A 56,036-nucleotide genomic window follows, 5' to 3' on the forward strand; every position below is an offset into this window, starting at 1 on the left:
CCGCCCGGCCGCCCGGGCACCCCGGCACCGCCACGGCGGAGGCGGGCGGGGCACGTTAGCCTGAACCCGTCATCAGCGCGTTTCCCCGCAGAAGCCGAGAGAAGCCGGCTGAAGACGGCACAAGCCGGTGTAAGTCGGTGGAAGGCTGTGGAATGCCGCGGAAGACCGTGGAATCCCAGGGAAAACCGGGATACCGGAAACCCGCAGGACACGGCGGACCACGGTGGAACTCGGCAGAACCCGATGGAACCCGATGGAATCCGATGGAACCCGACGGAAGGAGCCTGCCATGGCGTCGTCCACGCCACGGGTCTTCGTCTCGCACCTCGCCGGGGTGCCGGTCTTCGACCCGGCCGGCGACCAGGTGGGGCGGGTCCGGGACCTCGTCGCCATGCTGCGGGTCGGGAACCGCCCGCCACGGCTGGTCGGTCTGGTCGTCGAGGTGGTCAGCCGGCGGCGGATCTTCATCCCGATGACGCGGGTGACGGGGGTCGAGTCGGGCCAGGTGATCACGACCGGCGTGGTCAACATGCGCCGCTTCGAGCAGCGGGAGACGGAGACCCTGGTCCTCGGGGAGCTGCTCGACCGGCGGGTGCGCCTGGTGGAGACGGGCGAGGACGTGACGGTGCTGGACGTGGGCATCATCCAGCTCCCGGCGCGCCGCGACTGGGAGATCGACAAGGTCTTCCTCCGCCGGGGCCGGGGCGGCCCGCTCCGGCGGCGCGGCGAGACGCTGACCGTCGACTGGTCGGCCGTCACCGGCTTCTCCCTGGAGGAGCACGGGCAGGGCGCCGCCAACCTGCTGGCCACCTTCGAACAGCTGCGCGCCGCGGACCTGGCCAACGTCCTCCACCACCTCTCCCCCAAGCGCCGGGCGGAGGTCGCCGCGGCGCTCGACGACGACCGGCTCGCCGACATCCTGGAGGAACTCCCCGAGGACGACCGGGTGGAGATCCTCGGCAAGCTCCAGGAGGAGCGCGCCGCCGACGTCCTGGAGGCCATGGACCCGGACGACGCCGCGGACCTCCTCTCCGAGCTGCCCGAGGAGGACCGGGACCGGCTGCTGGAGCTGATGCGCCCGCAAGAGGCGGCCGGCGTCCGCCGGCTGATGTCCTACGAGGAGCACACGGCGGGCGGCCTGATGACCACCGAGCCCATCGTGCTCCGCCCGGACGCCACCGTCGCCCAGGCGCTCGCCCGGGTCCGCGTCCAGGACCTCTCCCCCGCCCTGGCCGCCCAGGTGTACGTCACGCGCCCGCCGGACGAGACGCCCACCGGCAAGTTCCTCGGGACCGTGCACTTCCAGCGGCTGCTCCGGGACCCGCCGTTCACGCTGGTCGGCGCGATCGTCGACCGGGACCTCCAGCCGCTGCGCCCCGGGACGCCCCTGCCCGAGGTCACCAGCTTTCTCGCCACCTACAACCTGGTCGCCGCCCCGGTGGTCGACGAGAGCGGTTCCCTGCTGGGCGCCGTCACCGTGGACGACGTCCTCGACCATCTGCTGCCGGAGGACTGGCGGCAGCGGGAGTTCGAGGGCCCGGTGGGCGTGCGGACCATGCCCGGAGGAGCCTCATGAGCACCACCACCGAACGGACCCGCCTGGACCAGCCGCGGGCGCCCCGGCGCAGCCTGCTGCCCGAGTACGACCCCGAGGCGTTCGGCCGGGTCTCCGAGAGGATCGCCCGGTTCCTGGGCACCGGCCGGTTCATCGTCTGGATGACGGTGGTCATCATCCTCTGGGTGGTGTGGAACACCACGGCGCCGGCGCATCTGCGGTTCGACCGCTACCCCTTCATCTTCCTGACGCTGGCGCTCTCCCTCCAGGCCTCCTACGCGGCGCCGCTGATCCTGCTCGCCCAGAACCGGCAGGACGACCGCGACCGGGTCAACCTCGAACAGGACCGCAAGCAGAACGAGCGCAGCATCGCCGACACGGAGTACCTGACCCGGGAGATCGCCGCCCTGCGGCTGGGCCTCGGCGAGGTCGCCACCCGGGACTGGATCCGCTCCGAGTTCCAGGACCTCCTCAAGGAGATGGAGGACCGCCGGCTCGCCGCCGAACCCTCCGGCGAGAGCCGCTGACCCGGCACCGCCGGCCTTCCGGCGGAGCCCCCCGCGGGCCCTTCCCGCGGGTCGTGAGGGCCGCCGCGACCCCGCGCCGGACGGCCCGGCCCGCCCGTCCCGGCGCCGCGGCGGGCGCCGTACCATCGACGGTATGGCTACCGACACTCCCCCCGTACCGCCGCCCTCGAAGGACGCGGTCCACGCCGCCCTCGCGACGGTGAACGACCCGGAGATCCACCGCCCCATCACCGATCTCGGGATGGTCAAGTCGGTGGAGATCGACGCCGGGGGGTCGGTCGCGGTCGTCGTGTACCTGACGGTGGCCGGCTGCCCGATGCGGGACACGATCACGCGTGACGTCACCGCGGCCGTCTCCGCCGTCGAGGGCGTCACGGGGGTCACCGTCGAGCTCGACGTCATGTCCGACGAGCAGCGCCGGGAACTGGCCACCGCGCTCCGCGGCGGCAAGGCCGAGCGCGAGGTGCCGTTCGCCAAGCCGGGCTCGCTGACCCGGGTCTACGCGGTGGCCTCCGGCAAGGGCGGCGTCGGCAAGTCCTCGGTGACGGTCAACCTCGCCGCGGCGATGGCCGCCGACGGGCTGAAGGTCGGGGTCGTCGACGCCGACATCTACGGCCACTCGGTGCCCCGGATGCTCGGTGCGGACGGCCGTCCCACCCAGGTCGAGGACATGATCATGCCGCCCTCGGCGAACGGCGTGAAGGTCATCTCGATCGGCATGTTCACCCCGGGCAACGCCCCCGTGGTGTGGCGCGGGCCCATGCTGCACCGCGCGCTCCAGCAGTTCCTGTCCGACGTCTTCTGGGGCGACCTCGACGTCCTCCTGCTCGACCTGCCACCGGGCACCGGGGACATCGCGATCTCCGTGGCCCAGCTCGTGCCGGGCGCGGAGATCCTCGTGGTCACCACCCCGCAGCAGGCGGCGGCCGAGGTCGCGGAGCGGGCCGGCTCCATCGCCGTCCAGACGCACCAGAAGATCGTCGGCGTGGTGGAGAACATGTCGGGCATGCCGTGCCCGCACTGCGGGGACATGGTGGACGTCTTCGGCAGCGGCGGCGGCGAGCGGGTCGCCGAGGGGCTGACCCGGACCACCGGCGCCCATGTGCCCGTGCTCGGCGCCATCCCGATCGACCTGCGGCTCCGCGAGGGCGGGGACGAGGGGCGGCCCGTGGTGCTCAGCGACCCGGACTCCCCCGCGGGCAGCGCGCTCCGCGCCATCGCGGGCAAGCTCGGCGGCCGCCGGCGCGGGCTGTCGGGGATGTCGCTCGGGATCACCCCGCGGAACAAGTTCTGAGCCACGCGCCGGGCGGGCCGGATACCGGGCCGGCCCGGCGCCGGGGGCGCCCCGCCGGGCCGGGGCCGGCCTGAGCGGGGTCCCGCGGCCTGACCCCGTCACGGCCGTCACGGCCGGCACGGGGCCGGCGCCGGTTCGGGCGAGGCGAGGGAGCGGCCGGGGAGCCGCACCGGGTGCGAGACGTGCACGGAAGGCGAGGCTCGCGGCTCCCACCCCGGCCGGGCGGACCGGCCCGCCGCCGATGCGGTCCCGGCCGGGCCCCGCCGCACGCCGCGGCGACCGGTCAGCGGGCGTAGGCGGTGAGGTCGCCGATCACCGAGAAGCCGAGGCCGTAGGCGCTCATGCCGCGCCCGTAGGCGCCCAGGAGCACGCCGTCCGGCGCGCGGCCGGCCAGCACCCAGCCGTACTCGGACTCGCGGTAGTGGAAGGGCACCAGGGTCCCGTCCACCGGCAGGGAGAGCACCGACCAGGCGGGGCCCTCCAGATCGTCGGCCAGCTCCCAGGCCAGCGCGGTCTGCTGTTCCAGCCAGTCGTCGCGGAGGGAGTGCTCCATCTGGTTCGGCCAGGTGCGGGAGAGCAGCCCCGAGCCGGCGAGCCAGGCGGCCGAGGAGACCGAGCTGGCCTCCAGGGTGCCGGTGCCGTCGGCGCTGCTCCGCACGGGGCGGTCGGCGACGGTCACCACGACGGTGAAGCGCGGTTCGGACCCCTCCGCCTCGGTGCCCGCGTAGGACGGGACCTCACCGTGCCCGGTGGAGCCGTGCTCGACGGTGCCGTCGGCGGCGGTGCCCACCCGGCACAGCCAGCGGGGGCCGGTGAACGCCGCGTCGAGCCCGTACCAGGGGAAGTCGGCCCGCAGATAGCCCTCCGCCGCCGGATCGCCCGCGAGCGCGTCCGGGGCCGTTCCGCCCGGTGGTCCGGGGCTCGGCTCCTGGGGCGCCTCCTGCGTCCCGGTCACACCGGTGGTCTCCATCTGCGCGGTGCCTCCTCGTTACCCCGTCGCCGTCCCGTCCCCGGGGAGCGGTCCGCCCGGGGACGACCCCGGACACTGGGAGGATAACCACACCGGTCGGCGCGTTCGGACATATGGCTGGTTCAGGTGGCGTCCACGTCGTACGGCGGACGCTCACCGGGCGCCAGCCGGTCGGGCTTGCGCAGCGGGTCGGAGCCGCCGCCCGCGCCGTCCGGCGTCTTGTCGAAGGAGACCCGGGACCCGCTCCCCGTGAGGGGGGAGCCTCCGTCGGAGCCGCTGTCCCGGCCGTTGACGGCGTCCGCCACCTCGTTCATCTCCTTGCGGAGGTCGAAGCTGCTGCGCAGCTCCTTGACGCCGAGGTCGTCGTTCTCCAGGAGCTGCTTGCGGACGAAGGTCTTGGGGTTGAGGTCCTCGAACTCGAAGTCCTTGAACTCCGGGCCGAGTTCGTTGCGGATGTCCGCCTTGGCGTTCTCGGAGAAGTCACGGATCTTGCGGATGAAGGCCGAGACGTCCTGTATGACCTTGGGCAGCTTGTCCGGGCCGAAGATGAGCACCGCGAGGATCACCAGCGTCACGAGCTCCAGCGCGCCTATGTCGTTGAACACCGTGTGGCTCCTCGATACGTCCGGCGGCCCGGGGGTGGATGAGGTCTCCCCCGCCGGCGGTGCCGACGAGGTGGTCGGGCCCGCTCCACGGTACCCGGCACCCCCCGGTGGGCGGTACCGCCCCTGACCACCGGGGACGGGCGCGCGCGTGCCCGGCGCGCGGACCCCGGGCCGGGACCTCCGGTGCCGTGCGGGGAGGCGGTCGCGCGGCGGACGGCCACCGCGCCACCCCGGCCGGCCCCGCCGTTCCGGAGCGTTTCCGGGGGCGGTCCCACGGCGCGTGTCCTCCTACCGTGAGGCGGGGCCGGTGCGACGGGCGGAGCCTGGCCGCGACGGGCCTGAGGCGGGCCGCGACGGGCCGGGGGCGGGCCATGACGGGCGGCCGGCGCCGTGGAGGCCACTGCCCGCGTGCTCCCGCTCACATGCCCCGCTCGCCCGCGTCACCGCCGATCACCCCCGGGGCTCCGCCCCGCGCCGCCGCCGGGGCCTTACTCGCCGTCGCTCGCCGAGCCGAGGGTCAGATTCAGGGTGCGCTCCCGGCCCTTCCGTTCCAGGGTGAGCTCCAGCTGGTCACCCGGCCGGTGGGAGCGGATCTTCACGATCAGCTCCTCCCCGTTCCGCACCCGGGCGCCGTTCACCTCGGTGATCACGTCGCCGGCGCGGATACCGGCCCGGTCGCCGGGCCCGTCCGGGGTGACCGCGGGGTGGGCCTCGGAGTCGGCGCCCACCCGGGCGCCCGTGCCGGTGTAGCGCATGTCCAGGGTGACGCCTATCACGGGATGGGTCGCCCGGCCGGTGTTGATGAGTTCCTCGGCCACCCGCTTGCCCTGGTTGACGGGGATGGCGAAGCCGAGCCCGATGGACCCGCCCCGGCCGTCGCCGAGCCCGGTCTCGTCGTCCGCGGCCCGGATCGCGCTGTTGATGCCGATCACCCGGCCCCGCAGGTCCATCAGCGGACCGCCGGAGTTGCCCGGGTTGATGGGGGCGTCGGTTTGCAGGGCGTCCACATAGCTGACATCGGTGCCGCTGTCCCGGCCTCCCCCGGAGGTGATCGGGCGCTCCTTGGCGCTGATGATGCCCGAGGTGACGGTGTTGGCCAGGTCGTAGGGGGCACCGATGGCCACCACCGGGTCCCCGACGCGTACGGAGTCGGAGTTGCCGAGCTTCAGCGGCTGCAACCCCCGTACCCCGGAGACGCGCACCACCGCGAGGTCGTAGCCGCCGTCACGGCCGACGATCTCGGCCTCGGCGGTCTTCCCCCCGCTGAACGTCACCGTGATCTCCCCGCCGCCGGCGGCGGCCTGCACCACGTGGTTGTTGGTGAGGATGTGGCCACGGCGGTCGAGCACGAAACCGGTGCCGGTGCCTTCCGCGCCGCCACCGCGGACGTGGAAGGTCACCACCCCGGGCAGCGCGGCCTCGGCGATACCGGCGACGCTGCCCGCGGCCCGCGGCAGGTCGTCGGCGGGCGCCTGGTCCAGTTCGACGTCCACCACCCCGGCGTTGCGCTCGACATACGCCCCGATGCCGCCGCCGATGCCGCCCGCCACGAGGGCCAGCAGCAGCGCGCCGGCCAGCAGCGCGGAGCGGGAGGGAGCGCGCCGCCGGGGGGCCGCCTCCAGGGGCACCAGCGGCGCGAACGCACCGCCCGGAGACGGGTGGGCGGTGTCCGGGGAACCGGGGGCGGGCGCGGCCCAGGGGTCGTAGCGCCCCCACTTGCCCCCCGGCTCCGCGCCCTGCGCGCCGGAGGAAGGAGCGCCGGACGGGAAGTCACCGGACGGAGTGTCGCCGGACGGGGAGTCCGTGGACGGGGAGTCCGTGGACGGGGAGTCCGTGGACGGGGAGTCCGTGGACGGGGAAGTGCCGGGCGGGCCCGGGTCGGCGGGCGGCGGGGCGGCGGGCGGCGGGGGCGGAGGTGAGGACGGCGGCGGGGGCGGAGGCGGCTGCGGCGGTACCGACGGGACCGGGCCGGGACCGGGACCGGCGTCGTCCGGCGCGTCGGCGGCCGGTCCCGGGGCCGGGCGGGACACCGCGCCACCACCGGGCACCGGGCCGCCGTCGGGTGCCGGGCCGCTCCGGGGCCGGCTCCACCACTGCGGCCGCGCTCCGGTGGCCTTCCCGTCGTCCATGCTCTCCCCAGCTCTCCCCACGGTCCGTTCGCGGGACGCGGGCCGCCCCGCACCCCTGGACCGCGCCCGCCGGGCGGTTCCCCGGGAAGGCCGCGGTCCACCCGGCGATTCAACCAGGTTCGCGCACGGCTCCGCAGGGCCGTCCACGGCGCGGCCGGAAGGCCCGAGGTCACAGGCGCATGAGCGGGCGGGCCCGGAGGCGGGCCTGAGGAAGGTACTACCGGGAGAACCGGGAGGCGGCGCCGGGTCAGCGGGCGGCGGGCGGCAGGAAGGCCGAGCCGGTGGAGCCGCCCGCGAGCGGCGCGGGCGGGTTCGCGGTGTCCGCGGGCGCCGACGGGGCGGTGAGGGCGGTAGGGGCGGGCGAGGAGGGCTCACCGGCCGGCGGAACGGTCAGGGCGCCGCCGCGGACGCTCGCGTCCGCGACGCTCCGTATCAGCGGTCCGAGGACGAAGTCCGCGGGCAGCAGGGGGAGTTGCGGGGACGGCGGCTGCTGCGGATGCGCCGTCGCGCCGGGGCCCGGCGAGGCCGGCCGGCCCGCCACCGCGGGCGGGGCGACGGTGCCGGTCTCCCCGGCCCGCCCGTCCCGGACGGCGTAGGCGGTGAGGATCTCGCCGCCGCTCCCGGACCCGCCGGGGCGCCCCGCGGTGTTCTCGGGGGTGCGCGGCCCCTCGACGGCCGCCTCCAGCGGCAGGGTGGCACCGAGCGCGAACGCGGCGAGCGACACCGCTCCGGCGGCGGCGAAGGCGAACCGGCGGCTGCGCTGCGGCGCGGCGTGCGGTCCCGGGGCGGCGGTCACGGCGGGGGACGGCCGGCGCCCCATCTCGTGGATGCGGAAGCCGCTCTGCCGGCTGCCGCTCACGGCGGCGACGACCGCGTCGGCCTCCTCGGCGCGGCCCGGGAGCCATTCGACCGGGATGGGACGGCGCGCTCCCTGCCCCCGCCCGCCGGGGGAACCGGCCCGGTCGTGCGGGCCGGGGCCGTCCTCCCTGCCACCGTCGGCGGGGAGCCCCTGGAGCCGGGCGAGCAGCGCGGCCGGGGGCGGCGGGGGAGCCGCCTCGGCGAAGACGCTCTTGAGCCGCCGCTGGGCGTCGGCCTCGTCCCTGCACCGGTGGCAGGTGGCGAGGTGCGCCAGCACCCGCTCGCGCGTCTCGTGGCCGAGCTCCCCGTCCACGAGTGCGGCGAGACGGTCACCCAGATGCTGCTCCGCGGGGCTCGCGCCGCCCGATCCGGTCACGCCGTCCCGACCTCTCCTCCGTGTTCGCTCCGGCCTCCGTCCCCGTCGCCCCCGCCCTGGGGGGACGCCACCGCGGCCAGCGAGCGCTGCTGCTCCGCGCGGGCGGCGGGGGACCGGTGGCGCAGGGCCTTGCGCAGGTGGGAACGGCCCCGGTGGATGCGGCTGCGCACGGTGCCGAGCTTCACGCCGAGGGTCGCCGCGATCTCCTCGTACGACAGCCCCTCGATGTCACAGAGCACCACGGCCGCGCGGAACTCCGGGGCCAGGGTGTCCAGCGCCTGCTGCACATCGGCGTCGAAGTGGGCGTCGTGGACGTGCTGCTGCGGGGAGGGCTCACGGCTGGGGAGCCGCTCCGCCGCGTCGTCACCGAGGGCGTCGAAGCGGATCCGCTGCCGGCGCCGGACCATGTCCAGGAAGAGATTGGTCGTGATCCGGTGGAGCCAGCCCTCGAAGGTGCCGGGGGTGTAGGTGGACAGCGAGCGGAAGACGCGGACGAAGACCTCCTGGGTGAGGTCCTCGGCGTCGTGCTGGTTGCCCGTGAGGCGGTAGGCGAGGCGGTAGACCCGCGCGCTGTGCGTGCTGACGATCTCCTCCCAGGTGGGAGGGGTCCACGCCGGGGACTCCCCCTCACCGAACGACGCCGTCGTGGAGAAGCTCGCGGTGGCGGTGGCGGTGGTGGAGTCGGCGGGGCGCGGACGGTCAGCGGTGTCGGTCACGGATTTCGGCTCGCCGGAGTTTCTGCGGAGGCGGCGGAGCACCCCCCGGTCACCGGCTGCCGCACCTCCCCTGGTGGCTCTGATGGTGTCCAGTGGAGTCCCCACCCTAGTCACCTCGCCCGTTAGCTCCGGATAAGCATCCTTGACCCGTATATCGGTCACCGTCGTCCCGTTCCCATCTCTGTTCCCGCAGGGCTAACGTCCGGTCCCATCAGCGGGTTCCCGAGGGCAGCGGATACAGTCACCGTTGCGTCGACTACGGGGACAGGAGAGGGCCATTACCGGCAACCGGCAGACGGGCTGGGCGTTCGCCGATGCGTTCGTCGCCGAGGACGAGACGCTGCGCCTCGCCCGTGCCCGGGCCCGTGAGGCGGGGATCCGCTCGGTGTCGCCGAGCACCGGTGCCGCCCTGCGGCTGCTCGCCGCCACGGTGGACGCCAAGGCGGTGGCCGAGATCGGCACCGGCACCGGCGTCTCCGGTCTCCACCTGCTGCGCGGAATGCGCCCGGACGGGGTGCTCACCACCGTCGACACCGACCCGCAGTGCCAGCAGTTCGCCCGCCAGGCGTTCCGGGCCGCGGGCTTCGCCGCCAACCGCGCCCGGTTCATCCCCGGCCACGCGCTGGACGTCCTGCCCCGCCTCGCCGACGGCGGCTACGACCTGGTCTTCTGCGACGGCGACCGCGCCGACTGCCTGGAGTATCTGGACGAATCGTTGCGGCTGCTGCGCCCCGGCGGCCTGGTGGTCTTCGAGGGCGTCTTCGCCCAGGGCCGCACGATGGACGGCCCCGCCCAGCCCCGCGAGGTGCAGCGGCTGCGGGAGCTGCTGCGGGCGGTGCGGGAGAGCACCCAGCTGCTCGACTCCCTGCTGCCGGTCGGGGACGGGCTGCTCTGCGCCGTCCGGCGCGAAGTCTGACACCTCCCGCCGTCCGCGGCGGCCCTTCGCCCGGCGGCCCCCGCCGCCCGGTCCGCGCCGCCCGCGCGAGGGGAACCCGGCCCGCCCGGGCCGGGGAACGCCGCCGCCCCGGAGGGGGCCGGTACCTGGGGTACGCGGCGCCCGCCGGGGCGGCAGGACGAGTCCGGTGACCGGAGCCTCAGCCGACGACCTTCTTCAGGGCGTCACCCAGGGCGTCGGCCTCGTCGGGTGTCAGTTCGACGACGAGACGACCGCCGCCTTCGAGCGGAACGCGCATGACGATGCCCCGCCCCTCCTTGGTCACCTCGAGCGGGCCGTCACCCGTCCGCGGCTTCATGGCCGCCATGCTCGTTCCCCTTCCTGAAACCAGCTCACAGTCGCCGACGGCTCCTGAACGGCAGCGTCACCGGCATCGAACAGATTGCTTCCAGGTCATTATCCCGCATGGCGGGACCCGATGACCAACATCGGTCGGCATCGCTTGCGCAACGTGCGTCCGCAAATGCTGACAATTGGCCCATGCGGCTGCGATACTCCGCCGCGCACCGGCGAGGGGGCGGCGCCGGCGGCCGCTGCCTCCCCGGCCCCGGGTTCCCGGCGCCCCCGCCCGCCCCTCGTGCCCCTCCCGTACCGGCAGGGCCCCGGCTCCGTCATGCTGTCCCCGACGATCCCCACCAGCCCACCCGCCCCGACGGAGGTAGCCCACCGATGGCCGACACCGTGCTCCACGAGGTGACCGACGGCGTAGCGACGATCACCCTCAATCGCCCCGACGCCATGAACGCGCTGAACACCGAGGTCAAGGAGGCCCTGCGGGACGTCCTGCGGGAGGTGTCGGACGACTCGGCCGTCCGGGCGGTGCTGCTCACCGGCCGGGGCCGGGCCTTCTGCGTCGGCCAGGACCTCAAGGAGCACATCGGCCGGCTGACCGCCGGCCGGCGGTCGGCCGAGACTGCCGGGGCTGCCGGGGCTGCCGGTACGGCGGCGGACACAGGGGACACCACAGACGGCGGGGCCGGCGGGGCCGGCGGGGTCATGGACACCGTGCGGGAGCACTACAACCCCATCACGGAGGCCATCGCCGGGATGCCCAAGCCGGTCGTCGCCGCGGTGAACGGACCGGCCGCGGGGGCCGGGGCCGGATTCGCCTTCGCCGCCGACTACCGGATCGCCGCCGCCACGGCCACCTTCACCACGTCCTTCGCGGGGGTCGCGCTCGGCGCCGACTCCGGCGTCTCCTGGACCCTGCCACGGCTGATCGGCCACGGCCGCGCGGCCGGCCTGCTGCTCTTCCCGCGCTCGGTGGGCGCCGACGAGGCACTGGAGCTGGGCATGGTCAACCAGGTGGTGCCGCAGGACGAGCTGGCCACGGCGGCCGCGGCGGTCGCCCGGAAGCTCGCGGAAGGGCCCACCCTGGCCTACGCGGCGATCAAGGAATCCCTGGCCTACGGGGCCACCCACACCCTCGTCGAGACCCTCGCCACCGAGGACCGGCTGCAAACGCGCGCCGGGAACTCCGCGGACCACGTGATCGCGGTCGAGGCGTTCGTGAAGAAAGAGAAGCCGCGGTTCGAGGGGCGGTGACGGCAGCCCCGGTTCGGGGGGCGGTGAAGAGCACCCCGGTTCCAGGGGCGGTGACGGCGGCCGTCCGCCGGGGCGGCCCGCCGCCCGGGGTGACGATCGGCGCGGCGGCGGACGCGACGGGGTCCGCCATGCGGGAACGCCCGCCGGAGGGCGCCACGCCGGTGGGCCGTCCCGCGGGCGCGGGGTCCCGGGGGGCCTCCCGCGGGCCCGGCGCTCAGACCCGGCTCTCCGCCGTGTCCGGGAGGGCCGTCCGCGCGCAGCACTCCGCGAGATGGTCGTCGACCAGCCCGCAGGCCTGCATCAGCGCGTAGGCGGTGGTCGGCCCGACGAAGCGCAGTCCCCGCTTCTTGAGGTCGCGGGCCAGCGCCGTGGACTCGGGCGTGGTGGCCGGCACGTCGGCGAGGGTCCGCGGCGCGGGCCGGGCGGCGGGCGCGTACGACCAGAGGAGGGCGTCGAGTTCGCCCTCCGCCCAGCCGTTCAGCACCCGGGCGTTGGCCACCACGGCCTCGACCTTGGCGCGGTTGCGGATGATCCGGGCATCGCCGAGCAGCCGTTCGACGTCCTCCGCCGTGAAGGCGGCCACCTCCGGGACGGCGAAGCCGCGGAACGCGGCGCGGAAGCCCTCCCGGCGGCGGAGCACGGTCAGCCAGGAGAGCCCGGACTGGAACGCCTCCAGGCAGAGCCGTTCGAAGAGGGCGTCGTCGCCGTGGACCGGGCGGCCCCACTCGGTGTCGTGGTAGGCGCGGTAGTCCTCGGTGGACAGGCCCCAGGGACAGCGGAGCAGTCCGTCCGGTCCGGGCAGCGGCGCGCCGGTGGGCACCGGCTCGGCGGCCGGGCCGGTCACGCCGGTCCCCCGTCGCCGGGCGCCGGGCCGGCGGGGCCGGGGCGGGCGGGCGGCTCACCGGGGGCGGTGGGGGCGGTGGGGGCGGGGCCGCCGGATTCCGGGTCGCCGGGCTCCCGGCCGCCGGAGACGGCGCCGCCGGGCGTTTCCGCACCCCCTGCCGCCGGACGGGCCTGCGGCTCCTCCCCCTCCGGGGACGCGGGAGCCGGCGAAGCCGCCCGGCGGGCGGGGAGGACCGAGGAGCCGTCCGGTCCGGCGCCGTCCCCGGCCGGCGCGCCGGCCCGCGGGTCGAGCCCGTTCCACTCGCCCCGCTCGTCCCTCTCGACCCGCTCGTCCCGCTCGTCCCGCTCGGGGTCCGGCTCAGCCGGGCGGCGGAACAGCTCCGGCGAGCCCAGCCCCGTGGCCCGGTTCCCGGCAAGGGCCGTCTCCAGCTCGGCGATGCGGGCGTCGCGCTCGGCGAGTTCGGCTCCGAGCCGGCTGAGCACCTCGTCCACATCGGCCATCCGGTAGCCGCGCGCCGTCACCGCGAAGCGCACCGCCTCCACGTCGGCCCGGCCCACGGGGCGCGAGGGCGGCAGCGGGTCGGCGAGCCGGTCCGGCTCGGCCTCCGGCAGCGCCGCGCCGTCGTCGCCGCCGACCACGGCGAGGGTGACCGCCGCGACCACCGCGACCAGCGCGATGAGCAAGAACCAGAACACGACCGTCTCCCCGGCTCACGTCGTCGGAATCCAAGGGGACGATGGTGCCACGCCCCGGCACGCCTCCGGCAACCGGCCGGTCCCGCCGGCCGCACCCGCGTCCCCGGGGGCGACCGCCGAGGTGCCCGTCCACCGGCGCACCGCGGGGCACCGTGCGCCGGTGAACGATCCCGGTCACGGGGCTAAGGTCGTCCCCGGGCCCGCCCCGCCGGGACCGGCGGGCCCGCCGGACGGTCGGTCCGGACCGCGGACGGCCGCGCCGGGCGGCGGAGGAGGATACGAGGTCACGTGGGTGACGTGGTGCTGCGGCTGGGGAAGCGCGAGTTCGGTGAGGGCGAGCCGGTGATCATGGCCATCGTCAACCGGACCCCGGACTCCTTCTACGACCAGGGCTCCACCTTCGGGGACGGACCGGCGCTGGAACGGGTCGACCGGGCGGTCGCCGAGGGCGCCGCCGTCATCGACATCGGCGGGGTGAAGGCCGGGCCCGGCGAGGAGGTCTCCCCCGGGGAGGAGGCGCGGCGGACGGTCGGTTTCGTCGCGGAGGTCCGGCGGCGCCACCCGGATGTGGTGATCAGCGTGGACACCTGGCGCCACGAGGTGGGCGAGGCCGTCTGCGAGGCCGGCGCGGATCTGCTCAACGACGCCTGGGGCGGGGTGGACCCCGAGCTCGCGGCGGTCGCGGCGCGGTACGGCGCCGGGCTGGTCTGCACCCACGCGGGCGGCGCCGAGCCCCGCACCCGCCCGCACCGGGTCGCCTACGAGGACGTCATGGCCGACATCCTGCGGGTCACCCTGGGCCTGGCCGAACGCGCGGTGGAACTGGGGGTGCGGCGGGACGGGATCCTCATCGACCCCGGCCACGACTTCGGCAAGAACACCCGGCACTCCCTGGAGGCCACCCGCCGGCTGCGGGAGATGACGGCGACGGGCTGGCCGGTGCTGGTCTCCCTCTCCAACAAGGACTTCGTGGGGGAGACCCTGGACCGGCCGGTGCGGGAGCGGCTGCTCGGGACGCTCGCCGCCACCGCCGTGTCGGCCTGGCTGGGCGCCCGGGTCTACCGGGTGCACGAGGTGGCCGAGACCCGTCAGGTGCTCGACATGGTGGCCTCGATCGCGGGCCACCGGCCGCCGGCCGTGGCGCGCCGCGGGCTGGCCTGAGAGCGGCCGGCCCCATCCCGGGCCGGCCGGGCCCTCCCGGGCGCTCCGGACCCCGGCGGGCACGCGCCCGGGCCCGCGGCTCCCCGCCCCGGGCCCGCCCGGCCCGGCTCACCCCTGTCGCGTCTCCTTGCTGACCAGGGCCACCACCTCGTCCACGTCGTCGGTGAGGTGGAAGAGGTCCAGGTCCTGCCGGGACGCCTTGCCCGTGCCGATCAGGGTGCGCTCCACCCACTCCACCAGGCCCTCCCAGTAGGAGCTGCCGAAGAGGACGATCGGGAAGCGGGTCACCTTGCGGGTCTGGACCAGGGTGAGCGCCTCGAACAGCTCATCCAGCGTGCCCAGCCCGCCGGGCAGCGCCACGAACCCCTGCGCGTACTTCACGAACATCGTCTTGCGCACGAAGAAATAACGGAAGTTGACGCCGATGTCGACGTAGTTGTTCATCCCCTGCTCGAAGGGGAGCTCGATCCCCAGCCCGACGGAGACCCCGTCCGCCTCGTAGGCGCCCTTGTTGGCCGCCTCCATGACCCCCGGCCCGCCGCCGGTGATCACCGCGAAGCCGGCCTCGGCCAGCGCGCGGCCGATCCGCACGCCGTTCTCGTAGTCCTCCGAGCCGACGGGGGTGCGGGCGGAGCCGAAGACACTGATCGCCGGACCGAGCTCGGCGAGCGCGCCGAAGCCCTCGACGAACTCGGACTGGATGCGCATGACCCGCCACGGGTCCTGGTGCACCCACTCCGCCGACCCCGCGGGCGAGTCCAGCAGCCGCTGGTCCGTCGTGGTGTCCTGCACCTGTCCCCGGCGGCGCGTCACCGGCCCCAGCCGCTGCTCCCCACCGCCCCCTTCACCCTCGGCCTTGGCCACGGGCCCTCCTTCCCCAGACACCGCCTCCCCCGCCGGTGGCGGGAGGCTTCCGCAGCCCAGCGTATGCCCCCGGAGGTGTGCGGCGACGCAGGTCAGGCGGTCAGCCAGGAACGGAGCCGCTCCTCGCAGTGGCCGATCAGGGAGGCGAGCACCCGCTCGTCCCGCTTGTGCGCGAGCGACGAGGCGCCGGGACCGTAGTTGACCGCGGGGACGCCCAGCGCGGTGAAGCGCGAGACGTCCGTCCAGCCGAACTTGGGCAGCGCCCGGCCGCCCACCGCCGCCATGAACGCCGCCGCGGCCGGGTGGGAGAGGCCGGGCAGCGCGCCGCCCGTGTGGTCGTCGACGGTGAACTCGGTGATCCCGCAGTCCGCGAAGACCTCCCGGACGTGGCGCTCGGCCTCCTCCCCGGTGCGGTCCGGGGCATAGCGGAAGTTGACCGTGACGGTGCAGGAGTCGGGGATGACGTTGGTCGCCACCCCGCCCTCGATGCCGACCGCGTTGAGGCCCTCGCGGTACTCCAGCCCGTCGATGACCACCCGGCGCGGCTCGTAGGAGGCGAGCCGCGCGAGGATCGGGGCGGCGGCGTGGACGGCGTTGGAGCCCATCCAGGAGCGGGCCGAGTGCGCCCGCTCCCCCGAGGTCCGCAGCAGCACCCGCAGGGTGCCCTGGCAGCCGCCCTCCACCTGGCCGTCGGAGGGCTCCAGCAGGACCGCGAAGTCCCCCCGCAGCCAGTCCGGGTGGGCCGCGGCGACCCGGCCGAGGCCGTTGAGCTCCGCCGCGACCTCCTCGTTGTCGTAGAAGACGAAGGTCAGGTCGCGGTTGGGCGCCGGCACGGTGGCGGCGATCCGCAGCTGCACGGCCACCCCGGACTTCATGTCACAGGTGCCGCAGCCCCAGAGGTAGCCCTCCTCGTCCAGCCGGGAGGGCACGTTGCCCGCGATCGGCACCGTGTCGAGGTGGCCCGCCAGCACCACCCGCTCGGCACGGCCCAGCCCCGTCCGGGCGACGACGTTGTTGCCGTACCGGTCGACGGTCAGGTGGGGCAGGCCGCGCAGGGCCTCCTCCACCGCGTCGGCCAGCGGCCCCTCCCGGCCGCTCTCGGACGGGATGTCCACCAGCGCGGCGGTGAGGGCGGCGGCGTCCGTCGAGAGGTCGAGCACGTGTCGGTCCATGGGCGCGACCCTAACCCGGGGCCCGCGCCGCCCGGCGGGCACCCGGCCCCCACCTGATCGGGCAACCGCCCCTTCCCGCACGGCCGCCGGGTACCGTGTCGGGCGTGTCCCGAGGAACCGCTTCCGTCGTCCGCCGCCGTCTGCTGCGCGCGTTCGTGGCCTGTGTCGTCCTGCTCGCCGTGGCCGGTTACGTGGCGGTGCACCTGCTGGTCTCCGGACCGGGGTCACCACGCTGCGTGGTCCGGGCCGAGGGCCGGCCCGGCGAGCCGCGGGAGACCTACCACCTGGAGCCCCAGCAGGCGGTGAACGCCGCCACCATCGCCGTCGTCGGCTCAGCCCGCGGGCTCCCCGAGCGCGCGGTGACCATCGCGCTGGCCACCGCGATGCAGGAGTCGGGGCTGCGCAACATCGGCTACGGCGACCGGGATTCGCTCGGCCTCTTCCAGCAGCGCCCGTCCCAGGGCTGGGGCACGGCCGAGCAGATCATGGACCCGGTGTACTCGGCGGGGGCGTTCTACGACCATCTGGAGAAGGTCCCCGGCTACTCCCGGATGCCCCTGACGGTGGCCGCGCAAGAGGTGCAGCGCAGCGGCTTCCCGGAGGCCTACGCCAAGCACGAGCCGAACGCGGCACTGCTCGGCACGGCGCTCACCGGCCGGTCGGAGGCCTCGCTGAGCTGTTACCCGGGCGCCCAGGAGCAGGCGGGCGACCCGGCGGAGGTCCGGGAGAAGCTGCGCCGGGAGTTCGGCCCGGACGTCCTGGCGGACGGTCCGGGGCGGGGCGGCGCCGCCGGACGGGAGGCCCCGGAGGGCGGGGCCGCCGGCCAGGCGGGAGGCGCCTCCGGAGAGGCGGGAGCGGCCGGCGCGACCGGCGCGCCCCCGGCCGCCGGGAAGAGCGCGGCCACCGGGCCGGTGATCCGGGTGCCCGTGCCGGAGAGCGCCGCCGGCGGGGAGCGGCGCGGGTGGGAGCTGGCCCACTGGGCGGTGGCCCACTCGCGGGAACTGCGCATCGCCCGGGTCTCGTTCGCGGGCCGGGCCTGGAGCTCCGCGAGTTCCTCCTGGCATCCGGAGCGGAGCGGCTCCGCGGCGGACGGGGAGCGGGCCGCCGGCGAGGTCGTCATCACGACCGTTCAGTAGTACGGAGGGTCACCCTCCCGAAGGGCCGGGCACGTTCCGGCACGCCCCGCCGCGGCGCCGTGCGGCGCGCGCCGGCGGCCCGCCGGGGCCGCCCGGATCCCGTTCGCCGGGACGGCAGTTGGCAGTGGCGCGCCACCCGGGGCCACCCGGTGGGGGCGTCATGTCCCGCTCCGCCCCACCTCCGCCGCATTGCCAATCTTTTACCCCGGGTTGCCGCAACCTTCCCTTGGTTCGCGCGGTATTCACTGCGTCCGCCCGGCGGACCCACGTCACGGATCCCCCGGCGCCCCCCTGCCGGGAGGCGCCGGAAGCCGGCGGAACCCATCGGAAACCATCAGTTCTCTCCTGCCGAAGGAGCACCATGTCCCTCCCCCTCACGCGTCGGATCGCCCGAGCCGCGCTGCTGGTCGCAGCGGGCGCGGCTCCCCTCGTCGGCGCGTCCGGCCCTTCGCACGCCGCCGGTCTGCCGAACTCCGCCGACCTCGGCAGGGTGGGCGCGCTCGACGGCGCGTCCCTCGGGGAAACCCTCGACACCACCTCGCGGAAGGCCACCCTGGGAGCCGCCGAGACCAGCAGTGACACGCTGGACCACACCGTGCGGCCCGCCGGGCGGACCCTCGGCACCGCCCTCCACGGCGAGCAGACCGGCCCGAGCGACCGCCCCACGGGCGGCAAGCACGCCAAGAAGCCCGCCGGCAAGCACGGCAAGCACAGCGAGCACGGCAAGAGCGCTGCGGCCCCCGGCAAGGCCGGGAAGCCGGCCGGCAAGCACGGAAAGCACGCCAAGGCGGCCCAGCCGGCCAAGGGCACCAAGGCCGGCGAGTCCGGCGGTAAGTCCGGCAAGTCCGGCAAGTCCGTGAAGAACAGCGACCGGACGCGCAGCACCACCGGCTCCTTCGCCCCGTCCGGCGGAAAGGGCGGGCAGCAGGCCTCCACCCCGTGGATCGAGCGGTTCGTCCACGACCTCACCACCTCCGACGCCCTCACCGAGAACCAGGACGTGCGGAAGCACGAGCGCAACACCAGCAACACCAAGGGGAACGTCGCGCAGAACATCGGCGGCGTCACCACCGTCGCGGGCGACCTGGTCGCGGGTCCGCTCGGCGGCTGACCGGAGGCGCTTCCCCGTTCACCTCCCCGAACGGCGCCTCACAGCGATGTGCCCGGCCGGTCCCCCCGGCCGGGCACATCCGTATGCGCCGGCGCCCTCTGAGCGGCTCTCCCCCGGCCCGCACGGGGTGCCGGCCCGGGGGCTCACCCGCCCGGCCCGGCGCTCCGGCTTCAGGAGCGCAGCCGCTCCACCGCCGCCGCGACCCGCTCGTCCGTCGCCGTCAGCGCCACCCTGACGAAGCGTTCGCCCGCGGGGCCGTAGAAGTCGCCCGGTGCCACCAGGATGCCCAGCCCGGCGAGGTACGCCACGGTGTCCCAGCAGGGCTCGTCGCGGGTGGCCCAGAGGTAGAGGCTCGCCTCGCTGTGCTCGATGCGGAAGCCCGCGCCGGTCAGCGCGGTCCGCAGCGCGGAGCGCCGGGCCTGGTAGCGGGCGCGCTGCCCGGCGACGTGCGCGTCGTCGCCGAGCGCGGCGACGGTGGCGGCCTGGACGGGGGCGGGCACCATCATCCCGCCGTGCTTGCGGATCGCCAGCAGTTCGCCGAGGACGGCCGCGTCCCCGGCGGCGAAGGCCGCGCGGTAACCGGCGAGGTTGGAGCGCTTGGAGAGGGAGTGGACGGCGACGACGCCCTCGAAGCTCCCCCCGCAGATGTCCGGGTGGAGCACCGAGACCGGGTCCGCCTCCCAGCCCAGCTCCAGGTAGCACTCGTCGCTGACGACCAGCACCCCGTGCTCCCGGGCCCAGGCGACGGTCGCGCGCAGCTCGGCCGGGGAGAGCACTCGCCCGGTGGGGTTCGAGGGGGAGTTGAGCCACAGCAGCCGCAGGCCCGCGGGGTCCAGGGCGGTCGGCTCGTCGTAGACGACGGGCTCCGCGCCCGCGAGCCGCGCCCCGACCTCGTAGGTGGGGTAGGCCAGGCGCGGGAACGCCACCCGGTCGCCGGGGCCCAGACCGAGCTGCGTGGGCAGCCAGGCGACCAGTTCCTTGGAGCCGACGACGGGCAGCACGTGGCGGTGTTCCACGCCCCGGGCGCCGAGCCGCCGTTCCACCCAGCCGGCGATCGCCTCACGCAGCGCCGGGGTGCCCCACACGGTGGGGTAGCCGGGGCTGTCCGCGGCGGCGGTGAGGGCGGCGCGGATCACCTCCGGGACCGGGTCCACGGGGGTGCCGACCGACAGGTCCACCAGGCCACCGGGGTGCGCGCCGGCGGACGCGCGGTACGGGTCGAGCCGGTCCCACGGGAAGACGGGAAGCCGGTCGGAGACTCCGGGCACGTGCTGCTCACTTCTCTCGGGGCGTCCCGGGCCGCGCGGTCCGGGACCACGGGGGTTCCGCAGGCCGCGGCGTCCGGGGCGCGGGGGCGCGGGGCGACGGGGAGGCCGCCGCGTGGCGGGGCGGCGGACGGGGCGCGGGACGGGACGGCCGGGCGCGGGACGGTTCGCGGTCCGGTCCGGTCCGGTCCGGTCCGGTCGGATCCGGTCCGGTCCCGCGCGGTTCACGGCCGGGTGCGCGCTCGCGCGGTGCGGAAAGACCGCGGTCCCGCACGGCCGCTGCCGTACGGGACCCGGGTGGTGCCGGCCGGCTCGCGGCTTACTGGTTCTGCGGCGGCAGCGCGGCGATGAACGGGTGGTCCCGCTCGATCAGGCCCAGCTTGGAGGCGCCGCCGGGCGAGCCCAGCTCGTCGAAGAACTCGACGTTCGCCTTGTAGTAGTCCTTCCACTCCTCCGGGGTGTCGTCCTCGTAGAAGATCGCCTCGACCGGGCAGACCGGTTCGCACGCCCCGCAGTCCACGCACTCGTCGGGGTGGATGTACAGGGAGCGGGCACCCTCGTAGATGCAGTCGACGGGGCACTCCTCGATGCACGCCTTGTCCTTGACGTCGACACAAGGCTGCGCGATGACGTAGGTCACGCTGTCGTTCCTCCTCGGTAGGGCGGGCGGAGCGGTTGTCGTCTCCGCCGCAGGGCGCGCGGGAGCGCGGCGTCGTCGATGCCCGCATCTAGTATCTCCGTTCCGGGGCACCAGTCGAACAGGAGGGGCGATCTCAGCTGTGGATTTCACCACCGGCGGACGGCTGGCGGTCCGGATCACCGCCGCCGACGTGGGCAGAAGAGTGTCGGTACGGCGCGTGAGCGAGCCGGGGACGCCGGGCGCGCGCTTCACCGACGCCGTCGGCGTGCTCACATCCTGGGACGACGGTGTGCTCTGTCTCACACGGCGCGGCGGCGAGATCGTCCGCATCCCGGAATCGTCGCTGGCCGCGGCGAAGGTGGTGCCCGCCGCCCCGGCGCGGCGCCGTGGCCCGGCCGCGCCGGCCGCGGAGCTGAGCCGGGTCTCGGCGCGGGCCTGGCCGCCGGCCGAGAGCGAACCGCTGGGCGCCTGGACGCTGCGGGCCGCGGGCGGGTTCACCCGGCGCGCCAACTCCGTGCTCGCGGTGGGTGATCCGGGGATCCCGCCGGAGGAGGCGCTGGACCGGGCGGTCCGCTGGTACGGCGCACGGGGCCTGCCCGCGTACGTGCAGGTCACCACGGGTGGTTCGGACACCGACGAGTGGCTGGCCGCCCTGCTGGCCGAGCGCGGCTGGGTCCGCGAGGTCTCGGCGGAGGTGCGGATCGCGGCACTGGCCCCGGTCGCCGACGCCCTCGCGGAGGCCGGGGCGGCAGGTGAGGCCGGTACGGCCGGGGAGGTACACCTCTCCCGCGCCCCGGACGAGGGCTGGCTGGCCCGCTACGGGCGCTCGGCCGGCAGCGGTGACGGGCCGCGGCGGGTGCTGGAGGGCGGTCCGTCGGTCTGGTTCGCCGCCGTGCCGGAGACCGGGCACCGCGAGCATCCCCGGCTCACCGGGGCCCCTGAGAACACCGGGGACACCGGAGACGGGACGGACGGCGGCGGGAACCGGCCCGAAGGCGCCACCGGCCGGGGGGCCGGCGGGCAGGCCACGCCGCCCCCGGCCACCGGGATGCCCGCGGCCGTCGGCCGCTGCGTGGTGGACGGCCGCTGGGCGGGTTTCTCCGCCGTGGAGACGGCGCCGGAGCTGCGCCGGCGCGGCCTGGCGTCCCGGGTGATGGCCGCGCTGGCGGACCGCGCCCTGGCGGAGGGCGCCTCCGCCGCGTATCTCCAGGTGGAAACGGACAACGAGGCCGCGCGCGCCCTGTACGGCCGGCTCGGCTTCACCGTGCACCATCGTTACCACCACTGGCGGGCCCCGGGAGCCGACGGCCACGGGACGGGCACCGGGCGGCCGCCGGAGGGCCCCTGATCCGGCGGGGGCGGGATCGGCGCAGGAACGGGCCGGGCCGGGGCGGTCCCGGAGCGGGCGGAACGAGCAGCGGAACGGGTGGCAGCAGCACATGCCGGACACACCGGACACCGATCACGTCCCGGGCCCGGAGGACCGCGCCGCCCTCCGGCGGCGGTTCGCCGAGGAGGCCCGCTCCGGCCGTCCCGACCTCGCCCTGCTCTGCCTGCTGATCGCCGCCGAGGCCGATCCGTCGCTGGCCGAGCACGGCATGGACGCCACGCAGATCGAGCTCGACCGGCTCGCCGGGGAGCTGCCGTACGCCCCGGGCGGCGGAGCGCGCGGCTGGGCCCGCGCCGTGGCGGCGCTGCTCGGCGAGCGGTACGGGTTCGGTGGCTCGAACGAGGACTTCCGGCGGCTGGAGTCCTCACTCCTGCCCGAGGTGGTGCGGCGCCGGCGCGGTCTGCCGATCCTGCTGTCGGTGGCCTGGATGGAGGTGGCGCGGCGGGCCGGGGCACCGGTGTTCGGGGTGGCGCTGCCGGGCCGCTTCCTGGTCGGCTTCGGCCCGCCGGGGACCGCGGCCGGGGAGGGGACGGCGGCCGGGGAGCCCGTACTGGTCGACCCGTTCGCGGGCGGCCGGGAGCTGAGCGGGGCGGACGCGCGTGCGCTGGTGTTCTCGGTCACCGGCGAAGGGCTCACCCCCGCGATGCTCGCGCCGGCGGCGACCCTCGACATCGTGGGGCGCGTCCTGGGCAACATCCGGGCCTGGGCGGCCGCCCGCCCCGAACACGCCGACGTGCGGCTGTGGGCGGTGGAGCTGTCCCTGCTGCTGCCCAGCCACCCGGCGCGGCTGCGTCAGGAACGCGGCGGACTGCTGGTGGCGTGCGGGGACTTCCTGTCCGGCGCGGCCGAGCTGGAGACCTACGCGGAGGTCGCGGAGGCGGTGGACCCGGAAGCGGCGCGGGAGGCCCGCCGCCAGGCCCGGGCCGCGCGCGCCCGCCTCAACTGAGCGCTGCCGCGGACCACGCGCGGACCGCCCGCGGACCGGAGGCCCGGTGGCCCCGCGCCGCGGCGCCCCGGGAGGATCCCGGAGATCCGAGGAGGACGGCGGGCGCCGCGCACCCCGGAGGGTCCGCCCGGCCCGGGCGCGGACCCCGCACACCGGGCCGGACGGACCCCGGGGAGCGGCCGGTCACTCCGGGGCGGTCTCGATGGTGACGACCCGTCCGGCGGGGTCCGTGGAGCGCAGCGCCTCGCGGAGCGCTCCGGCCACGTCCTCCGGGCTGACCGGGGTCTTCGAGCCGTTGCCGCGTTCGACGAGCACCCCGTCGAAGACCCCGCCGTAGAGCGACTTGAGGACCTTCAGGTCGTAGGTGTCCACCAGCTTGCCGCCCACGGGCTTCATGGACAGGAACTTCGGCAGGGAGTTCTCCGGGCTGAAGGCGATGGTGTGCTCGGCGTCGGTCCGCACCGTGACGAGACCGGACATCGCGGGCCGGGCGAACTCCTTCATCGCCTTGTCGATCTCCGCCTCGCTGACCGCCGGCTGCCGCACCGAACTGGGCAGCTTCACCTCCGTGTCGGCGCCCGTCTCGGCGCGGGTCCGGTAGGCGCCGGAGAGCGCGGTGACGGACTTGTCGACGTCGAGGGCGCGGTGCGGCTTGCCGGGGACGGGGACGGCCTTGCCGTTCTCGAAGCGGATCGTGCCGTCCTGGGCGGCGCCCTCCTCGCCGGCGAGCGACTCCAGGGCGGCCCGCAGCTTCTCCTGGTCGGCCGTGATCTCGGCCTCGGCGGCGCGGGTGCCGCCGACAAGCGAACCGATCACGGTGACCGGGTTGTAGTCGCGCCCGGCGGCCTGCCGGACACTGGCCTCGGTGTCCACGTCCAGCCCCAGCACCGACGGCTTGAGCTGCTGCTTCTCCCCCGCCACGGCGACCGTCAGCGGCTGGTCGACCCGGTTGCCCAGCGCCTGGTCGAGCCGGCTCACGGCCTCCTCGCGGGAGGTGCCGCCGACGTCGACGCCGAGGATGGTGGTGCCCTTCGGTACCTCCGCGTGGTCCAGGAGCAGCCCGGCGGCGTAGGCCGTACCGGTGGCGACCACCAGGGCGACGGCGGTGAGCACCAGCTTGGACCGGCCCTTCTTCCGCGCGGGCGGGGCCGGTTCGGCGGCGGGCGGCTCCGGCGGACGCGGGGCGTCCGTGCCGCTGCCGCCGTCGGCCGCCGCGTGGCCGTCGGGGTCCGTGGGGAACGCCGGGAACGCCGGACCCGCGGCGGCCGGGGCCGGGTGGCCCCCGCTGACCAGCGTGTCGCTGGAGATCCGCTCCTCGTGCCCGCCGTACGGGGCGTCGTCGATCAGACCGCGCCCGAAGTCCATGGTGGGCTGGTCCTGCTCCGCGCCGGGCGGGGCGGTGTGCGAGGGGAAGCCGGAGTCGCGGCCGGGGCCGCCCGGCGTGCCGGGGCCGTGCTGCTGCCGGAAACCGGGCGGCAGCGGCATGTCGCCCTCCGCCGGGCCGGTGGTGGGGCCGTCGGGGCCGGGGATCCGGGTGCCGTAGGCCGGGGTGTGCGCCGGGCCGTGCGCCGCGTCCGGGCCGGGCCGGGGCGCTCCGCCGGGACGCCGGGCACCGGGGACGGAACCGGGGTCCGCGCCGCCGGGCACGCCGCCGCGCGCGCCACCGCCCTGCGGGGCGGCGGGGCCGCCGGGGATCGGCGTGCCGCCGGACGGCGTCGGGGTCTTCTTGGGCGCGAACCAGTCGCTCGTCCGGTCGCCACCGCCGCGGCCGCCCGTGGCCGGGGCCTTCCCCGGCTCTTCCCGGCCGCGGTCCGCGGCGGCGCCGGCGGCCTGCCCGTCACCCGCGCGGCCCGGGCCGGGGTCGCCGGGGGTGACCGCGGAGGAGCGGTCCTCCACGGGCGTGCGCATGACGACCGGGGGGATCGGCCGGGACCCGGGGATGTTGATTCTGATCCGGGTCGTCAGCGTGGTTTCGGTCCGCGGCTGCTGCTCCGGCGCCGCGGAGGGCTGCTGCCCGGCGCCGGCGGTCTCCGCGCCGCCGGTGGCGTCCTGCGGGGGGTGCAGGGACGGGTAGCGCGGCGTCCCGTAGGGCGGGGTGCCCGAGGGGTACGGCGCGGCCCCGCCGTGCCCGTGGGGCCCGGAGGACGTGGTGTCAGATTCACGGCTCACAGCTGGTTCTCCCGGTTGGCTCCGCCGCCCGTTGTCCTCACGCTGGGCTCCCCCCGTACCGGTGGCGGCGGGAGGGGGATGCCTCCACGCGCGGGCAGGGGAGTTCGGCGGCGCCCACCACCATACTGGCCGTCGCCGTGGCCGCTACCTCGACCGCCGTATCGGCGACCCGTACGGCAGACGCGCCGCGGCGGCCCGGCGGAGCGTCAGCCGTCACCGCGCGCGGGGGCGGGGCGAGTTGGGGGCACCACCGGAAGGGTGGTGCAGATCACAGCGGTCAACATGCCGCCCAGCAGATAGAGATACGAACCCACCCCGGCCCCGAACAGGAAGTCACCCTCCGGCCGTGAGGTGGTCAGCAGCATCACCGCGAGCAGCCAGCCACCGGCCGCCGCGCCGGGGCCGATCCGGGAGGCCGTGGCCCGCAGCCCGCCGTAGCACAACGCGCCGACGGCGAGCAGCGCGAGCAGCAGCCCGCCGGGGAACCAGGCCCCCTGGACCAGGGCGCCCGCCGCCCCGGTGAGCGCGCCGAGCACCACCAGCGCCGCGTAGGCGGCGAACCGCCCGGCGCTCATCGGGCCTCCCCCGGGGTGCCGGGGCCGCCGGTGCCCCGGGCCGCGCCGGCGCCGGCGCCGCGATCCGGGCCGTCCGGGCCGTCCGCCCCCGCGAGCCCGCCCGGCGGGGTGGCACTCGCCTCGTTCTCCCCGGATTCCCCGGTTGCTCCGCTTTCCCGGGGTTCCCCGAGTACCCCAAGTACCCCGGGTTCCCCGGGTTCCTCCGGTTCACCGGGCTCGCCGGTCTCCCCGGCCCCCGCGATTCCGGCGAAGAGGTCCGTCTCGGGTCCCGCCGGCCGGCCGGGCGCGGCGGGGCCCCGCACGAGCCGGTAGTACTCGGTGGCCAGGATGGGCTGCGCCAGCCCGTTCGAGAGGGCGAACGCGAACTCCGTCCCGTCCGCCACGGCGGCGCCACCGGGGGTTCCCGTGGCCCCGGAGCCACCGCCGTCCGCCACGGCCACCTGGGTGGCGTGCGCCCGCAGGGCCGCGGCCTTGCGGCGCAGGCCCTCCTCCCCGGTGTCCACAACGGTGGTGACCAGCTCGTCGTCGACGACTCCGGAGAGGTCCCCGGGGGTGGCCACGGCCGGGAACGGCAGCGGCGGCCCGGACCGCAGCGCGGCCAGCCGCTCCTCGGCCACCGAGCGCGGCAGGCAGTTCCAGTAGATCTTGCGCACCGTGTGCGCCGCGCCGAGGTCCGGCCGGTAGGCGGGATCGGCGGCCAGCTCCGCGGCGCGCAGGGCGACGCGGTGGGCCTGGATGTGGTCGGGGTGGCCGTACCCGCCGTCGGGGTCGTAGGTCACGAGGACCTGGGGGCGGATCTCGCGCACCACCCCGACCAGGTGGGCGGCGGCCTCGTCGGGCTCGGCCCGGCAGAAGGCGCGGGGGTGGCCGGCCGGCGGGGTGCCCGCCATCCCGGAGTCCCGGTAGCGGCCGCGGCCGCCGAGGAAGCGCTGGTCGTGGACGCCGAGTTCGGCCGTCGCCGCGGCGAGCTCGCCGGCCCGGTGCGGGCCGAGCGCGCCGTCGCGGTCCTCGGTCAGCCGCGCGAGCCCGGGCGGGATGACCTCGCCCTCCTCCCCGAGGGTGCACGTCACGAGCGTGACGTGCACCCCCCGCGCGGCGTACGCGGCCATGGTGGCGCCGTTGTTGATCGTCTCGTCGTCCGGGTGCGCGTGCACCAGCAGTAGACGGCGGGCCGGCAGCGTCCGGCCACGGCCCGGGGAGGACTGGTCTGTCATGGGCACCAGCGTACGAGCCGGGGCGCCCCCGGAGCCGGAGGGCGCCCGGCGGTCAGAACTTGATCCCCCCGATCATCCCGGCCACGTTGCTCGTCAGCTCACTGATGGTGGGGGCCACCGAGGAACTGGCCAGGTAGAAGCCGAGCAGCATGCAGACCACCGCGTGTCCGGCCTTCAGTCCGGATTTCCGGACCAGCAGGAAGACGATGATCGCCAGCAGCACCACCACCGAAATCGAGAGTGCCACGGCGGTTCACCTCCAAGAGTGTGCGGTCGGGGGGCTGACGCGGGGCAACTCGCTTGCGCCACAGTGTGGTTACCCACGATGCGCTGCTGATCATAACGATCCGCCCGTGAGCACGAGCGGGTGCATCGCAGCAGATAAGGGGCGCACACCACCCCACCGCTCCGTGGTGCGCCGGGCGCACACCGGGGCGGAAACGGAGCGTGCCCGGGGCACCACGGGAGCGCGGCGCGGCGGCCCGGCGCAAACCCGCCCGAACCCCACCGGACCACCCCCGGAATCCTCCGGAACCCCCCGGAAATCCGCAGCCGTCGAGGGTTCCGCGCCGCCGCCGGGGCCGGCACGCCCCGCGCGCCGCACCCCGGGCGGGCGGTCGCGCCGGGGCGCGCGGGGCGGTCGCCGGCCGGTCCGGGCCGCGTAGGGTCGGGCCCATGGACGGACAGCTCTCGTTTCCGCGGCAGCATGCCAGGACCCAGCGCTTCACCCTGGGCTCCCCGCGCTCCTTCACCGTGTCGCCGGACGGCGCCCGCGTGCTCTTCCTGCGGTCCCGCTCCGGCACCGACCGGCAGAACCTGCTCTGGGTGCACGATCTCGACGAGGGGACGGAGCGGATCGCCGCCGACCCCGCGGCGCTGCTCGGCGGCGGGGCGGAGCGGCTGTCGGACGCGGAGCGGGCCCGGCGGGAACGGAGCCGGGAGGGCTCGGCGGGGGTCGTCGGCTACGCCGTGGACCGCGCGGTGGAGCGGGTCGCGTTCGCGCTGTCCGGGCGGCTGTTCACGGCGGAGCCGCGCACCGGGGAGGCGCGCGAGCTCCCGGTCGAGGGGCCCGTGGTCGACCCGCGCCCGTCCCCCGACGGGGAGCACGTCGCCTGGGTGGCGCGTGGCGCGCTGCGGGTGGCCGGGGCCGACGGCTCGGGCGAGCGGGTGCTCGCCGGCCCCGGCGAGGGGGAGGCCGGCGGGAGTGTCGGCTACGGCCTGGCCGAGTTCGTCGCCGCCGAGGAGATGGACCGCTCCCGCGGCTACTGGTGGTCGCCCGAGAGCGACCGCCTGCTGGTGGCGCGGGTGGACGACAGCCCGGTGCGGCGCTGGTGGATCGCCGACCCGGCGCACCCGGACCGGCGCCCCGCCGAGGTGGCGTACCCGGCGGCCGGCACGGCGAACGCCGAGGTCACCCTCCACCTCGTCGGGCTCGACGGCTCCCGCGTCCCGGTGGAGTGGGACCGGGCGCGCTACCCCTACCTGGCGCGCGTGCACTGGTCCGCGGCCGGGCCGCCGCTGCTCCTCGTCCAGGCCCGCGACCAGCGCACCCAGCTCTGCCTGACGGTCGATCCGTCGACGGGCGCCACCACGGTGCTCCACGCCGACGAGGACCCGGTGTGGCTGGACCTCTTCCCCGGCGTCCCGGTGTGGACCCCGGACGGCCGGCTGGTGCGGATCGCGGACGAGGGCGGCGCCCGGGTGCTGATGGTCGGTGACCGCCCGCTGACGGGACCGCAGTTGCACATCCGGGCGGTGCTCGACGTCACCGCGGAGGACGTGCTGGTGACGGCCTCGGCGGGGCCGGAGGCGGAGGCGCCCGGGCTCGGCGAGATCCATGTGCACCGGGTGACCGAACTCGGCGTGGAGCGGATCTCGGAGGGCGCCGGGGTGCACGGGGCGGTCCGCTCCGGCCCCGTCACCGTGGTCTCCTCCCTCTCGCCCTCCGCCCCCGGCGTCACGGTGCGGCTGCTGCGGGACGGCAAGCCGGCCGGGACGGTGCTGTCGCTGGCCGAGGAGCCGGTGCTGACCGCGCGGCCCCGGCTGACGGAGGCGGGCGAGCGCCGGATCCCGTGCGCCGTGCTGCTGCCCTCCGGGTACCGGGACGGGGACGGGCCGCTGCCGGTGCTGATGGACCCCTACGGCGGGCCGCACGGCCAGCGGGTGCTCGCCGCCCACAACGCCTATCTGACCTCGCAGTGGTTCGCCGACCAGGGGTTCGCCGTGGTGGTCGCCGACGGCCGCGGCACCCCGGGGCGCTCGCCGTCCTGGGAGAAGGCCATCGCCGGCGACCCGGCCGGGGTCACGCTGGAGGACCAGGTCACGGCCGTGCGGGCGCTGGCGGAGAGCTTCCCGCTGGACCTCGGGCGGGTCGCGATCCGGGGCTGGTCCTACGGCGGCTATCTGGCCGCGCTGGCGGTGCTGCGCCGCCCGGACGTCTTCCACGCGGCGGTCTCCGGGGCGCCCGTCACCGACTGGCTGCTCTACGACACCCACTACAGCGAGCGGTATCTGGGCCACCCGGACGAGGCGCCGGCGGTGTACGCGGCCAACTCGCTGATCAGCGGTGGCGAGCTGTCCGGGGCGGCGCGGGAGAACCGTCCGCTGATGCTCATCCACGGGCTGGCGGACGACAACGTCGTCGCCGCGCACACCCTGCGGCTCTCCTCCGCGCTGCTGGCCGCCGGCCGGCCGCACGAGGTGCTGCCGCTCTCCGGGGTGACGCACATGACCCCGCAGGAGCAGGTGGCGGAGAATCTGCTGCTGCTCCAGGCGCGGTTCCTGCGCCGCTCGCTCGGCCTGGACTGACGCCGGGGCCGGGGCCGGGGCGGCCGGACCGACGGGCCCGCGCCGGGCCGGAGGACACCGGTTCCGCCCGGCGCGGGCCCGCGGGGCCCTCGCGGCGCGTGGCGGGCGGCCGCCGGCCGGGGCGGTCAGGCCGCCCCGGCCGGTTCTACGGCACCCGCACGGCCGTACGCCGACCAGCCTGACCCCGGCGGATATCGGAACGGGGTCCACGGCGTTGCCCGGGTGTTAACGCCCCGGGCGGGCGGGGCGGGGCCCCGGGGCGACGGCCGGGGGCGCCCGCCCGGAGCGCGCGGCCCGCCACCCGGCCGCCGCCCGGCCCGCCGTCAAGCACACGGCGACGTCGATATGTGAAACCTTCCCTCAAGATGCGCCCCGAGCAGGCGCTTCTCGCGTTTTCGCGTCAATACCCTCTTGACGGAACCCGGGCTCCGCTGCAAAGTCGCGCTCACCGCACAGCAATTGGTACGGACCACTACTGACCAAGGGTCCGGATCGACCACAGGCACGGACCGAGAGTGACGGGCCCGGGTGACGGGCCGGGAGCAGCGGCCCGGATCCGAGGGCGACGCGACCACGGGGGGCCGAGCGCGATGACCAGTCCGTCCGAGTTTCCGGGGTCCCGGGCACCCCAGGCACCCCAGGCTTCCGCGGTGACCCCGGCGCCGGGCGCCCGGGAGGCCGCCGGGGCCGCGGCGGGCCGCTCGCCGGGGCAGCTGATGTGGCGCCGCTTCCGGCGGGACCGGACCGGGGTGGCCGCCGCCTGCGTCGTCCTGTTCTTCTTCGCGGTGGGCCTGCTGGCCCCGGTGATCTCCGGGCTGTACGGCAAGGACCCGTACACCCGCTACGGGCAGGTCCAGGACGGCCTGCTCAACGAGTTCGGCTATCCGATCGCGCCGAACGGCGGGATCTCCGGGGAGTTCTGGTTCGGCATCGAGCCCATCCTCGGCCGGGACGTCTTCACCCAGCTCCTGTACGGCATCCGCACCTCGCTGCTGGTCGCCGTCGCGGTGACGCTGCTCGCCACGCTGACCGCGATCGTGCTGGGGGTGGCCGCCGGCTATCTGGGCGGGCGGACCGACTTCCTCATCGGGCGGACCATCGACCTGCTGATGGCCTTCCCGAACCAGCTCTTCTTCGTGGCCTTCATGCCCATCGTGGTCGCCCTGTTCGTCGCCGACACCGACGAGACGCCCACCTGGGTGCGGGCCGTGGCGATGGTGCTGGTGCTGTGGTTCCTGGGCTGGATGAGCCTGGCGCGGATCCTGCGCGGCACCGTGCTCTCGCTGCGGGAACGGGAGTTCGTGGAGGCGGCCCGGGTGAGCGGCGCCTCGCCCTGGCGCATCATCCGCCGGGAGCTGCTGCCGAACGTCGTGACGCCGATCCTGGTGCAGTCCACGCTGATGCTGCCCAACGTCGTCACCGCCGCGGCGGGGCTCTCCTTCCTGGGGGTGGGGTTCATCGAGCCCACCCCCGACTGGGGCCGGATGTTCGCCACCGGCGCCCAGGTCTTCGAGAACGACTTCACCTACATGTTCTTCCCGGGCGGGGCGATGGTGCTCTTCATCGTGGCCTTCAACCTGCTCGGGGACTCGGTCCGGGACGCCTTCGACCCGAGGGCCCGGTACTGAACCAGCAGTTCGCGGGCGCACACCCGAGGTGCGGACCGCCGGCCACACACGAGGGACGGGCAGGTGCGAGTGACCATGAGGAAGAGCTTGGGCGGAGGACGCTCCGCCGTGGTGGCGCTGGTGGCGGGGGCACTGCTGCTCACCGGGTGCAGCGAGGGCGGCGGCGGGGGCGGCGAGCAGGAGGGCGGGGGCGGCGCCACCGCCCAGGAACCGGTGCCGTTCGCCGGCGCGAAGGCGTCCACCGGGCCCGCGGAGCCCATACCGGGCGCCGAGGCCGGCGGCACGATCCGGGTGCTCCAGCGGGACAGCTACGCGCACCTCGACCCGGCGCAGATCTACGTCGCCGACGAGGGCAAGCTGGCGGCCCTGATCCACCGCCGGCTCACCACCGTCAAGATGGACAACGACGGTGACTACTCGGTCGTCGGCGACCTCGCCACCGACAGCGGCACCCGCTCCGACGACGGCCGCACCTGGACGTACACCCTCAAGGACGGCATCCGCTTCGAGGACGGCTCGCCGATCACCTCCGCGGACATCCGCCACACCTTCGAGCGGCTCTTCGCCGACTTCGTCACCGAGGGGCCGGCCTTCGTCCAGTCCTGGATGGCGGACGACCCCGACTACCGCGACCTGCTCCCCGGCGGCCCCTACGACGGCGACCACCTGCCGGACTCGGTCCTGGAGACCCCCGACGACAAGACGGTGGTCTTCCACTTCGAGAAGCCGCAGAACGACCTGCCGTACGCGCTCGGGATGCCCGGCTACGGCGTGGTGTCCCGGAGCAAGGACACCCGGGAGAAGTACGACCGGGACCCGCTGGCCTCCGGCCCGTACCGCGTCCAGTCGTTCAAGCCGGGCAAGTCGATGAGCCTGGTGCGCAACCCGGAGTGGGACGCGCGGACGGACCCCGCCCGCCACCAGTACCCCGAGAAGTTCGAGATCACCTTCAACCACCAGTACGAGGACTCCAGCAAGCGGCTGCTCTCCGACACCGGTGAGAACCAGCGCGCGACCAGCTTCAACAACTCGGTGGACGCGAGCACCGTCCCGCAGGTGACGCGGGACGAGGCGGCGAAGGCGCGCACGGTCTCCGGCTACCAGACCTATGTCGCGATGTACGCGATCAACATGGACCGGATCAAGGACCACAAGGTACGGCAGGCCATCGCCCACGCCCTGCCGATCAAGTCCGTCCTCGCGCCCTACGGCGGCTCGGCCGGCGGTGAGCTGGCGGGCGGCGTCATCAGCCCGCTGCTGCCGGGCCACGAGAAGGGCTACGACCCGTTCGGCAAGCTCAAGAAGCCGGGCGGCGACCCGGCGAAGGCCCGGGAGCTGCTGAAGGAGGCCGGCCAGGAGGACCGGAAGCTGGTCTTCGCCTTCCGCAACGACGACGAGAGCCAGCAGGAGGCGGTGGCCGTCACCGACGCCCTCCGCGAGGCCGGGTTCGACGTGCAGCGCAAGGAACTGCCCACGGACACCTTCTACGACCGGATCGGCAAGGTCGACAATGGCTACGACCTGTACCGCAGCAACTGGGGCCACGACTGGGTGAGCGCGTCCACCGTGATCCCGCCGCTCTTCGACGGCCGCAAGATCGCCGACGGGGCGAGCAACTACCCGCACGTCGACGACGAGAAGATCAACTCGGAGATCGACCGCATCTCGGGGATCGCCGACCCGGAGAAGGCCGCCACGGAGTGGTTCGAGCTGAGCAAGTACATCATCGAGGACGTCACCCCGGTGGTCCCGGTGTACTTCTACAAGCAGATGCAGATCAGCGGCTCGAAGATCGGCGGGGCGGTCTACAACAACGATCTGAGCGGGATCGACCCCAACAAGCTCTACGTCAAGAAGTAGCGGCCCGCCGGGGCCCGGGACCCGCCCGCCGCGGCCGCTCCCGGGCCCCGACCAGCCCCGCCCGGCCCCGTCTCCCCCGTCTCCTCACGACCCCGTGAGGCTCCCGGAGACTCCCGGAGACTCCCGGAGACTCCCGCGACATCTTCCGCCCCGACGGAAAGCCGTCCACGCCATGCTGCGATTCCTGGTCCGCCGGTCGCTCGGCGCCCTCGTCATCCTGCTGATCATCAGCGCTCTGACCTTCTTCCTCTTCTACAGCATCCCGCGTGACCCCGCCCTGCTGGCCTGCGGCAAGAACTGCACGCCGGAGGCGCTGGAGGTGGTCCGCCGCAACATGGGCATCGACCAGCCGGTGCCGGCGCAGTACTGGGAGTACATGACGGGGATCCTTCTCGGCCGCGACTACGCGGTGGGCCCCTGCCCGGCGCCCTGCCTGGGGTACTCCTTCGTGGACAACACACCCGTCTGGGAGACGATCCTGGACCGCTTCCCCACGACCGTCTCGCTCGCGGTCGGTGGCGCCGCGGTCTTCCTCACCGTCGGGCTGGCCACCGGGATGCTCGCCGCCGCCCGCCGCGGCACCGTCGTCGACAAGGTGCTCAGCTCCGGGTCGCTGGTGCTCAGCTCGATGCAGATCTACTTCGTCGGGCCGCTGGCGATCGCGCTCTTCGTCTACCAGCTCGGCTGGCTCTCCCAGCCCCGCTACGTGGAGCTGACCGAGGATCCGGCGGGCTGGTTCGCGGGACTGCTCCTGCCCTGGTGCGTGCTGTCGATCATCTTCACCGCCAACTACACCCGGATGGCGCGCTCCACGATGATCGAGCAGCTCCAGGAGGACCACGTGCGCACCGCGCGGGCCAAGGGGATGGCGCGCCGCACGGTCTTCTTCCGCCACGCCTGGCGGGGCTCCCTCATCCCGATCGTCACCATCTTCGGCGTGGACCTCGGCTCGCTCTTCGGCGGAGCCATGATCACCGAGTTCACCTTCACCCTGCCCGGGCTCGGCCGGCTCGCCGTGGAGTCCGTCACCAACACCAACCTGCCCATGCTCATGGGCGTGATGCTCTTCGCCGCGACGGCGATCATCCTCTGCAACATCGTCGTCGACGCCGTCTACGCGCTGATCGACCCGCGCGTGCGCCTCGCCTAGCCCCCACCACCCCCATCCCGTACCGGACCATCCGATCACCGCCGGACCACCGGAGACCTCGTGACCATCCCCACCACCCCGGGCCGGGAGGCGGCCGGGCCCGCCCCCGCCGCCCCGGGCGACGGGCCCTTCCTCTCCGTCACCGATCTGCGCGTGCGCTTCACCACCGAGGACGGCCCCGTCCGGGCCGTGGACGGGCTCTCCTTCACCCTGGAACGCGGCAGGACCCTCGGCATCGTCGGCGAGTCGGGCTCCGGCAAGTCCGTCACCAGCCTCGCGATCCTGGGGCTGCACGACCCGCGCACCACCACCGTCTCCGGCCGGATCCGGCTGGGCGGGCGGGAGGTGACGGGCGCCCGGGAGCGGGACCTGGAACGGCTCCGCGGCAACACCATGTCGATGATCTTCCAGGACCCGCTCACCGCCCTCTCCCCCTACCACACCATCGGCCGGCAGATCGCCGAGCCGTACCGCAAGCACACGGGGGCCTCGAAGCGCGCGGCACGGGAACGGGCGGTGGAGATGCTGGCCAAGGTCGGCATCCCCCGGCCCCGGCTGCGGGCCGGCGACTACCCGCACCAGTTCTCCGGCGGGATGCGGCAGCGGGCGATGATCGCCATGGCGCTGGTCTGCGACCCCGGCCTGCTGATCGCGGACGAGCCCACCACCGCGCTGGACGTCACCGTCCAGGCCCAGATCCTCGATCTGCTGGGCGAACTCCAGCAGGAGTCCGGGACGGCGATCGTGCTGATCACCCACGACCTCGGGGTGGTGGCGGGCGCCGCGGACAACATCCTGGTGATGTACGCGGGGCGGGCCGTGGAGCGCGGCTCCGCCGCCGAGGTGCTGGGCGCGCCCCGCCACCCGTACACCTGGGGGCTGCTCCGGTCCACGCCGGACCTGGACTCCGACCCGGACGAACCGCTGCGGCCCATCCCCGGCACCCCGCCCAGCCTGCTCGCCCCGCCGCCCGGCTGCCCGTTCCACCCGCGCTGTGCCTTCCCGCCCCGGGTGGCGGGCGGGCCCGGGCGGTGCTCGGCCGAGCGGCCGGAGCTGCCGGAAGGGCGGGGCGCCGCCTGTCACCTGACCGCTGATCAGCAGCGCGCGGGGTGGTCCGCGGAGGCCGGCCGGGCCGGCGCCACCGGCTCCGCGTCCGTCCCGGTTCCGGCGGACGGCGGGGCGGACCTGCTCCGGAAGGAGGGCGACCGATGACACACGAACGCGACCCGAGGCCGGCGGAGGGCGCCGGCCGGGGCCCGGCACCGGACCCGGCGCCGCCCCCGGCCCCCGGCGCGCCGACCGGCCCGGGCCCGCGCGCGGGGTCCGGCACGGCGGGCCCGTCGTCCGGCACGGCCTCCCGCACGGCGGGCAGCGCGGAAGGCGCCGTGCCGCCCCGCGCCGGGGAGCCGCTGATCACCGCCGAGGGCCTGGTCAAGCACTTCCCGGTGCTGGGCGGCTTCCCCTTCCGCCGCCAGGTCGGCGCGGTACGGGCGGTGGACGGGGTCGATCTGACGGTACGGGCCGGTGAGACCTTCGGCCTGGTGGGCGAGTCCGGTTGCGGCAAGTCGACGACGGGGCGGCTGCTGGCCCGGCTGCTGGAACCCACCGCGGGCCGCATCCGCTACCGGGGCCGCGACATCACCCACGCGAGCCGCAAGGAACTGACCCCGGTCCGCCCCGAGATCCAGATGGTCTTCCAGGACCCCTACGCGTCCCTGAACCCGCGGCAGACCGTCGGCACCATCGTCCGCTCCCCCCTGGAGGTGGCCGGGATCGAGCCGCCCGGCGGCCGGGAGCGCCGGGTGCGGGAGCTGCTGGAGACGGTCGGCCTCAACCCCGAGCACTACAACCGCTTCCCGCACGAGTTCTCCGGCGGGCAGCGGCAGCGCATCGGCATCGCCCGCGCCCTCGCCCTGGAGCCCCGGCTGATCGTGGCGGACGAGCCGGTCTCCGCGCTGGACGTCTCGATCCAGGCGCAGGTGGTCAACCTGTTGCGGCGGCTCCAGCGGGATCTGGGGATCGCCTTCCTCTTCATCGCGCACGATCTGGCCGTCGTCCGCCATGTCTCGCAGCGGGTGGCCGTGATGTACCTGGGGCGGATCGTGGAGGTGGGCGACCGCGACTCCGTCTACACCGGGCCCCGCCACCCGTACACCCACGCCCTGCTCTCCGCCGTCCCGGAGGCGGCCACCGGCGTGGCGGCGGGGCGGGAGGGGCCGGAGGGGCGTCCGCGCAAGGAGCGCATCCGGCTCGCGGGCGATGTGCCCTCCCCGGTGGACCCGCCCTCGGGCTGCCGGTTCCGCACCCGCTGCTGGAAGGCGCGGGAGAAGTGCGCGGCGGAGGTTCCGCCGCTGGTCCGGGCCGCGGGCAGCCGGGAGGGTCATCTGACGGCCTGCCACTTCCCGGAGGAGCCGTCGGTCACGGCCCGCGCCGAGGACGTGGTGCTCGATCCGGCGCTGGCCGCGGCCGAGGGGAGCCAGGACACGGCGCGCTGACCCCGCGTCCGCCCGGCCGCCGGCGGATCGCCCGTCACCCCCGCGCCGCCGCGCGGGAGTTCCCGCGCCCGCCGGGGCCGCTCATCCCCCGTCCGGCCCCGGCCCGCCCGGACCCGACGGCCCGGTCGCGGGCGCCTGCCGGACGTGCCGGGGCGCGGGCCGGTCCAGCGGCAGGGTCTCCGCGAAGTGGCAGGCGGAGGGGTGGGCGACCGGCCGGTCCCGCCCGCGGAACGCCACCGGCACGGCCAGTTCCGGCACCTTCTCCGCGCATACCGCCTCCGCCTTCCAGCAGCGGGTGCGGAAGCGGCAGCCGGACGGCGGGTCGGCCGGCGAGGGCACGTCCCCGGCGAGCAGGATGCGCTCGCGCCGCTCCCGCGCGCCCGGGTCCGGGACGGGGACGGCGGAGAGCAGCGCCTGGGTGTAGGGGTGGGTGGGGTGCTCGTAGATCTCCTCGTCGGTGCCGGTCTCCACGAAGCGGCCCAGGTACATCACGGCGACCCGGTCGGAGATGTGCCGCACCACGGACAGGTCGTGGGCGATGAAGACGTAGGCGAGGCCGAACTCGTCCCGCAGCCGCTCCATCAGGTTGATCACCTGCGCCTGCACGGAGACGTCCAGCGCGGAGACGGGCTCGTCGGCGACGATCACCTCGGGGTTGAGGGCCAGGGCGCGGGCGATGCCGATGCGCTGCCGCTGGCCGCCGGAGAACTGGTGGGGGTAGCGGTTGATGTACTCGGGGTTGAGCCCGACGACGTCCAGCAGCTCCCGCACCCGGCGGCGGCGGTCGCCGCGGGGCGCGGCGCCCGGGTGGATCTCGAAGGGCTCGCCGATGATGTCACCGACGGTCATCCGCGGGTTGAGCGAGGTGTAGGGGTCCTGGAAGACCATCTGGATGTTGCGGCGGACCGCCTTCAGCGCCCGCCCCGACAGCCGGGTGATGTCCTCCCCCCGGTAGCGCACGGTGCCGGCGGTCGGCCGCTCCAGATGGACCAGCAGCTTCGCCACGGTGGACTTGCCGCACCCCGACTCCCCGACGACGCCGAGGGTCTCCCCGCGTCCCAGGCCGAAGGAGACGGTGTCCACGGCCCGCACGGCGCCGGTCCGGCGGCGGAGGACGACGCCGCGGGTCAGCGGGTAGAGCTTCTGCAGGCCGCGCACCTCCAGCAGCGGTTCGGGCCGCCCCGGCCTGGGGGGCGGCTCGGGCTCGGGCGGTGGCTCCGCGTCAACGGGCTGGTGCATCGGCGAGCTCGTCCTTCCAGAAGTGGCAGGCGCTGGCGCGGCCGGGCAGCGGCGTCCCGTCCTCCCCGGTGACCTCGTACAGCGGCGGACGGCGGCGGACGCACACCTCGCGCGCCCGCGGGCAGCGGGGGTGGAACTCACAGCCGGGCGGGACGCGCCGCAGGTCGGGCGGGAGCCCGCGGACGGCGCGCAGCCCCCGCCCCTTGCGGTCGAGCCGGGGCACGGAGTCCAGCAGGCCGCGGGTGTACGGGTGCGCGGGGCGCCGGTAGAGCTGGTCCACCGGGGCGGTCTCCATGATCCGCCCGGCGTACATCACCGCGATCCGGTCGGCGACGTCCGCGACGACGCCGAGGTCATGGGTGATCAGCACCAGCCCCATGGCGTACTCCTGCCGCAGATCGGCGAGGAGGTCCATCACCTGGGCCTGGACGGTGACGTCCAGGGCGGTGGTGGGCTCGTCCGCGATGATCAGGTCCGGCTCCAGCGCCAGCGCCATGGCGATCATGATGCGCTGGCGCATCCCGCCGGAGAACTGGTGCGGATAGTCGTTCACCCGCTGCTTCGCCGCCGGGATCCGCACCCGGTCCATCAGCTCCACGGCCTTGGCCTTGGCGGCCCGCCGGGAGGCGCCGCGGTGCACCTGGAACATCTCCCCGAGCTGGTCGCCGACGGTGAGCACGGGGTTGAGCGAGGAGAGCGCGTCCTGGAAGATCATCGCCATCCGGGCGCCGCGGATCCTCCGCCGCTCCTCGCGGGAGGCCCTCAGCAGGTCGCGGCCACGGAAGCGGATCTCCCCGCCGGTGATCCGGCCGGGCGGGGAGTCGAGGATGCCCATGACGGCCTGCGCGGTCACGGACTTGCCGGAGCCGGACTCGCCCAGCACGGCCAGCGTCTCCCCCGCGTCCACGTGGTACGACACCCCGTTCACGGCGCTGACCGTGCCGTCCCGGGTGCGGAACTCCACGTGCAGGTCGCGGACGTCCAGCAGCCGCGCGCCGGACGGGCCGTCCCGCTCCGGCGCGGGCCGTTCCCCGTCCCTGGTCCCGGTCGCGGGCATGGCGGCTCCTCAGCGCAGTCGGGGGTCGAGGGCGTCGCGCACGGCGTCGCCGAGCATGATGAACGCCAGCACGGTGAGGCTCAGCGCGCCGGCCGGCCAGAGCAGCATGTGCGGGGCGTTGCGGATCTGCGGGGCCGCGTTGGAGATGTCGATGCCCCAGGAGACGGTCGGCGGGCGCAGCCCGACGCCGAGGAAGGACAAGGTGGCCTCCAGCGCGATGTAGGTGCCGAGCGCGATGGTGGCGACGACGATCACGGGGGCGACCGCGTTGGGCGCCACATGGCGCAGCAGCAGCCGGGTGTTGCCGGCGCCGAGCGCCCGGGCGGCCTGGACGTAGTCGGCCTCCTTGGCGGTGAGCACGGCGCCCCGGGCGATGCGCGCGATCTGCGGCCAGCCCAGCAGCACGATGAAGCCGACCACCGGCCACACCGTCGTGCCCGTCACCACGGAGAGGAAGACCAGCCCGCCGAGGACCACCGGGATGCCGAAGAAGACGTCCGCGGTCCGGGAGAGCACCGCGTCGGCCCAGCCGCCGAAGAAACCCGCCAGCCCGCCCGCGATCCCGCCGAGCAGCGCCACCCCGAGGGTGGCGCAGATGCCCACGGTGACGGAGGCGCGGGCGCCGTACACGGTGCGGGCGTAGACGTCGCAGCCCTGGGTGTCGTAGCCGAACGGGTGGCCGGGTTCGCTGCCCTGCTGGGACTTGCCCAGATCGCAGGCGAGCGGGTCGGTGGAGACGATGAGCTGCGGCCAGAGGGAGATGACCACCAGGAAGAGGATCAGCAGCGCGGAGACGAGGAAGACGGGGTTGCGGCGCAGCTCCCGCCAGGCGTCGGACCACAGGCTGCGCGGCCGGCCCACGGGGCCGCCGGGGGTCCCGCCGTAGGGGAGCTCCAGCGCGGCCCCCTCGTCCATGGCGAGGTCGGCGGCGGCGCCGCCGGCGGTGGGGGCGACGGGCCGCCGCGGGTCCGGCGGCTGGGCTCCGGGCGGCTGGGACCCGGGGCGCTGGGGTCCGGGGCGCTGCGGTTCGGGGCGCTGCGATGCGGGGTCCCGCGGCTCCGGCGGCGGGGACTCGGGCTGCTGGGGTCCGGGGCCGTCAGGCATAGCGGATCCTCGGGTCGAGCACGGCGTAGAGCAGGTCCACGGCGAGGTTCGCCAGCAGGAAGACGATCACCAGTACGGTCACGAACCCGACGACCGTGGGCGCGTTGTTCCGCAGGATGCCCTGGTAGAGCTGGAAGCCGACGCCGTGGATGTTGAAGATCCGCTCGGTGACGATGGCCCCGCCCATCAGGGCGCCGATGTCGGTGCCGATGAAGGTGACCACGGGGATCAGCGAGTTGCGCAGCAGATGGCGGACGACGACCCGGCGGCGGGGCAGCCCCTTGGCGATCGCGGTGCGGACGTAGTCGCCGCGGACGTTCTCCGCCACGGAGGTCCGGGTCAGCCGGGTGACGTAGGCGAGGGAGACCAGGGCCAGCACCAGCCCGGGCAGCAGCAGTTCCTGGAAGGTGGCGTCGGTGGAGACCGACGGGCGGACCAGGCCCCACTTCACGCCGAAGAGGAACTGGAGGAGATAGCCGGTGACGAAGGTGGGGACGGAGATGACGATCAGGGTGAGGACGAGCAGCCCGGTGTCCACCGCCCGGCCGCGCCGCAGCCCGCCGGCCACCCCGAGCGCGATCCCGGCGAGCAGTTCGAACGCGATGGCGATCAGCGTCAGCCGCAGGGTGACGGGGAAGGCCGCGGCCATCAGCTCCAGCACCGGCTGGCCGTTGAACGCGGTCCCGAAGTCGCCCTGGAAGATCTGCGCCATGTAGTGCCCGTACTGCTTCCACAGCGGCTGGTCGAGGTAGAGCTCGCGGCGGATGCGGGCGGCGGTGGCCGGGTCGGGCGCGCGGTCGCCGAAGAGCGCCGCGACGGGGTCGCCGAGCGCGTACACCATGACGAAGATCAGGAACGTGCTGCCGATGAACACCGGGATCATCTGGAGCAGCCGCCGGATCACATAGCGTCCCATCAGGGCTCCGGTGGTCGTGGTCCGGTGTCGGTGGTCCGCCGGTGGGGCGGAGCCGGGGCCTCGTCCGCGGGGCCCCGGCCGCGCCGCCGGTCGTCTCTACGGGCCCGTCAGCCCACCGTGATCTGGTCGTAGACGGGGACGCTGAACGGGTTGAGCTTCACGTCGGACAGACGGCTGGCGTACCCGGCGGTGCCGTTCTGGTACCAGAGCGGGATCGCGGGCATCTGCTCGGCGAGCACCTTCTCGGCGTCCTGGAAGGTGGTGACGGCCTTCTTGGTGTCGTTCTCGGCGTTGGCCTTGTCGACCAGGTCGTCGAAGGTCCGGTTGGACCACTTGCCGTCGTTGGAGGAGGCGTTCGTGTAGTAGAGCGGCTGGAGGAAGTTCTGGATCAGCGGGTAGTCCATCTGCCAGCCGGCCCGGAAGGGCCCCGGCATCGACTGGTCGGCGATCTTGTTGCGGTAGTCGGCGAAGGTGCCCACCGGATTGACCGTGCACGCCTTCCGCTTGCCGAGCGCGTTGTTGATGCTGTTGCACACGGCGTCCAGCCACTGGCGGTGCGATCCGGTGTCCACGTTGGAGGTGAGCTGGATCTTCCCGCCGGGGAGCCCGCCCGCCCCCTCGATCAGCTTCTTCGCGGCCTTCGGGTCGTAGACGCAGGCGTCCCCGCAGATGTCCTTCTTGTAGCCGCCGTCCTTGCCGAGCACCGGCGAGGTCCAGTCGGTGGCGGGGGTGCGGGTGGAGGCGAAGATCTGCTTGGTGATCTGCTCGCGGTCGATCGCCCGGGAGATGCCCTTCCGCAGGTCCTCCTTCCCCTGGCCCCACTGCGGGTCGTAGAAGGGGAAGGCCAGGGTCTGGATGATGCCGGCCGGCTGGTTGATGTAGCGCTTGCCGAGGTCCGTCTTGACGTTCTTGAGCTGGGAGGCCGGGATGTCGTCGACGAGGTCGAGGTTGCCGGAGAGCAGATCGGTGTAGGCGGCGTTGTTGTCGGTGTAGACCTTGAGGTCCACGCCGTCGTTCTTGGCCCGGTCGGGCCCCTGGTAGCCGCTCCACTTCCGCAGCTTCATCACCGAGCCCTTGTCGTAGGACTCCACCCGGTAGGGGCCGTTGCCGACCGGCTTCTTCACCCAGGCGGCGTGGTCGTCGTAGAACGCCCGGGGGAGCGGGGCGAAGGCGTTGTAGCCGAGGGTGTCGGGCCAGGTGGAGAACTTCTGGCGGAGGGTGACGGTGAACGTCCGGTCGTCCTTCACCTTCAGCCCGGAGAGGGTCTTGGCGGTCGGCTTGCCCTGCTCCGGGTGGACGGCGTCATAGCCCTCGATGTACTCGAAGAAGTACGCGTTCTTCTGGGCGTTGTCGAGGTTGGCCCCGTAGTTCCAGGCGTCCACGAACGACGCGGCGGTGATCTTCTCGCCGTTGCTGAACTTCCACCCCTTCTTGATCTTCACGGTGAAGTGCTGCGAGTCGTTCGTGCTGACGCTCTCCGCGACCATGTCCTTGGCCTGCCCGGTGTCCGGGTCGTACCGCTTGAGACCGCGGAAGATCATGTCGAGGACCTTGCCGCCCTGCACCTCGTTGGTGTTGGCCGGCTCCAGCGGATTCTGCGGATCGCCCCAGGACGAGCTGAGGACACCTCCCCCGCCTCCGCCACCGCCGCCACTGGATCCGGTGCTCCCGCCGCAGGCGGTCGCCGCCAGCGCGACGACGGTCACGCAGACGGCCCACCGGGCGTACGCGGCTCCGCGCATTGGCTGCCTCCTCGGTCGGGAACGGGCGGCGCCCGGAGAAGGGACGCCAGTCCCATCCGACCCCAGCCCACCCACCCCCGCACCCCGGCATCGGCCGTTAGCGTGGCCCCGCCCCCACCCGGGCCGCCGGCGGAGGGCGTCAGCCCGGCCGGCTCGACCGTCCTGTCCGCGGGGGTCTACCCGACCACGGACGACGGGACGGCCGGGCGCCCCGGGCCGAGTTTCGTCAGGACCCGCTCGCGGAGCAGTGCGTACTCCTCACGGAGCCTGCGCCACTCCGCGACGGGAGGCCGGGCCACGACGACCCCGCCGACCACGGTCTCCTCCGGCCCGAACTGTTCCCGGGTGAGATCGATCTCCACGCCCGCACCCAGGCGGTTCCACCAGTGGTAGTCCACGCGCTCCCCGTTCACGTGGACCTCCCCCCGGATCAGCTCACCACCCAGCAGGTCGTTGAGCACCATGGCCGTCACCCCGCACTGGTCCCGGGCGGGATTCTCCGGGGTCCAGCGTGAGCGGTACTCGGGCGTGCAGGTCTCTGCGCCCCAGCTGTCGCGGACGGCACGTTCGAGGTCGGTGAGCAGCAGCGTCGTCATGCGGGAGATCCTCCCAGCGGGCACTGACAACCAGCCGCGAGATCCTCCGCGCGGGGAAGCCATGGGCTCCGTGGCGGGCGTCCGCCGGGCCCTGCTCTCAGTGGTCCGTCGCCGGACTCCGCCCGTCCGCCATGAACCCGTCCACCCAGGCGCGCTCCGCCGCGGTGGGCGGCGGGAGCTGCGAGACCACCTCGTCCGCCGCGGCGAGCCCCGCGCCGAGTTTCGCCTCTCTCGGGGCCGGCCCGTCCCCGTCCGTGCCCGGTATTCCGTCGAACTCGCCGGCCTTGATCCCGGCCAGCAGGCCACGGAACGATGCGGGCGTGGTGGACAGAACGGTGCCCGGATCGTCGCTCTCCCGGAGGAGGGGGATTCCCTCGCGATCGGAGGCGACCTCTACGCAATTGGCGGCCTCACCGGAACTGAAGGTGGACTTCTGCCACCGGAGGGGGGTCATGCGCGGCCTCTCTTCTGGAGGAGTGGATAGAGAAGATGCTGGACAAGCCCGAGCGAATCTTTCTCCCTGCGTCCTTCGGGTACAGCATCAGCATCGATCGGCGGCAGGGCAAGCTTCCTCAACTGCTCGAAAGAGTCGCGGTATTCGGCGGTCATCTCCTGGATGTCGATGAAACGCGAGCCACCGAGCTGATCGGTCAGAACCGTGTCGAGTTCGGGCACGGCGGACCGGGCCCAGAGGAAGGCATGGCTGCTCAGCGCCACCCTCCCCTCGGCCTCCAGTGGAAACACCTGGATGGTCACATTCGGCAGGCGTGACATCTCGATCAGCCGGAGCAACTGATCGCGCATCACGGCCTCACCACCGTAGAGAACGCGGAGCGCTGCCTCATGGATGATCGCGTGATATTCCGGTCCACGTCCACCGGTGAGCACGCTCTGTCGGTTGATCCTGAACTCGACCGCATGAGCGCGGCCTCGGGGCTCGCTCGGCACATAGCCGCTCTCGTGGACCGCACGCGCGTAGGCCTCGGTCTGAAGCAGCCCCGGGACAAGAAGGAGTTCGTAGTTGTGCAGACCGGATGCCCCCGCCTCCAGTTCGGCCAGGTCGAGGTGGGAGGCGCCCAGCACCTTGCGATAGTCGGTCCACCAGCCTTTGCCGGTCGACCGCCCCATGCCGATGAGCGCCTCCACCAAGGGCGAATCCTTGACCCCGGCGCGGTCCGCCAGGAGGTGGAGCCGTTCCTCCGTCAGACCCGTCTTCCCGGCCTCGATGTTGCTGAGGTGCGGTTGTTTGATGCCCAGCAGGCCGGCGGCGTCGGTCGAGCTCAGACCGGCCCGCTCACGTAGACGGCGCACCTCCTCGCCGAAACGGCGTTGCCGGTAGGTGGGGTTGAGCCTCAGCGCCACGCGTCCTCCTCGATGACGCGGCACAGTCTTGTGCACCGGCTCCGGGGCGGTCCATCGGCGTTCACTCTTTCGTGGCGAGCGTTGAATACCTAACCCCACAGTCTCTACGTTGGGTGTGGCGCCAGTCACGCACCGTCCGCACTCGCGACCGGAGGTCGCCGCCATGCACACCCCTCAAGAGCCCTGGTCCTACGGCCTGTTCGTCCCGCACGACCCCAGAGCCGCCGGTGTCGTCCGCGCCACACTGCGGGCCGCCCTCCGGGCCGCCCGGCTGGACTGCTTTGTGGACCCGGCCGAGCTGCTCGTCAGTGAACTGACCACCAACGCCTACCGGCACGCCGGCGGGGATGCCTTCATCTCCTTCGACTGGGCCCCGGACCGCCTCCGCGTCTCCGTGTGGGACCCGAGCCCGGAACTGCCGGAGGCGCTGCGTACCGTTCCCCCTCCTCACACCGCCCCCGTTGGCGATGAGTCCGAGAGCGGTCGCGGGCTGGCGCTCCTGCGGTGCTTCGCCGACGAGTGGGGCGCGTACGGGACACACGGGCCCTGGGGCGCGAGGCCGGAGATCACCGGCAAGGTCGTGTGGTTCGGCCTCAAGGCGTGAGGGACGACGCTCCGCGCCCGGGGAGCGCCGGGAACGCGTTCGGCCCCGGTCCCCGGGGGACCGGGGCCGGGGCCGAACGCTTCAGGCCGGGTCGGACGTGCACCGCCTCACGCAGGGGCAGCCTCAAGGCATGGAGCCTCAGGCGCGGATCACCCCACGCATGGGCACCTCACGCATGCACCACGTCCTTCTCCTCCGCGAAGTGGCAGGCCGACTCGTGTGCCGCCGGGCCGTCCGAGCCCTGGAAGCGCTCCGGGACGGCGAGCAGCGGCACCTCCTCCGCGCACTTGTCCTGCGCCTTCCAGCAGCGGGTGCGGAAGCGGCAGCCCGAGGGCGGGTTCGCCGGGGACGGGACGTCACCGGTGAGCAGGATCCGCTCGCGGCCCTCGCGCATCGACGGGTCCGGCACCGGTACGGCGGAGAGCAGCGCCTGGGTGTACGGGTGGGTGGGGTGGTCGTAGATCTGCTCGTCGGTGCCGATCTCGGCCATCTTGCCCAGGTACATGACCCCGACCCGGTCCGAGATGTGCCGGACGATGGAGAGGTCGTGCGCGATGAAGATGTAGGAGAGGTTGAACTCGTCCTGGAGCTTCTCCATCAGGTTGATCACCTGCGCCTGGACGGAGACGTCCAGCGCCGAGACCGGCTCGTCGCAGATGATGACCTCGGGGTTGAGGGCGAGACCGCGCGCGATGCCGATGCGCTGCCGCTGACCGCCGGAGAACTGGTGCGGGTAGCGGTTGATGTACTCCGGGTTGAGCCCGACGACGTCCAGCAGCTCCCGCACCCGCCGGCGCCGGTCGCCCTTGGGCGCCACCTCGGGGTGGATCTCGAACGGCTCGCCGATGATGTCACCGACGGTCATCCGCGGGTTGAGCGAGGTGTAGGGGTCCTGGAAGACCATCTGGATGTTGCGGCGGACCGCCTTCAGCGCCCGCCCCGACAGCCGGGTGATGTCCTGGCCCTTGTAGAAGACCTCGCCCGCGGTGGCGCGTTCGAGGGTCATCAGCAGCTTCGCCACGGTCGACTTGCCGCAGCCGGACTCCCCCACGATGCCGAGGGTCTCGCCCTGGTGCAGGTCGAAGGAGATGCCGTCGACGGCCTTGACGGCGCCGATCTGCCTCTTGAAGAGGATGCCCTGGGTCAGCGGGAAGTGCTTGACCAGATTGCGCACCTGGAGGATCGGCTCACCGCGCTCGACGGGGGCCTCGATGGCCGCCACGACCTCGGCGGTCTCGTCCGCCTCTCCGGCCGCGGCCGTGTGGGCGGCGGTCCGGTCCGCCTCGGCGGCGGACCCGGAACCGACCGTGGGGGCGCCCGTGGCCTCGTCCTTCTTGCCGAGCTCAGCCATGGATCGTCTCCTCCCAGAAGTGGCACGCGCTGCGGCGGCCGTCGAGCTGCGTGCCGTCCCGCTCGGTCACCTGGAGCAGCGGCGGGATGTCGGTACGGCAGACGTCGCGGGCCTTGGGGCAGCGCGGGTTGAAGGCGCAGCCGCTGGGGATGCGCGTCAGGTTCGGCGGCAGGCCCTTGATCGCGTAGAGCTCCTGGCCCTTCTGGTCCAGGCGCGGGATCGAGTCGAGCAGGCCGCGGGTGTACGGGTGCGCGGGCCGCTTGTACAGCTCGTGCACCGGGGCGGTCTCCACGATCCGGCCCGCGTACATCACCGCGATCTTGTCGGCGACGTCCGCGACCACCCCGAGGTCATGGGTGATCAGGATGAGGCCCATGTTGTACTCGCGCTGGAGATCGGCGAGGAGGTCCATCACCTGGGCCTGGACGGTGACGTCCAGGGCGGTGGTGGGCTCGTCCGCGATGATCAGGTCCGGCTCCAGCGCCAGCGCCATGGCGATCATGATGCGCTGGCGCATCCCGCCGGAGAACTGGTGCGGATAGTCGTTCACCCGCTGCTTCGCCGCCGGGATCCGCACCCGGTCCATCAGCTCCACGGCCTTGGCCTTGGCGGCCTTGCGGGAGAGGCCCTGGTGGACGCGGTACATCTCGCCGAGCTGGTAGCCGACGGTGAAGACCGGGTTGAGCGAGGAGAGCGCGTCCTGGAAGATCATCGCCATCCGGGCGCCACGGATCTTCCGCCGCTCCTCGCCGGACATCTTCAGCAGGTCCTGCCCGCGGAAGAGGATCTCGCCCTTCGGGATGCGGCCGGGCGGCATGTCGAGGATGCCCATGACGGCCTGCGCGGTCACGGACTTGCCGGAGCCGGACTCGCCGAGCACGGCCAGCGTCTCACCGGCGGAGACCGCGTAGTTCACGCCGTTGACGGCCTTGGCGACGCCGTCCCGGGTGTGGAACTCCACGTGCAGGTCACGGACTTCGAGCAGGGGGGAGCCGTCGGCTCCGCCGGACGGCCGGGGGCCGGCCGCGGGCTTGTCGATGGTGGTCACGTACGCCTCCCTCAGCGCAGCTTGGGGTCGAGGGCGTTGCGGACCGCATCGCCGAGCATGATGAACGCCAGCACCGTCACCGAGACCATCACCGCGGGGGTGATCAGGACGAACGGCGCGTTGCGCAGCTGGTCCTTGCCGTCGGAGACGTCCATGCCCCAGGAGACGGTGGGCGGCGAGATGCCGATGCCCAGGAAGGACAGGCTCGCCTCGGCCGCGATGTAGCCGCCGAGCGCGATGGTGGCCACGACGATCACCGGGGCCACGGCGTTGGGCAGCACGTGCCGCAGCAGGATGCGGCCGGTGCCGGCGCCGAGCGCCTTGGCGGCCTGCACGTAGTCCGCCTGCTTGGTGGTGATCACCGAGCCGCGGGTGACACGGGCGATCTGGGTCCAGCCCAGGAAGGCCAGCGCCAGGGCGACGATCCAGACGGTGCGGACGTCGAAGACGTTGAGGACGACCATCGAGCCGAGGAGGAACGGCAGACCGGCGAAGACGTCGAGGATCCGGGAGAGGATGCTGTCGATCCAGCCGCCGAAGTAGCCGGCCAGCATGCCGATGAGGCCGCCGGCGAGGGTGACCATCAGCGTGACCGCGACACCGACCGTCACCGACGCCCGGGCACCGTAGACGAGCCGCGCGTAGATGGACCGGCCCTGGGCGTCGTAGCCCAGCCACTCGGGGGAGAAGAAGTGCCCGTACTGCGGCTGCTGGAGGAAGTGGTTGGCCAGGTCGCCGGTGCGCGGCGAGGCGCTGGTGAACCACTGCGGGAAGACGGCCATGACCAGCAGGACGAGGATCAGCACCGCCGAGATCACGAAGAGCGGGTTCCGGCGCAGGTCGTACCAGGCGTCGGACCACAGGCTCCGCGGCTTGCCGACCGGGCCGCCGTCGCCGGTGCCGGCGAGGCCGGCACTCTTTCCCCCGTCCGCCGGGGTCGCCGGGGCCGGGATGGTGGCTTGGGAGACGTCAGACATAGCGGATCCTCGGGTCCAGGACGGCGTAGAGAAGATCGACGATCAGGCTGATCGACAGGTAGAGGATGACGAGCAGGGTCACGATGCCCACCACGGTGGATCCCTCGCGGCGGATCAGCGCCTCGTAGACGAGGTTACCGACACCCTGCACGTTGAAGATGCCCTCCGTGATGACCGCTCCGCCGAGCATCGCGCCGAGGTCGGTGCCGAGGAAGGTGACCACGGGGATCATGGAGTTGCGCATCAGGTGCACCCCGATGACCCGGCGGCGCGGCAGCCCCTTGGCGATGGCGGTGCGGATGTAGTCCGAGCGCAGGTTCTCCGCCACGGAGGTGCGCGTCAGCCGGACCACATACGCCAGGGAGAGCGAGCCGAGCACGATCGCCGGCATCATCAGGTCCCCGAACGCCTCGGAGTCCTGCACGGTGGGGGTCAGCAGGCCCCACTGGAAGGCGAACCAGAACTGGGCGGTGTAGCCGAGGACGAAGGACGGCACGGAGATCAGCAGCAGGGTGAAGATCAGCATGCCCCGGTCGAGCAGCCGGTCGGCTTTCAGGCCGGCCAGGATGCCGAGGGAGATGCCGACGATCACGGTGAAGGTGAAGGCGAACAGGGTCAGCCGGATGGTCACCGGCAGCGCCTCGGCGATGACATCGGCGACCGGTCGCTGGGTGGCGATCTGCGTACCGAAGTCTCCCTGGAACAGCCCGCCGACGTAGTTCAGGTACTGCTGCCAGAGCGGCAGGTCGAGCCCGAGATCCTTCTTCAGCGCCGCGATCTGCGCCGGGTCGACCGACTGGTCGCCCCACAGCGCCCGCACGGGGTCGCCGGGCAGGCTGTACATCATCAAGAAGATCAGCAGAGTCGACCCGAGGAAGACGGGTATCGCCTGGAGCAGTCGCCGCGCGACATAGCGCCCCATGTTGCCTCCAATAGGAACGGACGGCCCCAGGGGGCCGCTCCACTACGGGAACGGCCCCCGGGGTACCTTCCCCGCCGCCCGCCGGATCACGGCGGGCGGCCGGGGGTCAGGCCGGATGCGGCACGGGCCGCGTACGGGTTACTTGGCGGTGACCTGGTCGATCACGATGTCGCCGTGCCAGTCGACCTTGACGTTGTCGACGCCCTTGCCGTAGCCGGCGTTGATCTTGTAGTTGAAGATCGGGATGGACGGCATCTTCTCCGCCATCTTCTGCTCGGCCTCCTGGTAGAGCTTGACCGACTCCTCCAGGGTCTCGGCGCGGTCGCCCTTCTCCATCAGGCCGTCGATCTCCTTGTCGGAGAAGCGGCCGCTGTTGGCCTCAGCCTTGGTGTGGTACAGCTCCCGCATGAAGTTGACGTTCAGCGGGTAGTCCGCCACCCAGCCACCGCGGTACATGCCCTTGACCTTGTCGGCGTCACGCAGGTCCAGGTCGGTCTGGAAGTCCGGCTTGGAGTCCGGCACGCAGTCGATCCCGGTGTTCTGGCGGATGTTCTCGCAGACCGCGGTCACCCACTCCTTGTGGCCGCCGTCCGCGTTGAACTGGATCCAGATCTTGTTGCCGGGGACGCCGCCGCCCTCCTTGACCAGCTTCTTGGCCTCGGCCGGGTCGAACTTCAGCGCCGGGAGGTCCAGCTTCTGGTTGCCCATGACGCCGGGCGGGGTGAAGCTGGTGGCCGGCTCGCGGGTGCCGTTCATGACGGTCTTGGCGATGGTCTCGCGGTCGATCGCCATGGAGATGCCCTGGACGACCTTGGGGTCGACGTCCTTGAAGGGCTTGCTGTAGTACGCCGGGACGATGCTCTGCACCGCGGCGTAGGGCTGCTCGATCGCCCGGTCGCCCAGGTCGCTCTTGTACTTCGGCAGGTCCTTGGACGCGATCTGGCGGACCACGTCGACGTTGCCGGAGATCAGCTCCTGGTAGGCGGCCTCGGGCGTCGAGTAGTTCTTGAACTGGATGCCCTTGTTGGCGGCCTTGTCCTCGCCCTTGTAGTCGGCGTTCGCGGCGACCTGGAAGAGCTTGTTGTGGGTCCACTTCTCGAACTTGTACGGACCGTTGCCGATGGGCTTCTTGGCGAAGGCCTTCGGGTCGTCCATGGCCGACTTCGGGAGCGGGGCCCAGGTGGTGTAACCGAGCTTGTACTCGAAGTACGGGACCGGGCCCTCGAGCTCGATGGTGAAGGTGGTGTCGTCGACGACCTTCAGGCCGGACATCGTGTCGGCCTTGGCGTCACCCTTGTCCGGGTGGACCTCCGAGTAGCCCTTGATGTCGGAGAACCAGAAGCTGTTCTTCTGGTTGTTCTTGATGTGCGCGGCCCAGTTCCAGGTGTCCACGTAGGACTGGGCGGTGACCTTGGTCCCGTCGTGGAAGGTCCAGCCGTCCTTCAGCTTCACGGTCCAGGTCTTGGAGTCCTCGGTCTCGACGGACTCCGCGTTCAGGTAGACCTTCTCGCCCTTGTCGTCGAACTCGAGGAGCTGGGAGAAGAGCGCCTTGACGAGGTACGAGCCGTTGCTCTCGTTGGTGTCGGACGGGATCGGCGCGTTCTGCGGCTCGCCGACCTCGATCGAGACGTAGCCCTCGGGCTTGCCGTTCTTCGACTTGCCGCCCTCGTCGCCGCTGTCGCCGCCACCGCACGCCGTCACGGCCATCACGACGGTTATGGCGCCCGCCGCGAACTTGGCACTTCTGGCACCGCGCATGGGTGTGCCTCCTCAAGAGTTCCAACGTCAGTACATGGAAGGCGCCGGTCGCAGGCTGACACCCCTGACAGCCGCGGTCGGCACCTGTGCTCGTGAGTCGGCGCACTCCCCACAGCGCGTGACCCGTTGACCCGAGCTCGATGGACCCCACTATCGGTCACCCGGGTCCCGAGAAACCACACGTCAGGGATCTCGGTTTGGTCACATCAACCCGGCCTGACGGCCGAAATCCGGGCAAACCAAGCCCATACAGACAGGCACGAAACGGACTGTTAACTCGTCTTCCGGAGGCCCGGGACCGATAGTCGGACGTCTTTCGGGCAAAACCAGATTGACAGCGGAGGCGGGCGCCAGGGCGGCCGCCGGGCCGCGCGGCCCCCTCCGCCGGGCCGGGGCATACCCGTCCGTAACGCGCCGGAAACCGGACCCGCACGCCCGCCGGACGGCGCGCAGCCGCGACGGGGTGAACCCGCCGGGGCGGACGCGGCCCGGGGCCGGGCCGGGGGCGGACGGGGTCACGCCCCCGGCGCGCGGACCGCCGCGCCCCGGCCGGCGGCCGAGGGGCGCGGGGCCCGGGGCCCGGAGCACGGGATCAGCGGCTCACGGCCGTACCACCCGGCGGGAGCCGGCCCCCGGGGCGCCGGACCGGCCGGGCCCCCGGGCCCCCGGGCCCCCGGGCCGGACAGAAGCCGGGCCGGGGCCTGCCCGGGGCCGGCCCCGGGCACCACACCGCCGCCCAGATCAGCCGGGCGGCCGGCCGCGCGAGGTCACCGCTTGGCGCGGGACGCCGCCCGGGCGCGCTCCTTCTGGTCGAGCGAGACCTTGCGGATCCGCACGGTCTCCGGGGTCACCTCGATGCACTCGTCGTCCCGGCAGAACTCCAGCGACTGCTCCAGCGACAGCAGCCGCGGCGGCACCAGCGACTCGGTCACATCGGCCGTGGAGGAGCGCATGTTGGTGAGCTTCTTCTCCTTGGTGATGTTGACGTCCATGTCGTCGGAGCGGGAGTTCTCCCCGACGATCATGCCCTCGTAGACCTCGGTGCCGGGCGAGACGAAGAGGACGCCGCGCTCCTGGAGGTTGGTCATCGCGAAGGCCGTCACCACGCCGGCCCGGTCGGCCACCAGCGAGCCGTTGTTCCGGGTGCGCAGGTCACCGAACCAGGGCTCGTGGCTCTCGAAGATCGAGTGGGCGATGCCCGTGCCGCGGGTCTGGGTCAGGAACTCGGTGCGGAACCCGATCAGGCCACGGCTGGGGACGATCCACTCCATCCGGATCCAGCCGGACCCGTGGTTGGTCATGGTCTCCATGCGGCCCTTGCGGGAGGCCATCAGCTGGGTGATGGCGCCCAGGTGCTCCTCCGGGGAGTCGATGGTCATGCGCTCCACCGGCTCGTGGAGCTTGCCGTCGATCTCCTTGGTGACCACCTCGGGCTTGCCGACGGTCAGCTCGAACCCCTCCCGGCGCATGGTCTCCACCAGGATGGCCAGCGCCAGCTCGCCACGGCCCTGCACCTCCCAGGCGTCCGGCCGCTCGGTGGGCAGCACGCGCAGGCTGACGTTGCCGATCAGCTCACGCTCCAGCCGGTCCTTCACCAGCCGGGCGGTGACCTTGTGGCCCTTGCCGCCCTTGCCGACCAGCGGGGAGGTGTTGGTCCCGATGGTCATGGAGATGGCCGGCTCGTCCACCGTGATCAGCGGCAGGGCGATCGGGTCCTCGGGGTCGGCCAGCGTCTCGCCGATCATGATCTCCGGGATGCCCGCGACCGCGCAGATGTCGCCCGGTCCCGCCTTCTCGGCCGGCTTGCGGGTCAGCGCCTCGGTCATCATCAGCTCGGTGATGCGGACGTTCGCCACCGTGCCGTCGCGCTTGATCCACGCGACGGTCTGCCCCTTCTTCAGCTCGCCCTGGGCGACGCGGAGCAGCGCGATCCGGCCGAGGAAGTTGTCGGCGTCGAGGTTGGTGACATGGGCCTGGAGCGGGGCGGCCGCGTCGTACTCGGGGGCCGGGACGGTCTCCAGCAGCGTGGTGAAGAACGGCTCCAGGTTCTCGCTGTCGGCGGGGACGGAGCCGTCCGCCGGCTGGGTCAGCGAGGCGACGCCGTCGCGGGCACAGGCGTAGACGATCGGGAACTCGATCTGGTCCTCGGTGGCGTCCAGGTCGAGGAAGAGGTCGTAGGTCTCGTCGACGACGGCGGCGATCCGGGCGTCCGGCCGGTCCGTCTTGTTGATGCAGAGGATCACCGGCAGCTTGGCCTGGAGCGCCTTGCGGAGGACGAAGCGGGTCTGCGGCAGCGGGCCCTCGGAGGCGTCCACCAGCAGGACCACCGCGTCCACCATCGACAGGCCGCGCTCGACCTCACCGCCGAAGTCGGCGTGGCCGGGGGTGTCGATGATGTTGATGGTGACCGGGTCGCCGCCGTCGGACGGGTGGTACCGGACGGCGGTGTTCTTCGCGAGAATGGTGATGCCCTTCTCGCGCTCCAGGTCGTTGGAGTCCATCATGCGCTCGTCGAGCTGCTGGTGGGCGGCGAAGGAGCCGGCCTGCTTGAGCATGGCGTCGACGAGGGTCGTCTTGCCGTGGTCGACGTGGGCGACGATGGCGACGTTACGGATGTCGTGGCGCGTGGGCATAACTGCGGGGCTACTCCCGGGCTCGTGGATGGCGGCGCGTACGGTCCGGTACGGCCGCCCGCCGGGCTGGATCACGCCTCGGCCTCACTCCATCGTACGGGCCGCCGCGGGCCTCCCGGCCGTCCGGCCGGATCGCGGGGCCCCTCCGGCGGGGCGCGGGCGGCCTCCCCGGTGGCTCCGGCACCTCCCGGCGGCCCTCCCGGTGGCACCTCCCGGCGGTGCCACCGGAGCCCGCGCCGCCCCCGGGACGATCAGCGGCGGAAGCCCATGTCCTGCCAGCGGGGCGTGGCGAAACCGAACGCGCCCGCGTTGACCACCTGGGGGCGGGCGGCCACCACCTCGGGCCGCTGGTACAGCGGGAGCGCGCCGGCCGCCGCCCAGATCCGCGCGTCCGCCCGGCTCATCAGCTCCTGGGCCGCGGCCTCGTCCAGCTCCCCCGCCGCCTGGGCGAAGAGCTGGTCGATGCGGTCGGTGCCGACGCCCGTGTAGTTCTGCTCGACGGTGAGCGAGCCGTCCGGCGCGGGACGCGGCTTGGCGAAGATCGGGCGGGCGTCGGTGGCGGGGAAGGCGGTGGCCGGCCAGGAGTAGAGGGCGAGGTCGTAGTCGCCGGAGGCCACGTGGTCGCGGAAGAACGTCTTCCCCTCCACCTCCTCGATCCGGGTGCGGACCCCGACCGCGGCCAGCATCTGCGCGATCCGGTCGGCGACGGTGCGCAGCGGCTCGGCGCCGTGCCCCTTCGGCAGGACGAAGTCCAGGGTCAGGGGCCGGCCGTCCTTGCGGAGGACCTGGGCGTCACCGGGCAGCGCCCGGTGGGTCCCGCCGGTGCGGCCCGCTCCGTCCTCGCGCTCGCCGGGCGCCGCGTCCACCTCCGTCTCCGAGGACCCGGCGCTCCCGGGCCCCGGGGCGCCGGGCCGCCAGCCCGCCTCGGCGAGCATCGCCCGCGCCGTCCCGGCGTCCTGGCGGCCGAGCGCCCCGCTGTTGTCCCGGTAGCCGGGCTGGCCCGCCAGCTGGAGGTGGCTGCCGGGCGGCCGGGCCGGCAGTTCCAGCGGCTTCAGCACGGCCTCGGCGAGCGCGGTGCGGTCGACGGCCCGGGCCACGGCGCGGCGCACCTGGTCGTCGGCGAGCGGGCCCCGTCCGCCGTTGAGCGCGAGCTGGGTGTAGCCGGGCGCCAGGGATCTGCGGAGCTCGATCCGGCGGAACGCGGCCGCGCGGCCGTCCCCGCGGCCGGCGGCCACCCGGACCGACTCCACCTCGGGCGGGCCGATCTCCGCCACGTCCAGACGGCCGTCCGCGAGGGCCGCGGGGCGCCGCTCGCGGGACACCGGCGTCAGCACGATCCGGTCCAGCTTCGGCCGCTCGCCCCACCAGCGGGGGTTGCGGACGAGGGTGACGGTGCCCTTCCGCTTGTCGCGGCCGCCCGGGGCGTAGGGGCCGGCGGTGGCGCGCAGCGCGGTACGGGTGTCCTCGTTGAAGGCGTCGGCGCCGGCCGTCGCGGACTTCGGGTAGAGCGGGGTGAACAGGGCGCGCCAGTCGGCATAGGGCTGGGCGAAGACGACCTGGATCTCGGAGTCGTTCCGCCCCTGCTCGACCCGTTCGATGCGGTCGTAGCCGGCGTTCCGCGCGGTCCAGTAGGCGCGGTCCCGGCCGCTGAGCGCCTCCCACTGGGCGCGGAAGTCGGCGAGGCCGAGCGGGCGGCCGTCCGTCCACCGCGCCCGGGGGTTCAGCCGGTAGACCACCACCTGTGCGGGCTCCCGCCGCACCACCTCCGCCGAGCGCAGATAGTCCGGGTTCCGCCGGGGGCGGCCCGCGGGGTCCAGGGTGAACAGCGCCGGCAGGGCGGCCCCGGCGACGCGGTCGGTGGTGGCGTCGGAGTCGGCGTGGAACGCGTTGAGCGTCGCGGGCGGGGAGTCGACGGCCCAGCGGAGGGTGCCGCCGTCGCGGACCTTCCCCCGGTCGGTGGCGGCGATGTCCGGTGGCGCGGTGGCCGCGGCGCTCTTGTCGTCACCGCCGCAGCCGGCCAGCCCCGCGCCGCCGGCCAGCACCACGGCGGCCAGCAGCAGCGCCGCTCCCCGGC

48 protein-coding genes are annotated in these 56,036 nt (G+C 74.0%); 17 read left to right on the plus strand and 31 right to left on the minus strand.

From position 1 onward, the window contains the following. The first annotated feature begins 289 nt into the window (after positions 1 to 289). The 3 genes from HCK00_RS10650 to HCK00_RS10660 all read left to right on the plus strand — a co-directional run bounded on the left by HCK00_RS10650 (position 290) and on the right by HCK00_RS10660 (position 3,376). Positions 290 to 1,576, plus strand: coding sequence for a magnesium transporter MgtE N-terminal domain-containing protein (locus tag HCK00_RS10650; RefSeq protein ID WP_168101569.1), 1,287 nt, complete (start codon positions 290 to 292; stop codon positions 1,574 to 1,576). After that, positions 1,573 to 2,082: a DUF1003 domain-containing protein gene (locus tag HCK00_RS10655; protein WP_168101570.1), complete on the plus strand. Its 510-nt coding sequence runs from the start codon at positions 1,573 to 1,575 to the stop codon at positions 2,080 to 2,082. The genes HCK00_RS10650 and HCK00_RS10655 overlap by 4 nt, the downstream gene beginning before the upstream one ends. A 133-nt stretch (positions 2,083 to 2,215) precedes the next feature. Beyond that, on the plus strand, positions 2,216 to 3,376 hold the full coding sequence (locus tag HCK00_RS10660; RefSeq protein WP_168101571.1) for an Mrp/NBP35 family ATP-binding protein: 1,161 nt from the start codon (positions 2,216 to 2,218) through the stop codon (positions 3,374 to 3,376). Between the two features lie 283 nt (positions 3,377 to 3,659). On the opposite strand, the gene HCK00_RS10665 is transcribed toward HCK00_RS10660, so the two are convergent. The 5 genes from HCK00_RS10665 to sigE form a co-directional block, all read right to left on the minus strand. Continuing rightward, positions 3,660 to 4,346 carry a hypothetical protein gene (locus tag HCK00_RS10665; protein WP_168101572.1) on the minus strand — a complete coding sequence of 229 codons (687 nt, stop codon included), beginning with the start codon at positions 4,344 to 4,346 and terminating at the stop codon, positions 3,660 to 3,662. A 122-nt stretch (positions 4,347 to 4,468) separates the two neighbouring features. Continuing rightward, the gene (locus HCK00_RS10670) at positions 4,469 to 4,951 is read right to left on the minus strand and encodes a sec-independent translocase (protein ID WP_168101573.1); all 483 of its coding nucleotides are present in this window, start codon (positions 4,949 to 4,951) and stop codon (positions 4,469 to 4,471) included. A gap of 488 nt (positions 4,952 to 5,439) precedes the next feature. Continuing rightward, a complete protein-coding gene (locus HCK00_RS10675; protein ID WP_168101574.1) occupies positions 5,440 to 7,080 on the minus strand; it encodes a S1C family serine protease in 1,641 nt (546 codons plus the stop codon). A 247-nt stretch (positions 7,081 to 7,327) separates the two neighbouring features. After that, on the minus strand, positions 7,328 to 8,314 hold the full coding sequence (locus HCK00_RS10680) for a zf-HC2 domain-containing protein (RefSeq protein ID WP_168101575.1): 987 nt from the start codon (positions 8,312 to 8,314) through the stop codon (positions 7,328 to 7,330). Beyond that, a complete protein-coding gene (sigE, locus tag HCK00_RS10685; protein WP_311765257.1) occupies positions 8,311 to 9,183 on the minus strand; it encodes an RNA polymerase sigma factor SigE in 873 nt (290 codons plus the stop codon). Before sigE ends, HCK00_RS10680 begins: the two co-directional genes overlap by 4 nt. A 94-nt stretch (positions 9,184 to 9,277) precedes the next feature. On the opposite strand from sigE, the gene HCK00_RS10690 reads away from it, so the two are divergent. Beyond that, complete coding sequence (locus tag HCK00_RS10690; RefSeq protein WP_168101576.1) at positions 9,278 to 9,946, plus strand: O-methyltransferase; 669 nt, start codon at positions 9,278 to 9,280, stop codon at positions 9,944 to 9,946. A gap of 178 nt (positions 9,947 to 10,124) precedes the next feature. Here the strand turns inward: HCK00_RS10690 and HCK00_RS10695 are convergent, their stop codons facing one another. Further along, positions 10,125 to 10,292, minus strand: a complete 168-nt coding sequence (locus HCK00_RS10695; RefSeq protein WP_003966491.1) for a DUF3117 domain-containing protein — start codon at positions 10,290 to 10,292, stop codon at positions 10,125 to 10,127. Between the two features lie 362 nt (positions 10,293 to 10,654). On the opposite strand from HCK00_RS10695, the gene HCK00_RS10700 reads away from it, so the two are divergent. Next, positions 10,655 to 11,530 (plus strand): enoyl-CoA hydratase-related protein, encoded by an 876-nt coding sequence (locus HCK00_RS10700; RefSeq protein ID WP_168101577.1) that lies wholly within the window; start codon positions 10,655 to 10,657, stop codon positions 11,528 to 11,530. Positions 11,531 to 11,744: 214 nt separating this feature from the next. Here the strand turns inward: HCK00_RS10700 and HCK00_RS10705 are convergent, their stop codons facing one another. Beyond that, on the minus strand, positions 11,745 to 12,350 hold the full coding sequence (locus tag HCK00_RS10705) for a DNA-3-methyladenine glycosylase I (RefSeq protein ID WP_168101639.1): 606 nt from the start codon (positions 12,348 to 12,350) through the stop codon (positions 11,745 to 11,747). Positions 12,351 to 12,370: 20 nt separating this feature from the next. After that, a complete protein-coding gene (locus HCK00_RS28705) occupies positions 12,371 to 13,069 on the minus strand; it encodes a DivIVA domain-containing protein (RefSeq protein ID WP_375781944.1) in 699 nt (232 codons plus the stop codon). Positions 13,070 to 13,417: 348 nt separating this feature from the next. On the opposite strand from HCK00_RS28705, the gene folP reads away from it, so the two are divergent. Continuing rightward, positions 13,418 to 14,230 (plus strand): dihydropteroate synthase, encoded by an 813-nt coding sequence (gene folP / locus HCK00_RS10715; RefSeq protein WP_206320203.1) that lies wholly within the window; start codon positions 13,418 to 13,420, stop codon positions 14,228 to 14,230. A gap of 108 nt (positions 14,231 to 14,338) precedes the next feature. Here folP and HCK00_RS10720 read toward each other — a convergent pair whose 3' ends face one another. Continuing rightward, complete coding sequence (locus HCK00_RS10720) at positions 14,339 to 15,094, minus strand: LOG family protein (protein WP_168101579.1); 756 nt, start codon at positions 15,092 to 15,094, stop codon at positions 14,339 to 14,341. 92 nt (positions 15,095 to 15,186) lie between these two features. Continuing rightward, positions 15,187 to 16,266: a succinyl-diaminopimelate desuccinylase gene (gene dapE, locus HCK00_RS10725; protein WP_168101580.1), complete on the minus strand. Its 1,080-nt coding sequence runs from the start codon at positions 16,264 to 16,266 to the stop codon at positions 15,187 to 15,189. A gap of 95 nt (positions 16,267 to 16,361) precedes the next feature. On the opposite strand from dapE, the gene HCK00_RS10730 reads away from it, so the two are divergent. Both HCK00_RS10730 and HCK00_RS10735 read left to right on the plus strand, forming a co-directional pair. Beyond that, entirely contained in the window at positions 16,362 to 17,402 is a 1,041-nt protein-coding gene (locus HCK00_RS10730) for a hypothetical protein (RefSeq protein WP_446459016.1), read from the plus strand. Positions 17,403 to 17,763: 361 nt separating this feature from the next. After that, a complete protein-coding gene (locus HCK00_RS10735) occupies positions 17,764 to 18,513 on the plus strand; it encodes a hypothetical protein (RefSeq protein WP_168101582.1) in 750 nt (249 codons plus the stop codon). Between the two features lie 170 nt (positions 18,514 to 18,683). On the opposite strand, the gene dapC is transcribed toward HCK00_RS10735, so the two are convergent. Both dapC and fdxA read right to left on the minus strand, forming a co-directional pair. Then, positions 18,684 to 19,781 (minus strand): succinyldiaminopimelate transaminase, encoded by a 1,098-nt coding sequence (gene dapC, locus HCK00_RS10740; RefSeq protein WP_168101583.1) that lies wholly within the window; start codon positions 19,779 to 19,781, stop codon positions 18,684 to 18,686. A gap of 316 nt (positions 19,782 to 20,097) precedes the next feature. Further along, positions 20,098 to 20,418 carry a ferredoxin gene (fdxA, locus tag HCK00_RS10745; protein WP_168101584.1) on the minus strand — a complete coding sequence of 107 codons (321 nt, stop codon included), beginning with the start codon at positions 20,416 to 20,418 and terminating at the stop codon, positions 20,098 to 20,100. A gap of 139 nt (positions 20,419 to 20,557) precedes the next feature. Between fdxA and HCK00_RS26915 the strand changes: the two genes are divergently transcribed. Together HCK00_RS26915 and HCK00_RS10755 are read left to right on the plus strand one after the other, a co-directional pair. After that, a complete protein-coding gene (locus tag HCK00_RS26915) occupies positions 20,558 to 21,766 on the plus strand; it encodes a GNAT family N-acetyltransferase (RefSeq protein WP_311765250.1) in 1,209 nt (402 codons plus the stop codon). Positions 21,767 to 21,857: 91 nt separating this feature from the next. Further along, positions 21,858 to 22,754, plus strand: coding sequence for a transglutaminase-like and tetratricopeptide repeat-containing protein (locus tag HCK00_RS10755; RefSeq protein WP_168101585.1), 897 nt, complete (start codon positions 21,858 to 21,860; stop codon positions 22,752 to 22,754). Between the two features lie 183 nt (positions 22,755 to 22,937). Here HCK00_RS10755 and HCK00_RS10760 read toward each other — a convergent pair whose 3' ends face one another. The 4 genes from HCK00_RS10760 to HCK00_RS10775 all read right to left on the minus strand — a co-directional run bounded on the left by HCK00_RS10760 (position 22,938) and on the right by HCK00_RS10775 (position 26,959). Then, positions 22,938 to 24,923: a peptidoglycan binding domain-containing protein gene (locus tag HCK00_RS10760; RefSeq protein WP_168101380.1), complete on the minus strand. Its 1,986-nt coding sequence runs from the start codon at positions 24,921 to 24,923 to the stop codon at positions 22,938 to 22,940. 206 nt (positions 24,924 to 25,129) lie between these two features. Next, positions 25,130 to 25,498 (minus strand): DUF6113 family protein, encoded by a 369-nt coding sequence (locus HCK00_RS10765; RefSeq protein ID WP_168101586.1) that lies wholly within the window; start codon positions 25,496 to 25,498, stop codon positions 25,130 to 25,132. Continuing rightward, complete coding sequence (gene mshB / locus HCK00_RS10770) at positions 25,495 to 26,712, minus strand: N-acetyl-1-D-myo-inositol-2-amino-2-deoxy-alpha-D-glucopyranoside deacetylase (protein ID WP_168101587.1); 1,218 nt, start codon at positions 26,710 to 26,712, stop codon at positions 25,495 to 25,497. The genes HCK00_RS10765 and mshB overlap by 4 nt, the downstream gene beginning before the upstream one ends. Positions 26,713 to 26,764: 52 nt before the next feature. Next, entirely contained in the window at positions 26,765 to 26,959 is a 195-nt protein-coding gene (locus HCK00_RS10775; RefSeq protein ID WP_168101588.1) for a DUF2304 family protein, read from the minus strand. Positions 26,960 to 27,387: 428 nt separating this feature from the next. On the opposite strand from HCK00_RS10775, the gene HCK00_RS10780 reads away from it, so the two are divergent. The 6 genes from HCK00_RS10780 (at position 27,388) to HCK00_RS10805 (ending at position 36,653) form a co-directional block, all read left to right on the plus strand. After that, positions 27,388 to 29,520 (plus strand): S9 family peptidase, encoded by a 2,133-nt coding sequence (locus tag HCK00_RS10780; protein ID WP_168101589.1) that lies wholly within the window; start codon positions 27,388 to 27,390, stop codon positions 29,518 to 29,520. Between the two features lie 590 nt (positions 29,521 to 30,110). Then, the gene (locus HCK00_RS10785; RefSeq protein WP_168101590.1) at positions 30,111 to 31,148 is read left to right on the plus strand and encodes an ABC transporter permease; all 1,038 of its coding nucleotides are present in this window, start codon (positions 30,111 to 30,113) and stop codon (positions 31,146 to 31,148) included. 75 nt (positions 31,149 to 31,223) lie between these two features. After that, positions 31,224 to 33,008 (plus strand): ABC transporter substrate-binding protein, encoded by a 1,785-nt coding sequence (locus HCK00_RS10790; RefSeq protein WP_168101591.1) that lies wholly within the window; start codon positions 31,224 to 31,226, stop codon positions 33,006 to 33,008. A gap of 172 nt (positions 33,009 to 33,180) precedes the next feature. Next, positions 33,181 to 34,158 carry an ABC transporter permease gene (locus tag HCK00_RS10795; RefSeq protein WP_168101592.1) on the plus strand — a complete coding sequence of 326 codons (978 nt, stop codon included), beginning with the start codon at positions 33,181 to 33,183 and terminating at the stop codon, positions 34,156 to 34,158. A 60-nt stretch (positions 34,159 to 34,218) separates the two neighbouring features. Next, a complete protein-coding gene (locus HCK00_RS10800; RefSeq protein ID WP_375781945.1) occupies positions 34,219 to 35,370 on the plus strand; it encodes an ABC transporter ATP-binding protein in 1,152 nt (383 codons plus the stop codon). Beyond that, complete coding sequence (locus tag HCK00_RS10805; RefSeq protein WP_240965443.1) at positions 35,367 to 36,653, plus strand: ABC transporter ATP-binding protein; 1,287 nt, start codon at positions 35,367 to 35,369, stop codon at positions 36,651 to 36,653. Before HCK00_RS10800 ends, HCK00_RS10805 begins: the two co-directional genes overlap by 4 nt. 81 nt (positions 36,654 to 36,734) lie before the next feature. Here the strand turns inward: HCK00_RS10805 and HCK00_RS10810 are convergent, their stop codons facing one another. The 8 genes from HCK00_RS10810 to HCK00_RS10845 form a co-directional block, all read right to left on the minus strand. Further along, a complete protein-coding gene (locus HCK00_RS10810) occupies positions 36,735 to 37,892 on the minus strand; it encodes an ABC transporter ATP-binding protein (protein WP_168101593.1) in 1,158 nt (385 codons plus the stop codon). Continuing rightward, positions 37,876 to 38,949 (minus strand): ABC transporter ATP-binding protein, encoded by a 1,074-nt coding sequence (locus tag HCK00_RS10815; protein WP_168101594.1) that lies wholly within the window; start codon positions 38,947 to 38,949, stop codon positions 37,876 to 37,878. The genes HCK00_RS10810 and HCK00_RS10815 overlap by 17 nt, the downstream gene beginning before the upstream one ends. A gap of 9 nt (positions 38,950 to 38,958) precedes the next feature. Beyond that, the gene (locus tag HCK00_RS10820) at positions 38,959 to 40,053 is read right to left on the minus strand and encodes an ABC transporter permease (protein WP_240965444.1); all 1,095 of its coding nucleotides are present in this window, start codon (positions 40,051 to 40,053) and stop codon (positions 38,959 to 38,961) included. Next, on the minus strand, positions 40,046 to 40,969 hold the full coding sequence (locus HCK00_RS10825) for an ABC transporter permease (protein WP_168101595.1): 924 nt from the start codon (positions 40,967 to 40,969) through the stop codon (positions 40,046 to 40,048). Before HCK00_RS10825 ends, HCK00_RS10820 begins: the two co-directional genes overlap by 8 nt. 107 nt (positions 40,970 to 41,076) lie before the next feature. Then, positions 41,077 to 42,711 (minus strand): peptide ABC transporter substrate-binding protein, encoded by a 1,635-nt coding sequence (locus tag HCK00_RS10830; protein ID WP_168101596.1) that lies wholly within the window; start codon positions 42,709 to 42,711, stop codon positions 41,077 to 41,079. A gap of 176 nt (positions 42,712 to 42,887) precedes the next feature. Next, complete coding sequence (locus HCK00_RS10835) at positions 42,888 to 43,307, minus strand: YunG family protein (protein ID WP_168101597.1); 420 nt, start codon at positions 43,305 to 43,307, stop codon at positions 42,888 to 42,890. 97 nt (positions 43,308 to 43,404) lie between these two features. Further along, positions 43,405 to 43,761, minus strand: coding sequence for a DUF397 domain-containing protein (locus HCK00_RS28445; RefSeq protein WP_168101598.1), 357 nt, complete (start codon positions 43,759 to 43,761; stop codon positions 43,405 to 43,407). After that, positions 43,758 to 44,669, minus strand: coding sequence for a helix-turn-helix domain-containing protein (locus HCK00_RS10845; RefSeq protein WP_311765251.1), 912 nt, complete (start codon positions 44,667 to 44,669; stop codon positions 43,758 to 43,760). The genes HCK00_RS28445 and HCK00_RS10845 overlap by 4 nt, the downstream gene beginning before the upstream one ends. 163 nt (positions 44,670 to 44,832) lie before the next feature. On the opposite strand from HCK00_RS10845, the gene HCK00_RS10850 reads away from it, so the two are divergent. Further along, positions 44,833 to 45,273: an ATP-binding protein gene (locus tag HCK00_RS10850; protein WP_168101600.1), complete on the plus strand. Its 441-nt coding sequence runs from the start codon at positions 44,833 to 44,835 to the stop codon at positions 45,271 to 45,273. Positions 45,274 to 45,442: 169 nt separating this feature from the next. On the opposite strand, the gene HCK00_RS10855 is transcribed toward HCK00_RS10850, so the two are convergent. The 7 genes from HCK00_RS10855 to HCK00_RS10885 form a co-directional block, all read right to left on the minus strand. Further along, positions 45,443 to 46,624 (minus strand): ABC transporter ATP-binding protein, encoded by a 1,182-nt coding sequence (locus HCK00_RS10855; protein ID WP_240965445.1) that lies wholly within the window; start codon positions 46,622 to 46,624, stop codon positions 45,443 to 45,445. Further along, entirely contained in the window at positions 46,617 to 47,672 is a 1,056-nt protein-coding gene (locus HCK00_RS10860) for an ABC transporter ATP-binding protein (RefSeq protein ID WP_168101601.1), read from the minus strand. Before HCK00_RS10860 ends, HCK00_RS10855 begins: the two co-directional genes overlap by 8 nt. Before the next feature lie 11 nt (positions 47,673 to 47,683). After that, positions 47,684 to 48,649, minus strand: a complete 966-nt coding sequence (locus HCK00_RS10865; RefSeq protein WP_168101602.1) for an ABC transporter permease — start codon at positions 48,647 to 48,649, stop codon at positions 47,684 to 47,686. Further along, the gene (locus tag HCK00_RS10870) at positions 48,642 to 49,571 is read right to left on the minus strand and encodes an ABC transporter permease (protein WP_168101603.1); all 930 of its coding nucleotides are present in this window, start codon (positions 49,569 to 49,571) and stop codon (positions 48,642 to 48,644) included. Before HCK00_RS10870 ends, HCK00_RS10865 begins: the two co-directional genes overlap by 8 nt. Before the next feature lie 138 nt (positions 49,572 to 49,709). Then, positions 49,710 to 51,329 (minus strand): peptide ABC transporter substrate-binding protein, encoded by a 1,620-nt coding sequence (locus tag HCK00_RS10875; protein ID WP_168101604.1) that lies wholly within the window; start codon positions 51,327 to 51,329, stop codon positions 49,710 to 49,712. A gap of 767 nt (positions 51,330 to 52,096) precedes the next feature. Then, entirely contained in the window at positions 52,097 to 53,962 is a 1,866-nt protein-coding gene (typA, locus tag HCK00_RS10880) for a translational GTPase TypA (RefSeq protein WP_168101605.1), read from the minus strand. Positions 53,963 to 54,213: 251 nt separating this feature from the next. Further along, positions 54,214 to 56,036: ABC transporter family substrate-binding protein (locus HCK00_RS10885; RefSeq protein WP_375781946.1), on the minus strand; the 1,823-nt coding region annotated here is incomplete at its 5' end.

It is taken from the genome of Streptomyces zingiberis (assembly GCF_012034935.1).
In the GTDB taxonomy this organism is placed as follows: domain Bacteria; phylum Actinomycetota; class Actinomycetes; order Streptomycetales; family Streptomycetaceae; genus Streptomyces; species Streptomyces zingiberis.

Coding starts and splice junctions, on each gene's coding strand:
- HCK00_RS10695 (WP_003966491.1), bottom strand. CDS start 10,292: ATGGCGGCCATGAAGCCGCGGACGGGTGACGGCCCGCTCGAGGTGACC.
- HCK00_RS10660 (WP_168101571.1), top strand. CDS start 2,216: ATGGCTACCGACACTCCCCCCGTACCGCCGCCCTCGAAGGACGCGGTC.
- HCK00_RS10830 (WP_168101596.1), bottom strand. CDS start 42,711: ATGCGCGGAGCCGCGTACGCCCGGTGGGCCGTCTGCGTGACCGTCGTC.
- HCK00_RS10765 (WP_168101586.1), bottom strand. CDS start 25,498: ATGAGCGCCGGGCGGTTCGCCGCCTACGCGGCGCTGGTGGTGCTCGGC.
- HCK00_RS10850 (WP_168101600.1), top strand. CDS start 44,833: ATGCACACCCCTCAAGAGCCCTGGTCCTACGGCCTGTTCGTCCCGCAC.
- HCK00_RS10810 (WP_168101593.1), bottom strand. CDS start 37,892: ATGCACCAGCCCGTTGACGCGGAGCCACCGCCCGAGCCCGAGCCGCCC.
- HCK00_RS10805 (WP_240965443.1), top strand. CDS start 35,367: ATGACACACGAACGCGACCCGAGGCCGGCGGAGGGCGCCGGCCGGGGC.
- HCK00_RS10815 (WP_168101594.1), bottom strand. CDS start 38,949: ATGCCCGCGACCGGGACCAGGGACGGGGAACGGCCCGCGCCGGAGCGG.
- HCK00_RS10835 (WP_168101597.1), bottom strand. CDS start 43,307: ATGACGACGCTGCTGCTCACCGACCTCGAACGTGCCGTCCGCGACAGC.
- HCK00_RS10855 (WP_240965445.1), bottom strand. CDS start 46,624: ATGGCTGAGCTCGGCAAGAAGGACGAGGCCACGGGCGCCCCCACGGTC.
- dapE (WP_168101580.1), bottom strand. CDS start 16,266: ATGGACCGACACGTGCTCGACCTCTCGACGGACGCCGCCGCCCTCACC.
- HCK00_RS10790 (WP_168101591.1), top strand. CDS start 31,224: ATGAGGAAGAGCTTGGGCGGAGGACGCTCCGCCGTGGTGGCGCTGGTG.
- HCK00_RS10785 (WP_168101590.1), top strand. CDS start 30,111: ATGACCAGTCCGTCCGAGTTTCCGGGGTCCCGGGCACCCCAGGCACCC.
- HCK00_RS10755 (WP_168101585.1), top strand. CDS start 21,858: ATGCCGGACACACCGGACACCGATCACGTCCCGGGCCCGGAGGACCGC.
- HCK00_RS10780 (WP_168101589.1), top strand. CDS start 27,388: ATGGACGGACAGCTCTCGTTTCCGCGGCAGCATGCCAGGACCCAGCGC.
- typA (WP_168101605.1), bottom strand. CDS start 53,962: ATGCCCACGCGCCACGACATCCGTAACGTCGCCATCGTCGCCCACGTC.
- mshB (WP_168101587.1), bottom strand. CDS start 26,712: ATGACAGACCAGTCCTCCCCGGGCCGTGGCCGGACGCTGCCGGCCCGC.
- HCK00_RS10865 (WP_168101602.1), bottom strand. CDS start 48,649: ATGTCTGACGTCTCCCAAGCCACCATCCCGGCCCCGGCGACCCCGGCG.
- HCK00_RS10675 (WP_168101574.1), bottom strand. CDS start 7,080: ATGGACGACGGGAAGGCCACCGGAGCGCGGCCGCAGTGGTGGAGCCGG.
- HCK00_RS10870 (WP_168101603.1), bottom strand. CDS start 49,571: ATGGGGCGCTATGTCGCGCGGCGACTGCTCCAGGCGATACCCGTCTTC.
- HCK00_RS10655 (WP_168101570.1), top strand. CDS start 1,573: ATGAGCACCACCACCGAACGGACCCGCCTGGACCAGCCGCGGGCGCCC.
- HCK00_RS10735 (WP_168101582.1), top strand. CDS start 17,764: ATGTCCCTCCCCCTCACGCGTCGGATCGCCCGAGCCGCGCTGCTGGTC.
- HCK00_RS10650 (WP_168101569.1), top strand. CDS start 290: ATGGCGTCGTCCACGCCACGGGTCTTCGTCTCGCACCTCGCCGGGGTG.
- HCK00_RS10700 (WP_168101577.1), top strand. CDS start 10,655: ATGGCCGACACCGTGCTCCACGAGGTGACCGACGGCGTAGCGACGATC.
- HCK00_RS10825 (WP_168101595.1), bottom strand. CDS start 40,969: ATGGGACGCTATGTGATCCGGCGGCTGCTCCAGATGATCCCGGTGTTC.
- HCK00_RS10795 (WP_168101592.1), top strand. CDS start 33,181: ATGCTGCGATTCCTGGTCCGCCGGTCGCTCGGCGCCCTCGTCATCCTG.
- folP (WP_206320203.1), top strand. CDS start 13,418: ATGGCCATCGTCAACCGGACCCCGGACTCCTTCTACGACCAGGGCTCC.
- HCK00_RS28445 (WP_168101598.1), bottom strand. CDS start 43,761: ATGACCCCCCTCCGGTGGCAGAAGTCCACCTTCAGTTCCGGTGAGGCC.
- HCK00_RS10665 (WP_168101572.1), bottom strand. CDS start 4,346: ATGGAGACCACCGGTGTGACCGGGACGCAGGAGGCGCCCCAGGAGCCG.
- HCK00_RS10820 (WP_240965444.1), bottom strand. CDS start 40,053: ATGCCTGACGGCCCCGGACCCCAGCAGCCCGAGTCCCCGCCGCCGGAG.
- HCK00_RS10875 (WP_168101604.1), bottom strand. CDS start 51,329: ATGCGCGGTGCCAGAAGTGCCAAGTTCGCGGCGGGCGCCATAACCGTC.